The organism is Rhizobium changzhiense, from assembly GCF_013087625.1.
In the GTDB taxonomy this organism is placed as follows: domain Bacteria; phylum Pseudomonadota; class Alphaproteobacteria; order Rhizobiales; family Rhizobiaceae; genus Rhizobium; species Rhizobium sophorae.
On sequence record NZ_JABFCQ010000009.1, the window covers coordinates 56,614 to 114,284 of the forward strand.

General features: G+C 62.0%; 43 protein-coding genes and 1 pseudogene (2 of these 44 only partly in view). 20 read left to right on the forward strand and 24 right to left on the reverse strand.

The window, feature by feature from the left end:
• A protein-coding gene (locus tag G9X68_RS29975) for a 2-hydroxyacid dehydrogenase (protein WP_171605481.1) crosses the window boundary here: on the forward strand, position 1 shows a 1-nt sliver of it. The gene continues 956 nt to the left of window position 1, outside the view; only 1 of the gene's 957 nt is visible here; its start codon lies beyond the left edge, outside the window; its stop codon straddles the left edge of the window (only 1 of its three bases is visible, at position 1).
• Between the two features lie 68 nt (positions 2–69).
• On the opposite strand, the gene G9X68_RS29980 is transcribed toward G9X68_RS29975, so the two are convergent.
• On the reverse strand, positions 70–849 hold the full coding sequence (locus tag G9X68_RS29980) for a gamma-glutamyl-gamma-aminobutyrate hydrolase family protein (RefSeq protein WP_171605482.1): 780 nt from the start codon (positions 847–849) through the stop codon (positions 70–72).
• A gap of 292 nt (positions 850–1,141) precedes the next feature.
• Here G9X68_RS29980 and G9X68_RS29985 point away from each other — a divergent pair, with 292 nt between their 5' ends.
• Positions 1,142–2,248: a TRAP transporter substrate-binding protein gene (locus G9X68_RS29985; protein ID WP_171605483.1), complete on the forward strand. Its 1,107-nt coding sequence runs from the start codon at positions 1,142–1,144 to the stop codon at positions 2,246–2,248.
• An 85-nt stretch (positions 2,249–2,333) separates the two neighbouring features.
• Here the strand turns inward: G9X68_RS29985 and G9X68_RS29990 are convergent, their stop codons facing one another.
• Positions 2,334–3,827 (reverse strand): TRAP transporter large permease, encoded by a 1,494-nt coding sequence (locus G9X68_RS29990; RefSeq protein ID WP_171605484.1) that lies wholly within the window; start codon positions 3,825–3,827, stop codon positions 2,334–2,336.
• 21 nt (positions 3,828–3,848) lie between these two features.
• Positions 3,849–4,388 carry a TRAP transporter small permease subunit gene (locus G9X68_RS29995; RefSeq protein WP_028742322.1) on the reverse strand — a complete coding sequence of 180 codons (540 nt, stop codon included), beginning with the start codon at positions 4,386–4,388 and terminating at the stop codon, positions 3,849–3,851.
• Between the two features lie 329 nt (positions 4,389–4,717).
• On the opposite strand from G9X68_RS29995, the gene G9X68_RS30000 reads away from it, so the two are divergent.
• From G9X68_RS30000 to G9X68_RS30025, 6 genes are all read left to right on the forward strand, one after another.
• Positions 4,718–7,021, forward strand: coding sequence for a putative bifunctional diguanylate cyclase/phosphodiesterase (locus tag G9X68_RS30000; RefSeq protein WP_171605485.1), 2,304 nt, complete (start codon positions 4,718–4,720; stop codon positions 7,019–7,021).
• Between the two features lie 145 nt (positions 7,022–7,166).
• The gene (locus tag G9X68_RS30005) at positions 7,167–7,919 is read left to right on the forward strand and encodes an N-acyl amino acid synthase FeeM domain-containing protein (RefSeq protein WP_168308608.1); all 753 of its coding nucleotides are present in this window, start codon (positions 7,167–7,169) and stop codon (positions 7,917–7,919) included.
• Between the two features lie 241 nt (positions 7,920–8,160).
• Entirely contained in the window at positions 8,161–8,385 is a 225-nt protein-coding gene (locus G9X68_RS30010; RefSeq protein WP_003542954.1) for an aa3-type cytochrome c oxidase subunit IV, read from the forward strand.
• Positions 8,386–8,541: 156 nt separating this feature from the next.
• Entirely contained in the window at positions 8,542–9,690 is a 1,149-nt protein-coding gene (locus G9X68_RS30015) for a Re/Si-specific NAD(P)(+) transhydrogenase subunit alpha (RefSeq protein WP_171605486.1), read from the forward strand.
• Entirely contained in the window at positions 9,690–10,088 is a 399-nt protein-coding gene (locus G9X68_RS30020; RefSeq protein ID WP_171605487.1) for a proton-translocating transhydrogenase family protein, read from the forward strand. The genes G9X68_RS30015 and G9X68_RS30020 overlap by 1 nt, the downstream gene beginning before the upstream one ends.
• 7 nt (positions 10,089–10,095) lie before the next feature.
• Positions 10,096–11,490, forward strand: a complete 1,395-nt coding sequence (locus tag G9X68_RS30025; RefSeq protein WP_171605488.1) for an NAD(P)(+) transhydrogenase (Re/Si-specific) subunit beta — start codon at positions 10,096–10,098, stop codon at positions 11,488–11,490.
• Between the two features lie 93 nt (positions 11,491–11,583).
• Here the strand turns inward: G9X68_RS30025 and G9X68_RS30030 are convergent, their stop codons facing one another.
• The 5 genes from G9X68_RS30030 to G9X68_RS30050 all read right to left on the reverse strand — a co-directional run bounded on the left by G9X68_RS30030 (position 11,584) and on the right by G9X68_RS30050 (position 17,141).
• A complete protein-coding gene (locus G9X68_RS30030) occupies positions 11,584–12,066 on the reverse strand; it encodes a DUF992 domain-containing protein (RefSeq protein ID WP_171605489.1) in 483 nt (160 codons plus the stop codon).
• A 114-nt stretch (positions 12,067–12,180) separates the two neighbouring features.
• Positions 12,181–13,833, reverse strand: a complete 1,653-nt coding sequence (locus tag G9X68_RS30035) for a sensor histidine kinase (protein WP_171605490.1) — start codon at positions 13,831–13,833, stop codon at positions 12,181–12,183.
• Between the two features lie 313 nt (positions 13,834–14,146).
• Positions 14,147–15,016, reverse strand: coding sequence for a tetratricopeptide repeat protein (locus G9X68_RS30040; protein ID WP_171605491.1), 870 nt, complete (start codon positions 15,014–15,016; stop codon positions 14,147–14,149).
• A gap of 134 nt (positions 15,017–15,150) precedes the next feature.
• Complete coding sequence (gene rpsU, locus G9X68_RS30045) at positions 15,151–15,363, reverse strand: 30S ribosomal protein S21 (RefSeq protein WP_018072771.1); 213 nt, start codon at positions 15,361–15,363, stop codon at positions 15,151–15,153.
• Between the two features lie 176 nt (positions 15,364–15,539).
• The gene (locus G9X68_RS30050; protein ID WP_171605492.1) at positions 15,540–17,141 is read right to left on the reverse strand and encodes an adenylate/guanylate cyclase domain-containing protein; all 1,602 of its coding nucleotides are present in this window, start codon (positions 17,139–17,141) and stop codon (positions 15,540–15,542) included.
• Positions 17,142–17,426: 285 nt separating this feature from the next.
• On the opposite strand from G9X68_RS30050, the gene G9X68_RS30055 reads away from it, so the two are divergent.
• Positions 17,427–19,598, forward strand: coding sequence for a CHASE2 domain-containing protein (locus tag G9X68_RS30055; protein WP_171605493.1), 2,172 nt, complete (start codon positions 17,427–17,429; stop codon positions 19,596–19,598).
• Positions 19,599–19,604: 6 nt separating this feature from the next.
• Here the strand turns inward: G9X68_RS30055 and G9X68_RS30060 are convergent, their stop codons facing one another.
• On the reverse strand, positions 19,605–20,642 hold the full coding sequence (locus G9X68_RS30060; RefSeq protein WP_171605494.1) for a FecR family protein: 1,038 nt from the start codon (positions 20,640–20,642) through the stop codon (positions 19,605–19,607).
• Positions 20,643–20,893: 251 nt separating this feature from the next.
• Between G9X68_RS30060 and G9X68_RS30065 the strand changes: the two genes are divergently transcribed.
• Genes G9X68_RS30065 through G9X68_RS30090 form a run of 6 tightly spaced genes read left to right on the forward strand, consistent with a single transcriptional unit; the run spans position 20,894 to position 26,876 of the window.
• Positions 20,894–22,147: a sarcosine oxidase subunit beta family protein gene (locus G9X68_RS30065; protein WP_018497539.1), complete on the forward strand. Its 1,254-nt coding sequence runs from the start codon at positions 20,894–20,896 to the stop codon at positions 22,145–22,147.
• A complete protein-coding gene (locus tag G9X68_RS30070; RefSeq protein ID WP_171605495.1) occupies positions 22,147–22,548 on the forward strand; it encodes a hypothetical protein in 402 nt (133 codons plus the stop codon). The genes G9X68_RS30065 and G9X68_RS30070 overlap by 1 nt, the downstream gene beginning before the upstream one ends.
• 12 nt (positions 22,549–22,560) lie before the next feature.
• Positions 22,561–22,902 (forward strand): sarcosine oxidase subunit delta, encoded by a 342-nt coding sequence (locus G9X68_RS30075; protein ID WP_027667789.1) that lies wholly within the window; start codon positions 22,561–22,563, stop codon positions 22,900–22,902.
• Complete coding sequence (locus G9X68_RS30080; protein WP_171605496.1) at positions 22,899–25,892, forward strand: sarcosine oxidase subunit alpha; 2,994 nt, start codon at positions 22,899–22,901, stop codon at positions 25,890–25,892. The genes G9X68_RS30075 and G9X68_RS30080 overlap by 4 nt, the downstream gene beginning before the upstream one ends.
• Complete coding sequence (locus G9X68_RS30085; protein WP_171605497.1) at positions 25,885–26,433, forward strand: sarcosine oxidase subunit gamma; 549 nt, start codon at positions 25,885–25,887, stop codon at positions 26,431–26,433. The genes G9X68_RS30080 and G9X68_RS30085 overlap by 8 nt, the downstream gene beginning before the upstream one ends.
• 44 nt (positions 26,434–26,477) lie before the next feature.
• Entirely contained in the window at positions 26,478–26,876 is a 399-nt protein-coding gene (locus G9X68_RS30090; RefSeq protein WP_171605498.1) for a VOC family protein, read from the forward strand.
• Between the two features lie 15 nt (positions 26,877–26,891).
• Here G9X68_RS30090 and G9X68_RS30095 read toward each other — a convergent pair whose 3' ends face one another.
• The 14 genes from G9X68_RS30095 to G9X68_RS30160 all read right to left on the reverse strand — a co-directional run bounded on the left by G9X68_RS30095 (position 26,892) and on the right by G9X68_RS30160 (position 51,062).
• Complete coding sequence (locus G9X68_RS30095) at positions 26,892–27,380, reverse strand: MaoC family dehydratase (protein WP_171605499.1); 489 nt, start codon at positions 27,378–27,380, stop codon at positions 26,892–26,894.
• A gap of 90 nt (positions 27,381–27,470) precedes the next feature.
• Entirely contained in the window at positions 27,471–29,447 is a 1,977-nt protein-coding gene (glgX, locus tag G9X68_RS30100; protein WP_171605500.1) for a glycogen debranching protein GlgX, read from the reverse strand.
• 12 nt (positions 29,448–29,459) lie between these two features.
• Positions 29,460–31,091, reverse strand: coding sequence for an alpha-D-glucose phosphate-specific phosphoglucomutase (locus G9X68_RS30105; RefSeq protein ID WP_171605501.1), 1,632 nt, complete (start codon positions 31,089–31,091; stop codon positions 29,460–29,462).
• 6 nt (positions 31,092–31,097) lie between these two features.
• Complete coding sequence (gene glgA / locus G9X68_RS30110) at positions 31,098–32,540, reverse strand: glycogen synthase GlgA (protein ID WP_171605502.1); 1,443 nt, start codon at positions 32,538–32,540, stop codon at positions 31,098–31,100.
• Positions 32,541–32,543: 3 nt separating this feature from the next.
• Positions 32,544–33,806, reverse strand: coding sequence for a glucose-1-phosphate adenylyltransferase (gene glgC / locus G9X68_RS30115; protein WP_171377110.1), 1,263 nt, complete (start codon positions 33,804–33,806; stop codon positions 32,544–32,546).
• Between the two features lie 19 nt (positions 33,807–33,825).
• Positions 33,826–36,033 carry a 1,4-alpha-glucan branching protein GlgB gene (gene glgB, locus G9X68_RS30120; protein ID WP_171605503.1) on the reverse strand — a complete coding sequence of 736 codons (2,208 nt, stop codon included), beginning with the start codon at positions 36,031–36,033 and terminating at the stop codon, positions 33,826–33,828.
• A complete protein-coding gene (locus G9X68_RS30125; RefSeq protein WP_171605504.1) occupies positions 36,030–38,492 on the reverse strand; it encodes a glycogen/starch/alpha-glucan phosphorylase in 2,463 nt (820 codons plus the stop codon). Before G9X68_RS30125 ends, glgB begins: the two co-directional genes overlap by 4 nt.
• A gap of 276 nt (positions 38,493–38,768) precedes the next feature.
• Positions 38,769–39,995, reverse strand: coding sequence for a vWA domain-containing protein (locus G9X68_RS30130; RefSeq protein ID WP_342355399.1), 1,227 nt, complete (start codon positions 39,993–39,995; stop codon positions 38,769–38,771).
• Between the two features lie 116 nt (positions 39,996–40,111).
• Positions 40,112–40,990 carry a transglutaminase family protein gene (locus tag G9X68_RS30135; RefSeq protein WP_171605506.1) on the reverse strand — a complete coding sequence of 293 codons (879 nt, stop codon included), beginning with the start codon at positions 40,988–40,990 and terminating at the stop codon, positions 40,112–40,114.
• 5 nt (positions 40,991–40,995) lie between these two features.
• Complete coding sequence (locus G9X68_RS30140) at positions 40,996–43,413, reverse strand: circularly permuted type 2 ATP-grasp protein (protein WP_171605507.1); 2,418 nt, start codon at positions 43,411–43,413, stop codon at positions 40,996–40,998.
• 40 nt (positions 43,414–43,453) lie between these two features.
• A complete protein-coding gene (locus G9X68_RS30145) occupies positions 43,454–46,780 on the reverse strand; it encodes a transglutaminase family protein (RefSeq protein ID WP_171605508.1) in 3,327 nt (1,108 codons plus the stop codon).
• Between the two features lie 158 nt (positions 46,781–46,938).
• Positions 46,939–48,321, reverse strand: coding sequence for a sensor histidine kinase (locus tag G9X68_RS30150; RefSeq protein WP_171605509.1), 1,383 nt, complete (start codon positions 48,319–48,321; stop codon positions 46,939–46,941).
• Positions 48,318–48,995, reverse strand: a complete 678-nt coding sequence (locus tag G9X68_RS30155) for a response regulator (protein ID WP_171605510.1) — start codon at positions 48,993–48,995, stop codon at positions 48,318–48,320. Before G9X68_RS30155 ends, G9X68_RS30150 begins: the two co-directional genes overlap by 4 nt.
• A gap of 198 nt (positions 48,996–49,193) precedes the next feature.
• Entirely contained in the window at positions 49,194–51,062 is a 1,869-nt protein-coding gene (locus G9X68_RS30160) for an adenylate/guanylate cyclase domain-containing protein (RefSeq protein WP_171605511.1), read from the reverse strand.
• Positions 51,063–51,397: 335 nt separating this feature from the next.
• On the opposite strand from G9X68_RS30160, the gene G9X68_RS30165 reads away from it, so the two are divergent.
• The 3 genes and pseudogenes from G9X68_RS30165 (at position 51,398) to G9X68_RS30175 (ending at position 54,515) form a co-directional block, all read left to right on the forward strand.
• Positions 51,398–52,483, forward strand: a complete 1,086-nt coding sequence (locus G9X68_RS30165) for a MerR family transcriptional regulator (protein ID WP_206679917.1) — start codon at positions 51,398–51,400, stop codon at positions 52,481–52,483.
• A gap of 51 nt (positions 52,484–52,534) precedes the next feature.
• A pseudogene (locus G9X68_RS30170) lies at positions 52,535–53,404 on the forward strand (ornithine carbamoyltransferase).
• A gap of 46 nt (positions 53,405–53,450) precedes the next feature.
• Entirely contained in the window at positions 53,451–54,515 is a 1,065-nt protein-coding gene (locus tag G9X68_RS30175; RefSeq protein ID WP_171605512.1) for an ABC transporter substrate-binding protein, read from the forward strand.
• Positions 54,516–54,520: 5 nt separating this feature from the next.
• On the opposite strand, the gene G9X68_RS30180 is transcribed toward G9X68_RS30175, so the two are convergent.
• Positions 54,521–56,134 carry a right-handed parallel beta-helix repeat-containing protein gene (locus G9X68_RS30180; protein WP_171605513.1) on the reverse strand — a complete coding sequence of 538 codons (1,614 nt, stop codon included), beginning with the start codon at positions 56,132–56,134 and terminating at the stop codon, positions 54,521–54,523.
• Between the two features lie 483 nt (positions 56,135–56,617).
• Between G9X68_RS30180 and G9X68_RS30185 the strand changes: the two genes are divergently transcribed.
• Both G9X68_RS30185 and G9X68_RS30190 read left to right on the forward strand, forming a co-directional pair.
• On the forward strand, positions 56,618–57,562 hold the full coding sequence (locus G9X68_RS30185; RefSeq protein ID WP_168308578.1) for a Bug family tripartite tricarboxylate transporter substrate binding protein: 945 nt from the start codon (positions 56,618–56,620) through the stop codon (positions 57,560–57,562).
• On the forward strand, positions 57,559–57,671 hold the beginning of the coding sequence (locus G9X68_RS30190; RefSeq protein WP_168308577.1) for a tripartite tricarboxylate transporter TctB family protein. The gene runs 379 nt beyond the window's last position; the window shows 113 of its 492 coding nt (coding positions 1–113); the start codon lies at positions 57,559–57,561; its stop codon lies beyond the right edge, outside the window. The genes G9X68_RS30185 and G9X68_RS30190 overlap by 4 nt, the downstream gene beginning before the upstream one ends.

Here is a 57,671-nt window from a genome sequence, read left to right on the forward strand (position 1 = left end):
GGCGCGGGTCGGCTCGGCGGACAATGCTTGCTGCCAAGCACAGACATAGCGCTTCGCCGGCGCCTGGAGTCAGGCGATCGCCTGCGAGGGGATGACCGGCAGCTTGGCCGCGGCATAGCTGCGGACGGCGTCGCCGAAAGCGGCGAACAGCTGGTTCGAAGACTTGTCGGTTTCAGCCCAATATTCCGGATGCCATTGCACGCCGACGGCAAAGGCCTTGGCGTCAACGACGGAAACGGCCTCCACCGTGCCGTCCTCGGCGATCGCTTCAACCTGCAGGCGTGGGGCGGTCCTGGCGATTGCCTGGCGATGCAGGGAATTCACGCGGATCTCGCCCGGACCGAGAATGCCGGCGATGCAGGAGCCTTCCTTGACGTGGACGGTCTGGCGAATGGCGTACATGCCGTCCCGATCGACGCCTTCCGGCCGGCGGTGGTCCCAGATGCCGGGTTGCTCCTGGATCTCGCTTGCCAGCGAGCCGCCGAGGGCGACGTTCAGCTCCTGGATGCCGCGGCAAATAGCAAGCAGCGGGATGGCGCGGTCGATGGCGCGGCGGATGAGCGGCAGGCTGGTGGCGTCGCGGGCGGGGTCGAAGGGCCCGTCCTTGTCATTCACCTCGGTGCCGTAGAGCGAGGGGTGCACATTGCTGGCCGAGCCGGACACCAGCAGGCCGTCGACGCGGTCGAGGATCGCATCGGTATCGTAGCCTTCCTCGAAGGCGGGGATGATGAAGGCCATGACCCCGGCCGCATTCAATGCGGCACGCAGATATTGATGCTGTACGGCATGCCAGGTCGCGCCGTCGAAGCTGCGGATATCGGCAGGAATGGCAACGATCGGTTTCGTCATATCAGCCCCGGTGAAATCTTTGTGCTTGCCGTTTCTGCCGCCAGAACGGCCGTCAAGTCAACGCTTGGCTGCGTGAGGTGGCCAAATTGCGGCGGAAGCGGTGCCGAGGTTCTCCGGTTTCCGGCTAAGCCGCTGATTTTGATGGGCGCCTACGGGCTGCCTTATTGCCGTCTTGATGCCAAAGGCTAATAGACTAAAGCTTGAATCGCGGCCCCGGCCATGCTTAGGTTTGCCCTTGCTGCGGGTAGGGGTGAAGATCGCCGCGCAGCACCATCTATACGGGAGGTTTTTGATGGATCGTCGTTCGTTTTTCAAGAAGGCGGGGACCGCCGGCGCCGGAGCGGTTGCCGCAACGGCATTGGCGGCGCCTGCGATCGCGCAGGAGAATCCGAAGATCGCATGGCGCATGACGTCGTCGTTTCCGAAGAGCCTGGACACGATCTATGGCGGCGCCGAGGATATCGCCAAGCATGTTGCCGCCGCCACCGACGGCAATTTCACGATTCAGCCTTTTGCAGCCGGTGAAATCGTACCCGGCCTGCAGGCCGTCGATGCGGTGGCCGCCGGCACGGTCGAGGCAGCGCATACCACCTCCTATTATTTTGTCGGCAAGGATCCAGCCTATGCCTTCGGAACGGCTACTCCGTTCGGACTGAACAGCCGCCTGACCAATGCCTGGTTCTACGAGGGCAATGGCAACAAACTGATGAACGAGTTCTACGCCACGCAGGGCATGTATGCCCTGCCGGCCGGCAATACAGGCGCCCAGATGGGTGGCTGGTTCCGCAAGGAAATCAATACGCTCGATGACCTCAAGGGCGTCAAGATGCGCATTGCCGGCCTTGCCGGCCGCGTCATGGAAAAGGTCGGCGTCATCCCGCAGCAGATCGCCGGCGGCGACATCTATCCGGCGTTGGAAAAAGGCACGATCGATGCGGCCGAATTCGTCGGCCCTTATGACGACCTGAAGCTCGGCTTCCACAAGGTGGCGAAATACTATTATTATCCCGGTTGGTGGGAAGGCGGCCCGACGGTGCATGCCTTCTTCAATCTCGAAAAGTGGAGCACTCTGCCGAAGCACTACCAAGCAGCGCTCACCGACGCCTGTGCCTTCGCCAACACCAACATGCTGGCGAAATACGATACGAAGAACCCGACCGCGCTGAAGCAGCTCGTCGCGGAGGGCGCGACGTTGCGGCCGTTCAGCCAGGAGATCATGGAAGCCTGCTTCCAGGCAGCCGCGGGCATCTACAGCGAAATCTCGGGCACGAACCAGTATTTCAAGAAGATCTACGACGATCAAACCGCCTTCAAGCGGGACGCCTATCTCTGGATGCAGCTGTCGGAATACACCTTCGATACGTTCATGATGATCCAGCAGCGGGCCGGGAAGCTTTAAGTTCTCCGCCGGCAGCTCGGCGCGCCTTAGTCGAACGCAATAGAAAAACCCCGGATCTCTGTCCGGGGTTTTGCTTTTTGTTGGACTATTTGGCCGGCGGTGGCGGTGCTCCCGGCAGGCCATTCAGCGGCGGCAGGGTCAGGCCGGGGATCTGCGGTGAGCCGTTGTTGCCGCCGCCCATTGGTGGCAGGCCGAGCTGGCCGCCGAAGCCCGGGATTTCGATCTTGATCGAGTTGGGGTCGACCTTCGGGCCGTGATCCAGCCAATAGGTGACCGATTGCGGCCAGAAGATCACGATCGCCACCAAGATCAGCTGCATACCGACCCAGGGGAGAGCGCCCATGTAGATATCCGAGGTCTTGACGTCCTTGCTGGCGATCGAGCGCAGGTAGAAGAGTGCGAAGCCGAAAGGCGGATGCATGAAGCTGGTCTGCATGTTGACGCAGATCAGGACGCCGAACCAGATCAGGTCGATGCCGAGACCGGAGGCGACGGGGGCCAGCATCGGGATGACGATGAAGGCGATCTCGAAGAAATCGAGGAAGAAGGCGAGCACGAAGATGAAGATGTTGACGAAGATCAGGAAACCGACCGGCCCGCCGGGAATGCCCGACAGCATGTGCTCGATCCAGCGCGAGCCGTCCATGCCCTGGAAGACCAGGCTGAAACAGGTGGAGCCGATCAGAATCATCACAACCATGGATGTGATGTGCGTGGTCGATGCCATGGCTTCGCGGATCAGCGGCCAGGTGAGGCGGCGATTCATGGCGGCAAGCACAATGGCGCCGACGACGCCGAGCGCGCCTGCTTCCGTCGGCGTTGCAAGGCCCATGAAGATCGTGCCGAGCACCAAGAAGATCAGCACGATCGAAGGGACCATGCCCATCAGCACCTTCATCAGCAGTGCCCAGTTGAAATCGCCGCGCACCTCTTTCGGCAGCGGCGGCATCGATTTCGGCCGGATAATTGACATCACCAGGATGAAGAGCACGAAGATCGTCACCTGCAGGATCGAGGGGCCGATCGCGCCGAGATACATGTCACCGACCGACCTGCCGAGCTGATCGGCGAGAACGACGAGCACGAGCGAGGGCGGGATCACCTGGGTGATCGTGCCCGAGGCGGCGATGACGCCGGTGGCAAGGCGCGGATTGTAACCGTAGCGCAGCATGATCGGCAGCGAGATCACCCCCATGGTGATGACGGAGGCCGCCACCGTGCCGGTGATTGCGCCGAGCACGGCGCCGACGAGGATGACGGCATAGGCGAGGCCGCCTGGTATGCCACCGAAGAGTTTGCCTGTGCCTTCGAGCAGGTCCTCTGCCAGCCCGCAACGCTCCAGCACCGCGCCCATGAAGGTGAAGAAGGGGATGGCGAGCAGGAGGTCGTTGGAAAGGATGCCGAAGAAGCGCGGCGGCAGCGCTTGTAACCAGACCGCGCCGAAATGGCCGGTGACGATGCCGATAATGCCGAAGAACAGGCCGACGGCGGCGAGCGAAAAGGCGACCGGAAAGCCGTAGAGCATGAAGATGACCATGCCCAGAAACATGGCCGGCGGGATGATGCCGAAATCAAACAAGTCCGTTTCTCCCAGCCCGCCCTACTGCAGCGGTTTTTCGTATTTCGTATCGATGCTGATATGGCCGGTAACGGCTGCAATCCGCTTGATCAGTTCGGAAACGCCCTGAAGGGAAAGCAACGCGAAGCCGGCGACGAGGATCAGCTTGACGGGCCAGCGGATCAGCCCGCCGGCGTTGCCCGATATTTCCCCTTGCCGGTAGGACAGTGCGAAGAAGGGCCAGCAGACCCAGGTGAGGAAGACGCAGACGGGGAGGAGGAAGAGGATGAGGCCGACAATGTCGATCCAGATCTTCGCCCTGTCGGAAACCGAACCATAGATCAGATCGACGCGCACATGTTCATTGTTGCGCAGCGCATGCGAGGCGCCGAGCATGACGACGAAGGCGAAGAGATACCACTGGATCTCCAGCCAGCCGTTCGAACTGTAGTTGAAGGCATAACGGACGATGGCGTTACCGGCGCTGATCAGGCAGCAGAACAGCACCATATATTCGGAAAGTTTGCCCATGAACTGACTGATCGAATCGATCAGCCGGCTTGCGGCCAGAAGTACCGACATTCGCCTCCCCTTATTCTTGTCCCGCCGGCTTTCCGGCAGCTTTTCCCTGTTGCAATCGATGTAGACCACGGTCTTTGAAATTGGAAGGATAAATGCCTTGCGTTGGAGTATAGTCGTAGGTGCGCAGGTCAGACCACATGGCTGTCGAATATTTCAACAACCCAGGCGTGGATAAATTATTTCGGTAATCTCGCCGGTAGGCTGCATTAACTCGCGAAGGCTGTGCGGTTCATCCTGTGGTTTTAGAAAATTTGACCAAATGTTTGATTCCATTGAAATCAATTTTTAAAGGGTTGGGCCTAGAATTCCCGCGCACAGGGAAAGTGTGGATGAAGCCAAATAACCCGAACAGGGTCCCTATAGATGTGTATCTGTCGTTTGTGAGTTCCCTTTCCGGGAACCGCATGACGCTTCTTGTTGGCGTGATCGTGCATGTGGCGACGTGCCTTGCAGTGGCTGCCAAGACGCAGTACTCCATCTACATCCTGCTGTCGGTAGCCTTCCTGCTGGTCTTCAGCGGTCGCATGGCCATCTTCCGGCAGTTCGATCGTGTCGACAAGCAGAGCCTGTCGCGCGCCGGAATCGAGCGTTGGGAGCGGATTCTCGTTGCCAGTGGAGCCTGCACCACGGCGCTCCTCGGCATTGCCAGCGGCTACGCCATCTTCGTCGTGCGCGATTCCTTTGCGGAGCTTGCCTGCATTTCCGTCACCATGGCAACCATGGTTTCCGTCGTCGGCCGCAACTACGGCTCGCGCTTCGCAGTCGACCTCCAGACGTTCTTCTGCTGCCTGCCGATGATCGTCTGCAGCCTGCTGGTGCTAGATTTCTATCGCGGCGTGCTGTCGATCCTCCTCATTCCTTTCTGGCTGACGACGCGGGCCATGGCGAACGGCGTGCGCGAGTTCCTCTATGAGAACGTCATTGCGCGCCGGGAAATCACCATCATCGCCGACCGGTTCGATACGGCACTCAACAACATGCCGCACGGCCTGGTCATGGTCGATGCCGAAAACCGCATCCAGGTCGTCAATCGCAAGGCCTGCGAGCTGCTGAAGATCGGTGCGCCGGAGCGGCTGAAGGATCGCGATCTCGGCGCGGTGCTACGCTACGGCGCGCGGTACAGCTTTATGGATGCCTCGCAGCCGGAGCTCATTCTGCGCCAGCTCACCCAGGTGGCAGAAGGTAACCTGTCGCGCACGCTCATTCATTTTCCCGAGAGCCTGTCGCTCGAATTCTCCGCCAGCCGCAGGGCCGACGGCGGCGCCGTGCTGATCTTCGAGGACGTGTCGAGCCGGGTGAAGGCGGAGCAGAAGATCCTGCACATGGTGCGCTTCGATGCGCTGACCGGCCTGCCCAACCGGGAATATTTCGGCCAGTTGGTGCAGGAGTATTTTGCCAAGTATCCGAAGAAGAACGGACCGCTCGGCTTCATGGTGCTCGATATCGACGAGTTCAAACATGTCAACGACATGCGCGGCCATGTGACCGGCGACCATCTGCTCTGCGCTATCGCCGCCCGCATCAAACAGGCTTCCGGCAATGCCATCCTCGGCAGGCTGATGGGCGATCAGTTCATCCTGTTCTTCCCGCGTGCGAAGGAGCAGGCCTCGCTCGACCGCGAAATCCGCCGCGTTCACGCTGCGATACAAGGCCACTACGAGGTCGACGAAGTGACTTTTCTCGTTTCGCTCAGCGCCGGTTATGCGATTCTCGAAAGCGACGCGTTCGCGATGGACGAATGGAGCGTCAAGGCGGATCTTGCCCTGTTCGAAAGCAAGTCGCGCTTCAAGGGCGGCATTTCCGGCTTCGAGCGGGAGATGGACGGCCGCTATATCGAGCAGCAGAAGCTGAAGGCGGATCTGCGCGACGCGGTCTCGGCGAAGGCGCTGCATCTCGTCTTCCAGCCGATGTTCCGGGCCGACGGCTCGCGGATCGAATGTGCCGAGGCCTTGGCGCGTTGGGTGCATCCGGAGAGGGGCTCGATCCCGCCCGACGTCTTCATCCGGCTCGCCGAAGATATGGGCATCATCTCCGACATCACCCGCTTCGTGCTGTTCAAGGCCTGCAGCGAATGCATGACCTGGCCGGAACATATCGCCGTCTCGGTCAACCTCTCGGCGCGGGATCTGCGCGATGCCGATATTCTCTCGGTGGTCGCCGAAGCGCTTGCCCATTCCGGCCTCGATGCGGCGCGGCTGCATCTCGAAGTCACCGAAAGCTGCCTGATCGACGAGCCGGCGGCGGTGCGCGCCATCCTGGCGGAGCTCAGGTCCCGCGGCATCACCATTGCCATCGACGATTTCGGCACCGGTTTCTCCAGCCTCAGCTATCTCGACACGCTGCCGCTCGATATCGTCAAGATCGATCGCTCCTTCGTGCGCAACATCGTCGAGGATACCCGCCGCCTCAAGCTCTTGCGCGGTACGGTCCATCTCGCTCGGGAACTCGGCCTGAAGATCGTCATCGAAGGCGTAGAGACCGAGGAGCAGCTGGCCCTGCTCAACAAGCACCGCAGCGCCGATCTGGTACAGGGCTATGTTTTCTCGCAACCGGTGCCTTCCCAGAACATCAGGCTGCTGCAAGAGGGAATCGGCCGCCGCACCGTCCCGCGCCGTCGCAACAAGGTCGCCTAAGCCGCCTGCAAGTGACTGGTTATCCAGTCGAAAATCTTGCGCCCCGTTAACCTTAATAATTTAAATCCAACGCAAATTCTTAGATTTTCTTGCCTATGTGCCGCTGGCGTATGATTAATGATCCGTTAACGAGCGGATCGAGAGAATGTCAGACACACTTTTTACGCGTGGCGATTTCAGCAGGAAAATCCTGGAAATTCTGGATAATGTAGAGTATCGCCGCGTCGAAAGCGGCGAAGACATGGAGGAAGTGGAGCGGCTGCGCTACAAGGCCTACAAGGCCCACGACGCGCTGTCGCTTGCCCCGGAAGGGCTATTGGACGATGTCGATTTCGACAGCCATGCCTATATCTTCGGTCTGTACTATTATGGCGAACTGGTCAGTACGATCCGAATTCACTACGTGACGCCGGAGCATCGTATCAGCCGGTCCGGAGAGGCCTTTCCCGAGGCGATGGATGAGCTTTTGGACGCCGGGCTGACCTTGATCGACCCGGCGCGTTTCGCGGTCGATCCGGAGTTCACTGCCGACATGCCATGGGTTCCCTATCTGACGCTGAGACCCGCCATCGTTGCGGCAGCGTATTTCCGGGCGGACCGCGTTATTCAGTCCGTCCGGCCCCCGCATGCCGCCTTCTACAAGCGGGTCTTCTATGCCGATACTATCGTGCCCGGCCGGCTGGCGGAGAGTTACGGGGTTGACGTGACGCTGATGGCGACGAACGTGATCGAGGTCGGGCGCAAGCTGTTGACGCGCTATCCCTTCTTCATCTCCAGTGCCAGCGAGCAGCGCATGATGTTTTCGCGCAATCCCAACGACACGCTGCCGCCGCTCACCATCATTCCGACGGCCCGTTTCGTACCGCAAGGCGAACTCGGCACCGACCTGCCGCTGTAATCACCCTTGTTCCTCATGGAGAGACGATCTTCGCCGGGGCAGATGAGGGCGGCGGACGCAGGCGATATCAGCCGTTCTTCGGGTCCGTTCGGGCCGCTGGCATCGCGGTTGCCACGCGCGGCTGCGGCGTTCTCATGCATTGCGCTTTCGCCTGTCATTGTGTAATCCCTGCAGGAAGAGATTTCCCTCGTTCAGGCTGGGGAATCAAGCAGCGCAGAGGCATTTCAGGGAGACGATATTTATGGCCGAACATCATACCGGACCGGTCGAGACCGGCGCGCCGATGGATTACAAGGAACATGAAAAGACCTACGACATGTTCATCGCCAGCGCGAAATACGGCTCGATGCTTCTCATCGTCCTCCTGCTCGCGATGACCGCCGGTTTCTTCGGCGGCGCCGGCCTTCTCGGCGGTCTCTTCGTCTTTATCATTCTACTCGCTGCCGGCATCTTCCTGCTCCGCTGATCGCGCAGATTCAGAGGGTCAGAGCGTCCTTTGTGCGTCCGAAAGGACGCACGGCGCTTTGAGGGGAGAAGAGGCTTCTCCGAAGCTTTTTGAATGAGGTGCTTGGCCCGCGCAGGGAAGCCTGCGGCGGTCTGGCTGACCCGGAGGAGGGGGCAGTTGGGCAATATCGTTTTCGTTGCAAGGGAAATTGCGGGCGAGGAGACGCGCGTTGCGGCCTCCGCCGAGACCGTGAAGAAAATGAAGAGTTTCGGTTTCGACGTCGTCGTCGAAGCCGGTGCCGGTGCAGCGTCGCGCATTCCGGACGGGGAGTTCGAGGCCGCCGGTGCCAGGATCGGCAGTTTTGCGGATGCAGCCTTGGCCGACGTGGTGCTGAAGGTGCGCCGTCCCAGCGGATCGGAAATCTCCGGCTATAAAAGCGGCGCCGTGATCATTGCTATCATGGACCCTTACGGCAATGACGAAGCGATCGCGGCACTGGCAAGTGCCGGGCTCTCGGCTTTCGCGATGGAACTGATGCCGCGCATTACCCGCGCCCAGTCCATGGACGTGCTGTCGTCCCAGGCCAATCTCGCCGGTTACCAGGCCGTCATCGAGGCGGCGGCGGTTTATGACCGCGCCATGCCGATGATGATGACGGCGGCCGGCACCGTGCCGGCCGCCAAGGTCTTCGTCATGGGCGCCGGCGTCGCCGGTCTTCAGGCGATCGCGACCGCGCGCCGTCTCGGGGCGGCGGTCTCGGCCACCGACGTTCGCCCCGCCGCCAAGGAGCAGGTCGCCTCGCTCGGCGCCAAGTTCATCGCCGTCGAGGACGAGGAGTTCAAGGCGGCGGAAACGGCCGGCGGCTATGCCAAGGAAATGTCCGCCGACTATCAGGCGAAACAGGCGGCTCTGGTTGCCGAACACATCGCCAAGCAGGATATCGTCATCACCACCGCGCTGATCCCCGGTCGTGCGGCGCCCCGCCTCGTTTCGCGCGCCATGCTCGCTTCGATGAAATCAGGTGCGGTTGCCGTCGACCTTGCGGTCGAGCGCGGCGGCAATATCGAGGGCGTCGTTCCCGGCGAGGTCGCCGATGTCGAAGGCGTCAGGGTGATCGGTTTCGCCAACGTGCCGGGTCGGGTTGCAGCCAGCGCTTCGGCGCTCTACGCCAAGAACCTCGTCACCTTCCTCGAGACCATGGTCAACAAGGAAACCCGGAGCGTCGTCGTCAATCTCGACGACGAGCTCGTCAAGGCGACGATGCTGACCTATGCCGGCGATGTGGTTCATCCCGCCTTCGGCGGCGCGAAGAAGGGAGACATCTGATGGCCAGTGAAGCAATGGACAGAGCGCTGGAGCAGCTCGACCAGGCTGTGACCGCCGTCATCGCGGCGGCGGCCCAGGCACCGGAAGCGGCAAGTGCTGCGACCGGCGGGGCGATCGATCCCTTCGTTTTCCAGCTCGCCATCTTCGTATTATCGATCTTCGTCGGCTATTACGTCGTGTGGTCGGTGACGCCGGCACTGCATACGCCGCTGATGGCCGTCACCAATGCGATCTCCTCCGTCATCGTCGTCGGCGCGCTTCTGGCGGTCGGCATCTCGACCAGCGGGCTTGCAACCGGCTTCGGCTTTGTCGCCCTCGTGCTCGTTTCGGTCAACATCTTCGGTGGTTTCCTCGTCACGCAGCGGATGCTTTCGATGTACCGCAAGAAGGATCGGTGAGGAACTGATGACCAATATCGCAGCCTTCCTCTACCTCGTCTCCGGCGTGCTCTTCATCCTGGCGCTGCGCGGCCTGTCGCATCCGGCCACCAGCCGCAAGGGCAATCTCTACGGCATGATCGGCATGGGGATCGCGATCCTGACGACGCTGGTGCTGGCGACGCCGAGTTTCGGCGGCTTCGTGCTGATCGTCCTTGGCCTTGCCATCGGCGGCAGCGTCGGCGCCTACGTCGCCCGCACCATCCCCATGACCTCGATGCCGCAGCTCGTCGCCGGTTTCCATTCACTGGTCGGCCTTGCCGCCGTGCTGGTCGCGGCCTCGGCGCTCTACACGCCTGCTTCCTTCGGCATCGGCGAGATCGGTCACATCCACACCGAGGCGCGCGTCGAGATGGCGCTCGGCGTGGCGATCGGGGCGCTGACCTTCACCGGCTCGATCATCGCCTTCCTGAAGCTCGACGGACGCATGTCCGGCAAGCCGATCCTGCTGCCCTACCGGCATGTGATCAATGCGAGTCTGCTGGTGCTGATCGTGCTCTTCATCATCGGACTTGCCGCCACCGAGAGTCATTTCGACTTCTGGGCCGTCGTCGCGCTGTCGCTGGCGCTCGGCGTTCTGCTGATCGTGCCGATCGGCGGGGCCGATATGCCGGTGGTCGTGTCGATGCTGAATTCATATTCAGGCTGGGCCGCGGCCGGCATCGGCTTCACGCTCGGCAATCTGGCGCTGATCATTACGGGCGCGCTCGTCGGCTCCTCCGGCGCCATCCTTTCCTACATCATGTGCAAGGGCATGAACCGCTCCTTCGTCTCCGTCATCCTCGGCGGTTTCGGCGGTGAGATGGCGGCCAGTGGACCTGACACGTCAGACAGGACGGTCAAGCTCGGCTCGGCCGAGGATGCGGCCTATCTGATGGCGAATGCGTCGAAGGTCATCATCGTGCCGGGATACGGCATGGCGGTCGCCCAGGCCCAGCATGCGTTGCGTGAACTCGCCGATAATCTGAAGAAAAACGGTGTCGAGGTAAAATATGCGATCCATCCGGTCGCAGGCCGCATGCCCGGCCACATGAACGTGTTGCTCGCCGAAGCGAATGTTCCCTATGACGAGGTGTTCGAGCTAGAGGACATCAATTCCGAATTCGCCCAGGCCGATGTCGCCTATGTCATCGGCGCCAACGACGTTACCAATCCGGCGGCGCGTGACGACAAGACTTCGCCGATCTACGGCATGCCGATCCTCGACGTCGACCGGGCAAAGACCTGCCTCTTCGTCAAGCGCTCGCTCGGCTCGGGTTATGCCGGCATCGACAATACGCTGTTCTACAAGGACGGGACGATGATGCTGCTGGGGGACGCGAAGAAGATGACCGAGGATATCAACAAGGCGCTCGCGCATTGACCGATGCCAAAACAGCCGCTCTTCGGGCGGCTGTTTGATTCATAGGCTGCATCCCCATGCCGCAACGATCGGCAATCGCTGTCTGCGCTTTCGTCAGGTCTCGCCCGGTACGAGTGTCATCTTCTCGACGCCGATCGCCAGGTTCAACCCTTCCTGAGCCTGGACGTTCAACGGTTGCAACATGAAGGCCTTGTCGGTGCCGCCGGCGATGACTTTAGCGCCGGCGCCTGCACCGATACTCGCATCGGCGCCGATCCCATAATATTCGCCGGCGAGGGCGAATTGCGGGATATCCGTGCCGGTCTTTGCCAGCACCTGCCAGATCATGACGCTCTTGCCGGTCTGGCCGATATCGAGGCCGAATTTCTCGATTTTGCCGGCATAGACTGCCTTGGCGCCGCCGGCCGCCGACGTGTAGGTGCAGATAAGGTTCTTCTGCGAGGTGACGATCAGACCTTGGCCGCCATCCGATCCACAAACCAGACGGCCAAGCGTGACATAGTTTTCCGCGCCCGCCGGGCTCGCCCAGGCAGCGGCTGTCACTGCCGCGGCTGCGATCATCGTTTGCTTGAACATGGTCTTTCTCCTTTGGAATGACCTGTCCGAAACGGGTGGAGGTAGCGATTGTTCCGAGGCGCAGATTCAAAGTGATAGAGCGTCCTTAGCGCGTCTGAAGTGACGCGCGGCGCTCTATTCCCGCTCCAGCGTGGCGCGCTGCGCCGTCAGCACCCATAACAGGCCTTCGGGCCGGAAATCGATCTCAACCGTGCCGCGGAAGGCGGAGGCGGCATGAGCCTTGATAACGGTCGTGCCGAAACCCGAGCGCGACGGCTCGGTGACGGGCGGGCCGCCGCGCTCTTCCCAGGTGAAGCGGAGCAGGGCATCCGGCTTGTCTTCCTCGCTGGCATCTCGCCATTCGAAGCGGACACGGCCTTGCGGTACGGAGAGCGCACCGTATTTCACCGAATTGGTGGCGAGTTCGTGCAAGGCGAGGCCGAGATTCTGCACTGCATCCGGCTTCAGCACGAAGTCTTCGCCGCTGATGTCGATTTGCTCGCGCGATTGCGGGAAGGCGTGCAAATGGATGTCGACGACCCGCCGCAGCGATACGCCTCCCCATTGTTCGCTGGTCAGCAGCTCGATCGAACGCACCAACCCTTCGAGGCGGTCGGCGACGGCGGCGCGGAAGGTCTCGACGCTGTCGGACTGCTTGGCGAGCTGGCGCATCATTGCCTGGGCAAGTGTCAGTAGATTCTTGGTGCGGTGGACGAGTTCGTGCATGACGAAACGAAGTCGGTCCTCGGTCTCGCTACGATCGAAAGAGGCGTTCGAAAGGGCAATTGCCACCTGGTTGGCCTCGATGACGCTGGTCTCGACCGGCGAGACGATATGGCCTTCGCCCATGCGGTTCGCCATGTCGGCGATATCGCGGATGGTGGTTCGCACCTGTCTTGCGACGGCATAGGCACCCAGCACGGCGACGAGCACAAGGGCCACGCCGCCGATGATGAGGAAACGCCAGGTGCTGAGGATCGAAGCCTGAGCGATCGGTCCCCAGATCACCGTCTTCCACGACCAGCCGGGAATCCGGGCATAACCGAGCAGCATGTGCGGCAGGATCGTCTCGTCCTGGAAGACGCCGCGGGAAGCAGTGAAGGCCGGCAGGATGCGCGGATCGAAGGGCGTGCCCGGTTCGAGATTGGCGGGGCCGGTGGCGGCGACGACGTGGCCGCTCTGATCGATGACGGCGGCCGACCAGCCGGGGGCAAGGCCCTCGGTGGTCACGAGCTTGCGCAGATCAGTGGCATTCTGGGTAATGATGAGGGCTGCGACCGGATCGTTCTTCCGCGGCAGGGTGACGTTATAGACCCATTCGCCGCTGGTTCGGCCGCGAAAGACGTCGGAGGCCTCGATGCGACCGGACGCCATGACCGCCTCGAGGGCAGGGATGTTCGCCGTCTTGCCGAGCGGCGTGCCGAATGCCCGACGCGTGTTCAGGAGCTGCTGGCCGGTGCGATCGACGGCGATGACGAAAAGCGTATTGTCTCTGAGGGCCGTTTCGGTGCGCTCATGGAAGGCGGCGAGATTGCCGTTTTCAAGCTCCGGCGAGCTCGAAAGCAGCCGCAGCGTCGTTGCCATATCCTGAAGCTGACGGTCGATGATGCGCGAAAGGGCGAGCGCATCCTGGGCCGTCTCGCGCCGCAGCGTTGAACGCTGGTTGTCTTCCAGCTGCAGCAGCAGCAGTGTCACAAAAGCGAAGATCGGCAGCGCGATCGCCACCGCCATGGCGACGAGATAGGTGCCGATCGAGGCTTTGGGAAAGAACAGCGCGACAATCTTCATTTGTTGCGCCACAGAGTGTTACAGGGTCTTTTGCCCGTCTGAAAAGACGCGCGGCGCTGTAATGCACGTGGCCCGCAACCGTTTTCCTTTGCGGCCAGGAAAGCAAAGATCCGCATCTCTCGCAAACCGCCCTCAACTCGTTTTAGAATGCCCGATAGCAGGCTATCGAAGCAGCGCCATGTTAGGGGGAGCAAGAGCAGGTTGCAACATACTATGACAGGTCGTCGAGAGCGGCGGATCTTTTGCGGCGTCTCGTTTTGAGGCCGTACGGCCGCTTTTGCGGCAGGATCGCTCCTGCCGCCCGACCATGTCGTTAGCCGGCTGGGGCGACGCCGACGCGAGCAAGGCCGTCGCGAGCCGGCTGGTACTTCGGATCGAGGCCGATCGCGTGGCGATAGGAGCGGGCAGCCTTCGCCTTGTCGCCGCGGCGTTCGTAGACGAGCGCCTGGTTGGCCCATGATTCGGCGATGTTGCCGTTAAGCTCGATCGCATGGTTGAAATCGGCAAAGGCGTTGTCGTCGTCGTTCAGCGCGATATAGGAAATGCCGCGGCCATTATAGGGCTCGGCTGAATTCGGCGCGAGCGAGATCGCTTTCGAGAAATCGTCGATCGCCTTGTCCTGCTGATTGCGCTTCTGATAGATCAGACCACGATTGTGATAGGCGCGGCCGTCGGTGGTGCCGAGCTGGATCGCCTTGTCGAAATCGTTGAAGGCCTGGTCATCCTGGCCGGCCATGCGATAGACATTGCCGCGGCCGATATAGGCGACGTCGTAGCTCGGGTTGATCTGCAGGGCGGCATTGTAATCGGCAATCGCCTGGGCTTGCTGGCCCATATTGCGATAGACGAGAGCGCGGTTGGCGTAAGCCTGGAAAAACCGCGGATTGATCTGCAATGCCGTGTTGAAATCGTTCAGCGCCGGGCGGAACTGACCGGCGCGGCCATAGGCGGAACCACGGACGTTGTAACCTTCGGGATCCCTCGGATTGGCGTTGATGACCGCCGTCAGCGAGGCGATATTCTCTTCCGAACCCTGCGCCTTATCGATGCGGATCACGGCATCCGTGGTATTGGTCGTCTCGCAGCCTGCGAGGCCGAACATTGCCGCCAGTGCCAAAGCCGGCAGGAATGCCGTTTTCTGCAAGCGCAAAGTGCGGGACGGATTAAAGGTGTTGACAGCCATTCGGGCTCGCTTTCCCCATGCGGCATATCCGGTGCGCGGATATGCGATCTTCAGCGGCAAACTAAAAAAGCGGCGGCGAACCCATCGCCCCCGCCACAATGCATCTGAAAACGTCGAAAAAACGACGGCAACGCTCAGCGAGCGACCACACCTTCGCGCTGGGCGCGCTTACGGGCCAGCTTGCGAACACGGCGAACAGCCTCGGCCTTTTCGCGAGCACGCTTCTGCGACGGCTTCTCGTAGTAGTCGCGCATCTTCATTTCGCGGAAAATGCCTTCGCGCTGCATCTTCTTCTTGAGAGCGCGGAGAGCCTGATCAACATTGTTATCGCGGACAAGTACCTGCACGAGAATCACGTTCCTTTGGTTGGTTGATGCCGGAGGCGGCGCAGCGGCCAGAGGCAAAACAATAACGTTCGCGCGGCCGCAGCCTTGCGATTGGTGATGCGGGATAGCAGATTGGGTACGGGAAGTCCAGATGGATATGGAAGGCATGCGGAAAAATCACGCTTCCCCTGATCCGGTCATGATCCGGCCGGTTCGGGCGCGGCTTCATCCAGCGCGGCGATTGCCTCCTTGAGAGCCGTCCTGACCCTTGGGCGATCGGCAGGCTCCAGCCGGCTCATATCCAGGTGCAGGTCGAGGCCGGAGAGGTGCTCGCTCAGAACGCGGCTCTTGTGGTCCGCACCGAGCGTTAGCCCATCCACCCCATAGGGCACGATCTCGCGCTGTATGCCCTTCATCGTGATCGGCGGCAAGGGGTGAGCGTCGACGATTTCGTTCACCAGCGCATAGGTTTCGTAGCTGATGACGATCTCTCCTCCCTGGGCGATCGATTGCAGCCGGGCTGCGAGATTGGCCTCCGCCCCGATGATCGTATAGTCCATGCGGTCGCTGCTGCCGAAATTGCCGACGTTGCAATAACCGCTGTTAATTCCCATGCGGACGACGAAAGGTTCTTCGGTACCGTTTCTGCGCCATCTGTCCTTGAGTTCGCCGAGACGGCGCTGCATGTCGACGGCCATGCGCAGACATGCTTTCGCGTCCTCCTCCGGCCCCTTGGTTTCGGGATCGCCGAAGAAGACCAGCATCGCGTCGCCGATGAACTTGTCGACCGTGCCGCCGTGCTCCAGGGCAATGTTCGACATCTCGGTCAGATATTCGTTGAGCATCTCCGTCAGGGCCTCCGGCTGCAGGCGCTCGGTCGTCGCCGTGAAGTCCTTGATGTCGGAGAAGAAGATCGTCAGGCGCTTGCGCTCGGTATGAACGACGACGTCCTTCTGCCCGGAGAAGATGCTCTTGTAGATCTGCGGTGAGAGATAGCGCGAAATCTTCATGGAAACGCTGGCGAGGAATTCGTTTGCCGCTTCCAGGTCCTGGTTGGCGCTGTGGATTGCGCGCGTCTGCTGCCGCTGGAGCACAATGAAGCTGAGGCCGATAACGGCGACGAAAAGAAAATAGCAGAGCAGGTATTTGAAGGCGAAGACGTTGCTCGCATAGGGCTGCTGGATGATGACTTCCTGAATGCCGCGCACATCGCCCACCTTCCAATCGGTCTTCGGGCTTTCGGGATGGGTATTGTGACAGGCAACACAGGCTTGGCCCATGACGACGGGGGTGATGAACCGCAAGGTATCGGTCAATCCGACGCGGGTGAGATCGTTCAGCGTCTGCTGCGGATTGGCGCGCAATGCGGCGAGCGCTTGTCTCTCGAAATCGTCGAGTTCGTGAGATGCGCGGCTCTCGAACGGCAGGTCGGAGACGAAACGGTAGGTGATATTGGCCTGCTGCTCCCTGATGACGTCGCCGAGTTCCAGCGAGAGCGTGGCCGGCAGCGGGATGGCACCTGGAATATTCGCGTAAGTGTGAGAGACGACCGTGCCTCCAGTCGCGCCGCTGGCATGGGCGGCAAGAACGCGCCCAACGACATTCGCGGAATAATAGGAGCGGATGCTCGATATCAGCGAGCTCATGTCGCGCGCCTGACGGCGCAGGGTATTCCCCGACAGATCGCTGATATCAAGCCAGACGGCAAGCGGCAGCCCTGCGAGCATTGCCAGCACGACGACAATCAGCCAGTAGCCCCTGCGGCGTGCGGCGGATTCGGAAATCACGGCGACCTTCATCCTTCTCTCGAAAAGCATACGATTTTCGATCGTTACAAGAACATTTCGCCGCGCGCCGGGCAAGCTCGAAGCCTTGTCATCCAGGCAAAAGCCCGGCCAAAACTGGAGGCGTGGCCTGATTGAAGACGGTTCCCCGCCGTCCGCCGGAAAACGAAATGCGGGAGGCTGAAAAGACAGCGTCCCTGATGCATCTGCGAATGGCGTTTGGACCGAAAGCGGCGTAGCCTGTCTGCCGGCAGGTGCGGGCCGTTCTGTCGGCCGTCGGAGGGGACAGCCGGTGAGATCATGACGCGCGTGCAGCAAATCGGTGTCGTTATCGGCCTGGCGATCGTGACCATGCTGACGATCCTCCGGGCAGGCGATCCCGGGATTTTCAAGCTGATCCGCGGCGTGACTTTCGACGAGTATCAGCGGCTGGTTCCCAGGACCTTCGAGCCGATGCCGGTCCGCGTGATCGACATCGACGAGACGTCGTTGCGCGAATTCGGCCAGTGGCCGTGGCCGCGGGACCGAATGGCTCTGCTGGTGGACCGGCTTTCGGAGATGGGTGCCTCGGCCATTGCCTTCGATGTTCTCTTCGCCGAGCCGGACCGACTGTCGCCGCGCAATGTTGTGCGCGACGTTGCCGGTGTGGATCCTTCCCTCGCTGAGCAGTTGCCCGATAATGACGAGATATTCGCTCGTTCGATTGCCGGAAAACCCGTCGTGCTCGGCTTCGGTCTTTCCAACGAGGGCAACTACCGCCCACCCGTCAAGGCGGGCTTTGCCTTCACCGGCGAAAGCCCTGTCACGGCTCCGCCCTATCTCGGTGCCTCGACACCGCTCAGACCGCAATTGGAGGCCAATGCCGCGGGGCTCGGCCATATCAGCCTCAACCCCGGCAATCCCTCGCCGGTGGTGCGGGCGGTGCCGCTGTTCCTGACAGACGGCGAACAGCTCTATCCGAATCTCGCGATCGAAGCTCTTCGCGTGGCGCAGGGAGTATCGACCTATGTGCTATCGGGGGCGCCCGATCGCGCCGGCATCATGACATCGGCGAAGATCGGGGATTTCGTCGTGCCGCTGACGGCGGCGGGCGAACTCTGGCTCTATGTCAGCCCCGACCGGGCCGAGCGATACATATCCGCCCGTCAGGTGCTCGCGGCCGGAGGGGCCTCTCCCGAGGTCGCGGCCGCCATCGACGGCAGCATCGTCTTCGTCGGCACATCGGCGGCCGGGCTGCAGGATATCCGCGTCACCGCGCTCGGCGAGAACGTTCCCGGCGTTTCGCTGCATGCGCAGGCCGTCGAGCAGATCCTCTCCGGCCATTTCCTGTCGCGGCCCGACTGGGCAGACGGGCTCGAAATCCTGCTGATTGCGGTGCTCGGCTGCCTGCTCGTCGTCGTGACGACCTTCGTCAGCCCTGCCGTCGCTCTGATCTGCGGCCTGCTGATCACGGCCATGGCGCTGGTGGCGTCCTGGCTCTCGTTTCTGTATGCAGGGCTTCTCTTCGATCCCCTGGCTCCGATCGTCAGCGGATCGATCATCCATTTTGCCGCGACCTCGTTCCGGATTCTGGTGATCGACCGAGAGCGGCGCGCGGTGCGGCGCGCCTTCGGGCATTATCTTTCCCCGTCGCTGCTCCACCGTATCGAGCATAATCGCGACGCATTGCGTCTCGGCGGAGACGACCGCGAGTTGACGATGATGTTCGTCGACGTCAGGAATTTCACCGAAATGAGCGAGCGGCTGGCGCCGACGGATGTCGTCGCTTTCCTGAACACGTTGCTCGACGCGCTGAGCCGCCATGTCGTGGCCAATGAAGGCACGCTCGACAAGTTCATCGGCGATTCGATCATGGCGTTCTGGAATGCCCCCGTCGATGTGGCGGATCACGAAGTTAAGGCTGTTCGCGCAGCGCTTGCCATGCGCGAGACACTCGCCGAATTGAACGCCGGCGACGCCTTTGGTTTCGGGCCCGATCAGCAAGTCAGCATCGGCATCGGCATTCATACTGGCCTTGCCTGCGTTGGCAATATGGGCGCCAAGACCCGCTTCAACTATTCGGCTGTCGGAGATGCCGTCAACGTTGCGGCTCGAATCGAGTCCTCCTGCAAGGAGGTCGGCTTCGATATCCTCATTTCCGACAGCACGGCACGGTCAGTGCCGGGAATGGCGCTGATCGAGGCCGGCGCGCTCCCGCTAAAGGGGAAGAGCAGCCGGACACAGATCCTCGCCGTTGTCGGCGATGAGCGGGTCGCAGCATCTCGGGAATTTGCCGCGCTCAAGGTCGTCCACAATCAGTTGATGCAGGCCCTGCAATCACACTCAAGGAATAGCCGAAAGCTTATCGGTACGGCAAAGCTCAGGGCTGTGCAGGTGATCGGCGGTCTGGCTGAATTCTACGAGCGCGTATCCCGCAGAGCCGATCATTTCCGCGAGGTGCCGGAGGAGGTCGAAAAAAGCGCCGCAGATTGACAGGGCTCAGCGACCGCGATTGAAATTATGACCCCTGTCGCGGTTCCGATCGTTGTCGTGATCTCGATCTCGATCATGGTGGCGCTCGTGTCCCCGATGATCCAAACCGTGATTTCCGGGCTTGCCATCATCGTCATGCCGGCCGTGGCCATCATGCTTGTCGGGCCTATCCGGCTTGTCATGATGGGGCTTATCGTGGTGCGGCCTGTCATGATGAGGCCTGTCATGATGAGGCTTGTCGTGATGCGGCTTGTCGGGCTTGTTCGGCCGCTCCTTTTGCGGCTCGGCCTGTCTCTGTGGCGGATCCTGCCTTTGCGGAGCAGGCGCAACTGCCGGCGGCGGCCGCGTTCTGTCTTTTCTTTCCGGCGCGGCTGAGGCCATATTGCAGCCGCCGAGCATGCCGATGCCGCCTGCAAGTCGCTGATTGCCGGAGAGGAAGGGTAGGGCGCGCTGGTTTCCGAGCGTCGCGAGGATGCTGGGGTCGACCCGGCGGGCCGCAGACATAGCGCCGTTCGGCTTGGCAACCACGCAATCGCAGCGTTGTTGCAACTGCCGGCAGCCGCCCGGGCCGCAGAAACGGGCAGCACCATTCAGCAGCACGACGGCGGTCGTGCCATCAGGGCCGACGTAGAAATCGAAAGCGGTGCCGCGAACGCCGATCGTGCCGGCCGGCGTCACGATCTGGTAGGCCGAGGAGTTGGAGCTGCCGCTGACCCAGCGGAATGTGCCCTTTGCCGCCCTGATGGTCAGTTTCTTGACCGATTGCGAATCGTCGAAGACATATTTGTCGATGACAACCGACGAACCCCAGCCGACTGCGAGCTTTGTGCCGTCACGAAACAGGAATTGACCAAGTCCGGATGGCGATGTGCGGATGCGCTCGTTGCGGTGAACGCTGGTGTCGACCTCGATCGGCCCGCTCTGTCCGGTCACCTCCGTCTTGATGACGACAGCTTGGCCGACAGGCTCGGCGGCGAGTGCCGGCCATGCGCTGCTTAACGCGACACAAAGCGTCGCGACTGATACTGAGCGCCAACCCCACATGATACACGTACCCCAGTGCATGCGGTTATTAACATTTTAGTAATTACTTGTCTTCTCACCCTCTTGGGTTAGGGCCGGGCCGGCGGTCAGGCGGAAATGCCGTCTCTTGCGCCATCCGGCTGAAGCGTTTTCTCTTCGACGTGTCGAAAGCAACGCTCTCGGGCGTCGCAAAAGAACCGTTGTGCCGCATTTGGATTTGCGATTTGTATGAGCGCGGAGAACAAGCCCTTTCCCGAAGGAGAAGAAGGCGGATGCGGAAATATTCGGTTTTTGCCGTGGCGCGGGAGGCCCTTCGCGGCCACAAGGGTTGGGAGAAGCAGTGGACTTCGCCTGAGCCGCGCGCCGAATACGACGTCGTCATCATCGGCGCCGGCGGCCACGGGCTGGGTGCTGCCTATTATCTCGCCAAGGAGCACGGCATCACCAATGTGGCGGTGATCGAGAAGGGCTGGCTCGGCGGCGGCAATACCGGGCGCAACACCACCATCATCCGCTCGAACTATCTCTACGAAGAGAGTATGCACATCTACGAGCATTCGATGAAGCTCTGGGAGGGGCTTTCCCAGGAGCTCAACTACAATGTGATGTATTCGCCGCGCGGCGTGATGATGCTCTCGCACAATATCCACGACCAGCAATCCTTCAAGCGGCATATCCACGCCAACCGGCTCTACGGCATCGACAATGAATGGCTGACACCGGAGCAGGCGAAGGCCTATTGTCCGCCGCTCGATATCTCGGCCAGCGCGCGCTACCCGATCAACGGGGCGGCACTGCAGCGGCGCGGCGGCACGGCGCGGCACGACGCGGTTGCCTGGGGTTATGCGCGGGCGGCTTCAGACCGCGGCGTGCACATCATCCAGAATTGCGAAGTGACCGGTATCCGGCGCGGTCCGGACGGACGGGTGACCGGGGTCGAGACCTCGCGCGGCTTCATCGGCGCCAGGAAGGTGGCGGTGTCGGCGGCCGGCCATACGACAACGGTCATGCAGATGGCTGGGGTGCGCGTGCCGCTGCAATCGAGCCCACTGCAGGCGCTGGTTTCCGAACCACTGAAGCCGATCTTTCCCTGCGTCGTCATGTCGAACACGGTGCATGCCTATATCTCCCAGTCCGATAAGGGAGAGCTTGTCATCGGCGCCGGCACCGACCAGTACAATTCCTATTCCCAGACCGGCGGGCTGCAGATTATCACCCACACGCTCGACGCCATCTGCGAGCTCTTCCCGATGTTCCGGCGCGTCAAGATGATGCGGCAATGGGGCGGCATCGTCGACAACACGCCGGATCGTTCGGCGATCCAGTCGAAGACGCCGGTTCCCGGGCTTTATGTCAATTGCGGCTGGGGCACCGGAGGCTTCAAGGCGACGCCGGGCTCGGCCAATCTCTTTGCGCATCTGATTGCTCGCGACGAACCGCACAAATTCAATGCCGGGCTGACGCTGGAGCGCTTCCGCAGCGGCCGGCTGATCGACGAAGCAGCGGCGGCGGCGGTGGCGCACTGATGTGGACGGCGGCTCTCCTCGCGATCGGGATCGACGGCGCGGCCATGCCGGCCAGTGACGTCTTTCCCGGCGTTGAGGATTTCCGCCTGCAGAAGATCCACAGGGCTGCCGGCGAAAGCGAGTGGCCCTTCGTCGCCGAGAGCGGCACGCTGCTTTGTGCGCTGATCCTGCGCAAACCAGCCGTCTATTTCGTGCCTGAGGTCGGCGGAGCGCCGGGACGTGCCTTCGTGATCGACAACGATATCACCAAGATGGCTTTTGCGAATATCGGGATGACCGATGTGCTGGAGCCCTACGACAATTTCGAACAGCTTCTCAAACGCCTCATTCCCTATGTGACGATGGGAAAGCGTCTCTGCAATCAACCTCCGGGAACCAGTGTTTCCGGGTCGGAACTCTAAGACGGGTAACACATGCTGCTGATCTATTGCCCATACTGTCAGGAAGAGCGCTCCGAGCTCGAATTCCGTGGCGCGGGTGACGCGCATATCGCGCGGCCCGCCGATATCGCCTCGATCTCGGACGAGGAATTCGAGGCCTATTTCTTTCTGCGCGACAATCCGAAGGGGCTGATCTTCGAACGCTGGCGGCACATTCACGGCTGCGGGCGCTTTTTCAACGCGGCGCGCGATACGGTGACCGATAAGTTCATCGTGACCTACAAGGCGGGTGAGCCGAAGCCTGAGATCGGTGCGGCGGCCGCGCAGCATGGGCCTGTCGAGACATATGAAGCCGTGGAAGGAGAGGCGCAATGAGCGGCGCGAACCGTATCGCCGGCAAGGGGCGCCTGACACCGGCCAGGACCGCGCGCTTCAGCTTCGACGGCAAGAACTATACGGCGCTCGAAGGCGATACCGTGGCCTCGGCGCTGATCGCCAACGGCGTGCATCTTCTGGGACGTTCGTTCAAATATCACCGGGCCCGCGGCATTCTGTCGGCAGGGGCCGAGGAGCCGAACGCGCTGATCGACGTTTCCCGCGATACGGCGCGCAAGCAGCCGAACGTGCGCGCCACCGTGCAGGAAGTTTTCGACGGCATGATCGTCAGCTCGCAGAACCGTTGGCCCTCGCTTGCCTTCGACGTCGGCGCGGTCAACAATCTGATGTCGCCGTTCTTCGCCGCCGGTTTCTACTACAAGACCTTCATGTGGCCGCGCGCCGCCTGGAAACACGTCTACGAACCGCTCATCCGTCGCGCCGCCGGCCTCGGCGTCGCCCCGACGGAGGAGGATCCGGACCATTATGCCAGCCGCTACGCCCATTGCGACGTGCTGGTGGTCGGCGCCGGTGTTGCCGGGCTTTCGGCGGCGCTGGCTGCGGCCGAGACCGGCGCGCGGGTGATCCTTTGCGACGAGCAGGCGGAAGCGGGCGGCGCATTGCGCTACGATACGGGCGTGACGATCGACGGACAGGACGGCAATAGCTGGGCACAGAAGGCCGTGGCGCGGCTGAAGGCGATGGACAATGTCGAGGTGCTCACCCGCACGACCGCCTTCGGCTACTACAACCACAATTTTATCGGTCTTGCCGAGCGCGTCACCGATCATATCGCCAAGCCTTCCCGCGATCTGCCGCGCGAGCGGCTTTGGCAGGTCCGGGCGAAGCGCGTGATCCTTGCCACCGGCGCGATCGAGCGGCACATGGTTTTTCCGAACAACGACCGGCCGGGCATCATGCTCGCCTCGGCGGGGCGGATGTACCTCAATCATTACGGCGTCGCGGTCGGGACCAAGGTCGGCATCTACACGGCGCATGATTCGGCCTATGAGGCGGCCTTCGATCTGAAACGATCCGGTGTTTCGATCGCCGCCATCGTCGATAGCAGGCAGGCGCCGGGAGCGGCGGTGCTGGCAGAGGCGCGGGCGCTCGGTATCGATGTTCTGGCCGGCCAATCGGTCGTCAACACGTCGGGGCGGCTGCGCATCTCGTCGATGACGGTGGCGCGCAACGGCGGCAGTTCGCCCCGCAAGATCGCGGTCGATGCGCTGCTGGTTTCGGCCGGCTGGACGCCGTCTGTCCATCTCTTCTCGCAGTCGCGCGGTAAAGTGGCCTTCGATGCCGAAAGCCAGCGTTTCCTGCCCGGCTCCTATGCCCAGGACTGCCTCTCGGTCGGCGCTTGCAACGGCACCGACGACCTGCAGCGGACGATCGAGGAATCGCTTGCCGCTGGCGAGCTGATGGCGCAGGCCACCGGCAGAAGTGGCGGCGAGAAGATCGCAATTTCGGCTGAGCAGGCTTATGATTGGACGGGCGGCATGATCGGCGCTGCCGAAGGAGCCGGGCCAAAGACCAACGCCAAGGCCTTCATCGATTTCCAGCATGACGTCTGCGCCAAGGATATCCGCCTTGCCGTGCGCGAGGGCATGCATTCGATCGAGCATATCAAGCGCTTCACGACCAACGGTATGGCCTCGGACCAGGGCAAGCTGTCCAACATGCATGGCCTGGCGATTGCCGCCGAAATGCTCGGCAAGGAAATCCCGCAGGTCGGACTCACCACCTTCCGTGCGCCCTATACGCCGGTCACCTACGGTACGCTGATCGGCCATTCGCGCGGAGAGCTGTTCGATCCGACACGCAAGACGCCGCTGCACGACTGGGAAGAAGCCCATGGCGCGGTCTTCGAGGATGTCGGCAACTGGAAGCGTGCCTGGTTCTATCCGAAGGCCGGCGAGACCATGCACCAGGCGGTCGCTCGCGAATGCCGGACGGCACGCGAGGCGGCTGGTATCTTCGACGCCTCGACGCTCGGCAAGATCGAGGTGGTGGGGCCGGATGCGGCGGAATTCCTCAACCTCATCTACACCAATGCCTGGGATACGCTGAAGCCCGGCAAGGCCCGCTACGGCATCATGACCCGCGAGGACGGCTTCGTTTATGACGACGGTGTCATCGGGCGCCTGGCGGACGACCGTTTCCACGTCACGACGACGACCGGTGGTGCGCCGCGCGTTCTCCATCATATGGAAGATTACCTGCAGACGGAATTCCCGTATCTGAAGGTATGGCTGACCTCGGTGACCGAACAATGGGCTGTCATCGCCGTGCAGGGGCCGAAGGCGCGCGAGATCGTCGCGCCGCTGGTCGAAGGGCTCGATCTTTCGAACGAGGCCTTCCCGCATATGAGCGTTGCCGAGTGCACGGTCTGCGGCGTCCCGGCGCGGCTCTTCCGCGTGTCCTTCACCGGTGAAACCGGCTTCGAAATCAACGTGCCGGCCGATTACGGCCAATCGGTGCTCGAAGCGGTCTGGGCCAATGCCCAGCCGCTCGGCGCCTGCGTCTACGGTACGGAGACGATGCACGTTCTTCGCGCCGAGAAGGGTTACATCATCGTCGGGCAGGATACGGATGGGACGGTAACCCCCGATGACGCTGGGCTTTCCTGGGCGGTTTCGAAGAAAAAGACGGATTTCGTCGGCATTCGCGGGTTGAAGCGGCCGGATCTCGTCAAGGACGGGCGCAAGCAGCTCGTCGGCCTCATCACCAAGGACCCGAAGCTGGTGCTCGAAGAAGGCGCGCAGATCGTCGCGAGCCCGAACGAGCCGAAGCCGATGACCATGCTCGGCCACGTCACATCAGCCTATTGGTCGGAAAATTGCGGCAGGTCGATCGCCTTCGCGCTCGTCGCCGGCGGTAGGGCGCGGATGGGTGAGACGCTCTATGTGCCGATGCCGGACCGGACAATCGCCGTCGAAGTGACGGATCTGGTATTCTTTGACAAGGAAGGGGGCCGTATCCATGGCTGATGTCGCAATTCGCAAACCGGCGATTGCCGGACGTCTCGGCGGCTCCGCGGCGGTGCGGCTGACGACCGCTCCCACCGTCAGCCGGGTGGCGCTGCGCGCACCGGCGGGATCGCTTGCAGCAATTTCCTCTGCTCTCGGCCTGGCGCTGCCGGATGCCCCGAAGACATCCGGCCGGGCCGGCGCCCGATCGGTGCTCTGGATTGGGCCGGACGAGTGGCTGGTGATCGACGAGGCCGGCGCCGATCTAATGGCAGCACTTTCCGGCGCCGGCACGCTGCATTCGGCGACCGACGTTTCCCACCGCAATGTCGCGATCATCGTCTCGGGACCGGGTGCCGAGGCGACGCTTTCGGCCGGCTGCCCGCAGGATCTGTCGCTTTTTTCCTTTCCGATCGGCGCCGCATCACGCACGATTTTCGGCAAGGCGGAAATCGTACTTTTCCGTACGGAAGAGGACACGTTCCGGGTGGAGTGCTGGCGGTCGTTTTCGGATTATGTCTTCGGGCTGCTGAACGAGGCAGCTCATGACGCGGGGCACTGAGTCTCGGCAAATCGCGGGCGTGCGCTCGTTCAAGAGGTAAGCGGATGCTGCACCATGCCTCCCTCGGCGTTTCCGACATCGAGCGGTCGGCGGCATTTTACGATGCTGCCCTTGCTGCGCTCGGTTATATCAGGGTCTGGGACGATATCAGGCCGGGGCAAACAGGGCAGGCAGTCGGCTACGGTCCTCCCGGCGGCGGGGATAAGCTGGCGATCAAGCATCGCCCGGACGGTCAGCGTGCGCCCGGACCGGGTTTTCATCTGGCGTTTGCCGCGCCGAACCGCCAGGCGGTCGATCGGTTCTATGCGGCGGCAATCGCGCATGGCGGAAGCGACAATGACCGTCCCGGCCTGCGGTCTCATTACGGTGAGCACTATTATGCGGCGTTCGTCATGGATCCCGACGGACACGCTCTCGAAGCCGTGTTCAATTCGGCCGAGTAACAAAAGCAGTTTTGCTCAGACGTCGTCGGGACGGTCCTTCGGGTCGAATTGGATGATGGTGATCCATTTTGCCGTCAGCGCCGGCTTCTTCTCGTTTTCGATCTCGATCGTGACGTCATAGGTGGTCATCAGCATGCCGGCGCCGCGGAAGCGGGCTTCGGAGAGCAGGAAGCGGCCGCGGACGCGGGCGCCGCTCTTCACCGGCGTCATGAAGCGGACGCGATCGAAGCCGTAGTTGATGCCCAGTGTCTGCTCGCGCACTTTCGGCAGGCAATTGTAGTTCATCGTCGACAGCAGAGACAGGGTCAGGAAGCCGTGGGCGATGGTGCCGCCGAAGGGGCTCTCGGCCGCCGCGCGTGCGGGATCAACGTGGATGAATTGATGGTCGTCGGTCGCCGACGCGAAGGCGTCGATCATCGTTTGGTCGACGGTGACCCAATCCGAAAGGCCCGTTTCCATGCCGATCAATCCCCGCACGTCGGAGAGTGAAATTTCCGTGACCATGAATTCCTCGTGAAATAAGCCGCCGCGGCAAAGCCTTATCGTGCATTTGTGACGATTGCGACAAGGATTTGCGCGAGGGAGGGGAGGCGGTCAATTTTCTACGAAAAAGGCAATCGAGCGCGGCTCGACGGTTGCGCGGCCACCGGTTTTCTTCGCTCCATCCGGGGTCAACTGGCGCCAGCTCGGTTCGCCCTCAGAAGGCAGCGTGAAAAATTGGCGGCTTCCCGAGCGGTTGAAAAGCACACCAAGCCGGGTCTGCCTGTCGCGAGAGGAGCGGTCACCGGTCGACAACAGCATGCCGAGGGTGGAGAGCGACGGCGTCTCCCATTCGACAACGGTCATCGGCTCACCGGAGAGCGAAATCCATTCGACATCGCCGTTTCCTGACAGGAAGTCCGTTTCGGAGAAGACGGTGAAGCGGCGGCGTAGCCCCGCAACGAAGGCGGTGTGGGCGATGAGATCCCCGTCCAACGCCTTCCAGTCCAGCCAGGTGATCTCGTTGTCCTGGCAATAGGCGTTGTTGTTGCCGCGCTGGCTGCGGCCGCCCTCGTCGCCCGCCGTCAGCATGATGCTGCCGCGGGTGGCAAAAAGCGTTGAGATCAGCGCCATCACATCGTCCCGGCGACGCTTGCGGATCGTCGGATAGACGGTTTCCCCCTCGACGCCGTTGTTCCAGGAGTGGTTCTCGTTATGGCCGTCGCGATTGTGTTCGCCGTTTGCGTCGTTGTGCTTTCCGGCATAGGAGACGAGATCGATCAGCGTGAAGCCGTCATGGGCGGCGAGGAAATTGACGCTTCGCGTCTCCTTGCCGTCGTTGCGGGAAAAGATGTCGGAGGAGCCGGCGAGTGCGGTTGCAAGCGCGCCGGTCTTCCAATCGTCGCCGCGCCAGTAGCAGCGCAGGTCGTCGCGGACCCGGTCGTTCCATTCAATGAAGGGCGGCGGGAAATTGCCGAGCTGGTAGCCGCCCGGGCCGATATCCCAAGGTTCGGCGATCATGATCCGGTCGGCAAGCACATCGTCGGAGAGGATCGCGGCCAGTGTTCCGTCGCGTTCGAAGCCCGTCGCGGTGCGGCCGAGCACCGGGGCGAGATCGAAGCGAAAACCGTCGACGGCGGCGTTGAGCACGAAATGGCGCAGGCTGTCGACGACGAGGCGGCGAACCTCGGGATGATCGCAGGCGAGCGTGTTGCCGGTGCCTGTGTCGTTGACGAGTTCGCCCGGGCAATTCTGGGCGTGGCGATAATAATGCAGGTTGTCGAGGCCACGCAGCGACAGCGTCGCGCCGTAACGGTCGCTCTCGCCGGTGTGGTTGAAGACGAGGTCGAGGATGACGGCGATGCCTTCGGCATGGAGGGCCGCGACCGTCTCGCGCAGCTCGACCATGCCGCCGGGGACGAGCCGCGGATCGAGCGCCATGAAGGCGACGGGATTGTAGCCCCAGCCGTTGGTCAGGCCGAGCGGCGGCAAATGGCGTTCGTCGATCCAGGCGGTGATCGGCATCAGTTCGACGGCATCGACACCAATCCGCTTCAGATGCGCGACGACGGAAGGATGGGCAAGGGCTGCGACCGTGCCGCGCTGGGCTTCCGGCACGTCGGGATGGAGAATGGTGAAGGGCCGCACCGCCACCTCATAGATAAAGCCGCCCGGCTTGAACAGCGGCTTGCGGATCGCGGCTCGGGTATCGGTGGTGACGATTGTCTTCGGCATCAGATCCTGGCTGTCCTCGCCAAAGATGCCGAGGCGGGGATCGTAGCGGAACGGCCTGTCGATCTCCTTGGCGTAGGGATCGATCAGCAGTTTGGAAGGATCGTACCAGAGGCCGTTATCGGGCGCATAGATACCGTCGGCGCGATAGCCGTAGCGCGCGCCCTCCTTCAGCCCGTCGACAAAGAGACGATGGAAGTAGTTGCTGTCGCGCGCCATCGGCAGGCGCGCGAATTCCCTGTTGCCGTCATCCTCGAAGAGGCAGAGTTCGATCTGTGCGGCATGATGCGACCACACGGCAAATTCGACGCCGGTCTCGAAGACGATCGCGCCGGCTTGCGCCGAACTGTTCCCCCGCATGTTCCCCCCGGATCAGGTGATCACGGTTGGCGCATCGCGTCCCGTGCGTTCACGAATGCTGGCTATGCTTTCGGCGGCGGCGATCAGATCGGCGAGCGCTTCCTGCGTTTCGATGTTGTGGCGAGTCGAATCCGGCTCGTAGCGCTCGATATAGACACGCAAGGTTGCGCCAGACGTGCCGGTGCCGGACAGGCGGAAGACGACGCGCGAGCCGCCCTCGAAGAGCACGCGGATACCTTGATGCTCGCTCACCGATTTGTCGATGGGATCGTGATAGGCAAAGTCGTCGGCCTTTTCGACCTTCAGGCTGCCGAAGCTCTTGCCGGGCAGGGTCGGAAGCTGGCTGCGGAGATTGTCCACCAAGCCGTTCGCCGCATCGGTATCGAGACCTTCGTAATCATGGCGCGAATAATAGTTGCGGCCGTAGGTCTGCCAGTGCTGGGTGACGATATCGGCGACGCTCTCGCCGCGCACGGCAAGAATGTTCAGCCACAGCAGCACGGCCCAGAGGCCGTCCTTTTCGCGGACGTGACTGGAGCCGGTGCCGGAGCTTTCCTCACCGCAGATCGTCGCCATGCCGGCGTCGAGCAGGTTGCCGAAGAATTTCCAGCCGGTCGGCGTTTCATACATGCCGATGCCGCGCTTTTCGGCGACGCGGTCGGCAGCACCCGATGTCGGCATCGAGCGGGCGATGCCGGCGAGGCCGCCGGAATAGCCTGGGGCGAGATTGGCGTTGGCGGCGAGGATGGCCAGGCTGTCGGAAGGCGTGACGAAGATGCCGCGGCCGATGATCAGGTTGCGGTCGCCGTCGCCGTCGGAAGCAGCGCCGAAATCGGGCGCGTCATCGCCCATCATCTCATCGAAGAGTTCCTTGCAGTGCACTGGGTTCGGGTCCGGATGATGGCCGCCGAAATCCGGCAGCGGCATGAAGTTGCGCACCGAACCCGAGGGCGCGCCGAGACGATTTTCGAAGATTTCCTTGGCATAGGGGCCAGTGACGGCGCTCATCCCATCAAAGGCAATGCGGAAGCCGAGGCTGATCAGATTGCGGATGGCGCCGAAATCGAACAGCTCTTCCATCAGCGCGGCATAGTCCTCGACCGGGTCGATGACCGAGAGGATCGTGCCGCCGGGAAGCTCGTCCTTGCCGATGCGGTCGAGATTGACATCGGGGAAATCGGCGATCTTGTAGCTGTCGATCGTCTTGGAGCGCGCATAGATCGCGTCGGTGATCTTTTCCGGCGCCGGGCCGCCATTGTTGATGTTGTATTTGATGCCGAAGTCTTCGGTCGGGCCGCCGGGATTGTGGCTGGCGGAGAGGATGATGCCGCCGAAAGCCTTGTATTTGCGGATGATGTGGGAAGCGGCCGGCGTCGACAGGATGCCGCCCTTGCCGACCATGACCTTGCCGAAACCATTGGCCGCGGCCATCTTGACGGCCTTCTGGATGACCTCGCGATTGTAGTAGCGTCCGTCGCCGCCGATGACAAGGCACTTGCCCTGATAGCCTTCCAGCGAATCGAAGATCGACTGGATGAAGTTCTCCGCATAGTTCGGCTGCTGGAAGACAGGAACCTTCTTGCGCAGGCCCGACGTGCCGGGTTTCTGGTCCAGATAGGGCGTGGTGGATACGGACTTGATCATTTTAGGTCACATGCCTTTCGAGACGAGGCTTGAATAGAGGGCAGCGTAGCGTTCGGCGCTCTTCTCCCAGGAGACATCCGATTTCATGCCCTGCTTTTGCAATTGGGTCCAGAGTTTTCGGTCCTGATAAAAATGCATCGCACGGCGGATTGCCTGTAGCATGCCTGTTTCTGTCACGGGGGCAAATTGTATGCCGGTTGCGACTTTCGCCGCAAGTGCGGCGTGATTGGCGTCGATCACGGTGTCATTCAACCCGCCGGTACGGGCGACGATCGGCACGCAGCCGTAACGCAGGCCGTAAAGCTGGGTCAGGCCGCAGGGCTCAAAACGCGAGGGGATGATGATCGCATCGCAGCCGGCCTGCATCAGGTGCGACATCGGCTCGTTATAGCCGATCGAAACGCCGATACGGCCGGGATGGCGGCTGGCGGAGGCGAGCAGTGCACCTTCAAGGGCGGCTTCGCCGGAGCCGAGTACGACGAGCTTGCCGCCCATGGCGACGATCTCATCGGCGACGTTGGCGACGATATCCATGCCCTTCTGCCAGGTAAGACGGCTGATGACGCAGAAGATCGGGGCGTCGTCATTGTCGAGGTGGAAGAATTCGGCGATCGAGCGGCGGTTCTCCTCGCGGTTCTTCAGCGTCGTTGGGCCATAATGGGTGTGGACGACAGGATCGGTCGACGGGTTCCAGATATCGGTGTCGATGCCGTTGACGATCCCGTGCAAATCGTCGAGGCGGCTGGCGATGACGCCCTCGAGCCCCATGCCGAATTCCGACGTCAGGATCTCATCGGCATAGGTGGGGCTGACGGTCGTGATCGCATGCGCGGTCTTCAGACCGCCCTTGAGGAAGCCGACAGTGCCGTAATATTCGATGCTTTCAGTGGCGAAGGCATGGGCAGGCAGGCGCAGGCCGGGAAAAATCTCGGAACCGAACTGGCCCTGGAAGGCGATATTGTGGATGGTCAGCACGCTCGGCAGTTCCGGCGTCGGGTAGTAACGCATATAGACCGACGTCAGCGCCGCCTGCCAGTCGTGGGTGTGGACGAGATCCGGCCGCCAGCCGGGCAGCAGGCCGGCGGCGATCTCGGAGGCAGCGAGCGACAGGGCGGCGAAACGACGCCAGTTGTCCGGATAGTCCTTGCCAAGCGGATCGAGATAGGGCCCGCCCGGCCTGTCGTAATAGGCCGGCGCATCGAGGATGAGCAGATCGAGGCCCTCGTGCTCAACCTCGAGCACGGTCGCCCGCTCACCGAGCAGGTCGGGGAATTCCAGCTTGACGACGGCGTCGCGAATGACCTTCATCACGGCGGGATAGCCGGGTAGAAGGGTCTTGGTCTCGACCCCGAAGGCTTTCAGAGTAATCGGCAGGGCGCCGGACACATCGGCCAGACCCCCTGTCTTGATCAAAGGGAAGACTTCGGACGAAACCGAAAGAACTTTCATAAGTCAGATATCCAGCTTGTCGATCATCGGTTGCGTGATCAGGCAGATGCCGCTTTCCGTCCGCCGGAAGCGCTTGGCATCGAGCTCGGGATCCTCGCCGACTACCAGGCCTTCCGGAATGACGACACCATGGTCGATCACCACATTCTTGAGCTGCGCGCGCCGCCCGATCTTCACGTTCGGCAGGATGACCGCTCCCTCCATCTTGGAGAAGGAGTTGGCCCTGACACCGGTGAAGAGCAGGCTGTTGTTGAGGCTGGCGCCTGAAATGATGCAATCGCCCGACACAACGGAGGAGGTGGCCGAGCCGCGACGATCCTCGTCGTCATGGACGAATTTCGCCGGCGGGGTGATCTCGGCATAGGTCCAGATCGGCCAGGACTTGTCGTAAATATCGAGCTCCGGAACGATCGCCGTCAGGTCGATATTGGCCTGCCAATAGGCGTCGATCGTGCCGACGTCGCGCCAGTAGGGCTCGTGCTCGAAATCGGAACGGACGCAGGACTTGGCGAAGCGATGGGCGACAGCCTTACCGTTCTTGACGATATAGGGGATGATGTCCTTGCCGAAGTCGCGGCTCGACGTCGGATCGGCAGCGTCGCGGCGCAGCGCATCGAGCAGGAACTTGGTGTGGAAGACGTAGATGCCCATCGAGGCGAGGGCGAAATCCGGCTTGTCGGGAATGGGTGGCGGATCGGCCGGTTTCTCGACGAAGGCGATGATCTCGTCCTTCTCGTTGACATGCATGACACCGAAGCCGACCGCTTCCATGCGCGGCACTTCCAGGCAGCCGATGGTGACGTCGGCGCCGGAATCGACGTGCTGCTGCAGCATCCATTCATAGTCCATCTTGTAGACATGGTCGCCCGCAAGAATGACCATGTATTCGACGCCGTAATCCTGGATGATGTCGATGTTCTGATAGACGGCGTCGGCCGTGCCTTCATACCATTGCGTCTCGGAGACGCGCTGGCTGGCGGGCAGAATGTCGAAGCTCTCGTTGCGTTCGGGGCGGAAGAAGTTCCAGCCGCGCTGCATGTGGCGGATCAGCGAATGCGCCTTGTATTGCGTGGCAACGCCGATGCGGCGGATGCCTGAATTCAGGGCGTTCGACAGGGCGAAATCGATGATGCGGGCCTTGCCGCCGAAATAGACGGCCGGCTTGGCACGCCGGTCGGTGAGTTCCTTGAGACGACTTCCCCTGCCGCCTGCCAGGACATAAGCCATTGCATCGCGGGCAAGTGGCTGAACGCGCTTTTCTACCATTTTCTCCTCCCACCAGTCACTAATTTTCAGGTTCAAGCATGATTGTCGCCAAGGGCGGCAAGGTGATCGAGCAGGTGATGTCGCCGCCGGCATCGACGGCCTGCACGCGCCCGCCATTGCCCTTGCCGCTGCCGCCGTAGATGTCGGCATCGGTATTCAGGATTTCCCGCCAGCGGCCTGCGGACGGCAGGCGGATCGAGTAATTCTCGCGATAGACAGGCGTGAAATTGGTGATGACGGCGACCGGCTTCTGGCCCGGCGCCTTGCGCAGCCAGGCAAAGACGGAATTCTGGTGGTCGTCGGCGACCAGCCATTCGAAACCTTCGCCCTCGCAGTCACGCGCATGCAGCGCCGGCTTGCTGCGATAGGTGAAATTGAGGTCGCGCACCAAGCGCCGCATGCCCTCGTGCATGCGATACTGAAGCAGGTTCCAGTCGAGTGCCTTCTCTTCGCTCCACTCGCTCCACTGGGCGAATTCCTGGCCCATGAACAGCAGCTTCTTGCCGGGATAGCCCCACATATAGGCGTAGTAGGCGCGCAGATTGGCGAATTTCTGCCAGTCGTCGCCCGGCATCTTGGCGATCAGCGAGCCTTTCCCGTGCACAACCTCGTCATGCGAGAGCGGCAGGACGAAATTTTCCGAATAGGCGTAGAGCAGGCCGAAGGTGAGCTCGTTGTGATGGTGCCCGCGATAGATGGGATCGCGGCTCATGTAGCTCAGCGTGTCGTGCATGAAGCCCATGTTCCACTTGAAGCCGAAGCCGAGGCCGCCTTCATGGACGGGCTGCGAGACCTTCGGCCAGGAGGTCGATTCCTCGGCGATGGTCATGACATTGGAATTTTTGCCGTAGATGCGGATATTGAGATCCTGCAGAAAACGAACGGCTTCGAGGTTCTCGTTGCCGCCATATTCGTTCGGGATCCATTCGCCGTGCTTGCGCGAATAATCGAGGTAGAGCATCGAGGCGACGGCATCGACACGCAGACCGTCGAGGTGGAATTTCTCGGCCCAGTAGAGCGCGTTGTTGACGAGATAGGAAACGACCTCGGTGCGGCCGAAATTGTAGATCGCCGTGCTCCAGTCCGGGTGGAAGCCCTTGCGCGGGTCTTCGTGCTCGTAGAGCGCCGTGCCGTCGAACCAGCCGAGGCCGTGTTCGTCGGTCGGGAAATGCGCCGGCACCCAGTCGAGGATGACGCCGATGCCGACCTTGTGGCAGCCGTTGACGAAACGGGCAAAGCCTTCCGGCTCGCCGAAACGCGCGGTCGGCGCGTAGAGGCCGGTCGTCTGGTAACCCCAGGAGGGGTCGTAGGGGTACTCGGTGATCGGCAGGAACTCGATATGGGTGAAGCCCATGTCGGCGCAATAGGGGATGAGGCTGGAGGCGAGCTCGTCCCAGGACAGCATCGTGCCGTCCTGCCGGCGTTGCCAGGAGGCGGCATGCACCTCGTAGATCGAGATCGGCTGGCGGCGCTTGTCGGTCTCGCGCCAGTGCTTCAGATGGGCTTCGTCCTCCCATTCCTGCTCCAGCTCGGCGGCGGTGATCGAGGCGGTCTTCGGCCGCAGCTCGCTGCGCCGCGCGAAGGGATCGGCCTTCAGCGGCAGCAATACGCCGTCCTGGCCGCGGATCTCGAACTTGTAGGCGACGCCGATCGGTACGTCAGGGGCAAAGATTTCCCAGATGCCGCTGTCGGCACGGAAGCGCATCACGTGGCGGCGGCCGTCCCAATTGTTGAAATCACCGACGACGGAGACGCGCTGCGCATTCGGCGCCCAGACGGCGAAATGGATGCCCTGGGCGCCGTCATGCTTGATGAGGTGGGCGCCCATCTTGTCGAACAGGCGCAGGTGCGAGCCCTCGCGGGCGAAATAGTCGTCCATCGGTCCGAGCACCGGACCGAAGCTGTAGGGATCGGTGACAGCCCATTCGGCATCGCCGCGCCGGGCGCGGTAACGCACTGGCTGGAGCTTTGTAAGGGAAACCGGGCCGGCGAAGACGCCGTCGGCATGGAGCTGCTTCAGTTCGCCGATGACGCCGCCGTCGAGCGTCATGGCGGTGACTTCCTCCGCGCCCGGGATGAAGCACCGGGCGACGAAAGCGTCGCCGGCCTGGTGCACACCGAGGACGGCAAAGGGATTGGAATGCGAGCCGGCAAGGATTGCCGTGATTTCATCTGCCGAAATTTCCCAGGAAAGCTTTACTTCAGGGACGGTTTTCGGCGTTTTCATCCGGCTCTCCAGATTTCGTCTGCATATTGCCTGATTGTACGGTCGGAAGAGAACCAGCCCATCCGCGCCGTATTGTTGATCGTCTTGGTGTACCAGGCGGACTGGTTGGTCCAGATCTGGTCGACTTCGCGCTGGGCCTGGGCGTAGGCGTCGAAATCGGCCGCGACCATGAACCAATCGTGCGAATAGATGCCGTCGATCAGCGCCGTGTAACGGTTGCGGTCATCGGGCGAGAAGACGCCGGAGCTAATGGCGGCAAGCGCCTGGGCGAGTTCGCGCGAACCCTCGATGATGGCGCGGGGATTGTGGCCATCGCTGCGGACTTTCGACACCTCGTCGGCCTTGAGGCCGAAGATGACGATATTGTCCTCGCCGACATTATCGCGCATCTCGACATTGGCGCCATCGAGCGTGCCGATCGTCAGCGCGCCGTTCAGGCCGAACTTCATGTTGCCGGTGCCGGATGCTTCCATGCCGGCGGTCGAGATCTGCTCCGAGAGGTCGGCGGCCGGAACCATGACTTCGGCGAGCGAGACATTGTAATTCGGCACGAAGACGATCTTCAGCAGGCCGCGCACCGACGGGTCGTTATTGATCGTGCGGGAGACGTCGTTGATCAGCTTAATGATGAGCTTGGCATTGTAATAACTCGGCGCCGCCTTGCCGGCGAAGAGTTTCACGCGCGGTACCCAGTCGAGCTCGGGATGCGAGCGGATCTGGTCGTAGAGCGCGACGGCCTCGATGATATTAAGCAGCTGGCGCTTGTATTCGTGGATGCGCTTGATCTGGATGTCGAACATCGCAGACGGATCGAGCTTCACGCCCATGCGGCTGGCGACGAGGTTGGAGAGCGCCACCTTGTTGGCACGTTTTATCGCCGCGAATTTCTGCTGGAAAGCCGGATCGGAGGAATGCACGTCGAGCGCACGCAGCTTCTCGGCATCATCGAGGAATTCGTCGCCGATCGCCTCGCGGATCAGGCCGGTGAGACCGGGATTGCACTGCTGCAGCCAGCGGCGCGGCGTGATGCCGTTGGTCTTGTTGTTGATGCGGTCGGGATAGAGCTTGTGCAGGTCGGCGAAGACCGTGACCTTCATCAGGTCGGTGTGCAGGGCCGAGACGCCGTTGATCGAATGCGAGCCGACGAAAGCGAGGTTGCCCATGCGCACACGGCGATCACCGCTTTCATCGATCAGGGAGATCGAACGGATTTCCCCATCGGAGAAGTTCTTGCCCTTGCGAGCGTCGATCAGGATCTTGGCATTGATCGCATAGATGATCTGCATGTGACGCGGCAGCAGACGCTCGAACAGCGGCACCGCCCAGCTTTCCAGCGCTTCTGGCAGCAGCGTGTGGTTGGTATAGGAGAAGGTGTGGCGGGTAATTTCCCAGGCCTGGTCGAAATCCATCCCGTGTACGTCACAGAGCAGACGCACGAGTTCGGCGACCGAGACGGCGGGGTGAGTGTCGTTCAACTGGATCGCCACCTTGTCCGGCAGCGAGGTGAAATCGTCATATTGCTGCAGATGGCGGCGCAGGATGTCCTGCAGCGAGGCCGACGAGAAGAAGAATTCCTGGCGCAGGCGCAGTTCCTGGCCGGCCGGGGTGGCGTCGGCAGGATAGAGAACTCGGGTCAGGCTTTCCGCCTTGTTGCTTTCGCGCAACGCGCCGATGTGGTCGCCGGCGTTGAAGGCATCGAGCAGGATCGGATCGATCGGCTGCGCCGACCAGAGGCGCAGCGTGTTGACGCGCTTGCCGCGCCAGCCGACGGCCGGCGTGTCGAAAGCGGCGGCGATGACGCGCTCGGCCGGTTTCCAGACATAGCGCGGCTGGTCGTCATGGGTGGTTACGAATTCGACGGCGCCGCCGAAGCCGATTTCATAGGAACTCTCGCGGCGCTCGAATTCCCAGGGATTGCCGTGGGCGAGCCAGTTCTCAGGCAGTTCCACCTGCCAGCCGTCGGCCATCTGCTGGCGGAAGAGACCGTGGACATAGCGGATGCCGTAGCCATAGGCGGGCACGTCGACCGTGGCCATGCTCTCCATGAAGCAGGCGGCCAGACGGCCGAGGCCACCGTTGCCGAGTGCAGCATCCGGCTCCAGGCCGGCAATGACGTTGACGTCGACGCCGAGCGAGGCGAGCGCATCGCGCACCTCCTCCATCAGGCCGAGGTTGGAGACGGCGTCGCGCATCAGGCGGCCGATCAGGAACTCGAGGGAGAGATAATAGACGCGCTTGGCGCCGGTCGCATAAACCTCGCGGGTGGAAGCCATCCACTTGTCGATGATGCGGTCGCGCACCACCAGGATCGTCGCCGTCAGCCAGTCATGCGGCTTTGCCACCTTGGCATCCTTGCCGATGCGGTAGGTCAGACGTTCGATGATTTCTTCGGCGAGAATTTCCGGCTTTGAGCTGCGCGGGGCGGGGGAGGGGATGATCGGCTTGGAAACAGTGTTCATCGTCAGGTCTCGCCAATTTTAATTTGGTTTCAGGATGTTATGCCTGATTCAATCAATTTGTCGCTTGCGCCAGCGACAGTTTATGCATCGTTACTAAGCACTTGCAACAAAGGATTTGGACAAACGAAAAATTTGCGAAACCTTCATATTCACGCGGGTCGAGACGCTTGATTTCAATCGTTTTTCCCGATCTGATGGGAGGATAGCGATAACGAAAAGCCGCTCCGGTTTGTTCCGGAGCGGCTTTTTTATCGACCGCGCAGCTGATTCCGTGACTTAGTTCGTCAGACGGGTAATCGAGCTTGTTGCCTTTGCGGCGATGTCGCCGAAATCTTCGACCAGTTTGGCCATGTTGTCGGGAGCATAATAGTTGGTGGTACTGCTTGCGCAGGCCTGCAGCAGATCCTTACCCTTCTGCGGAGCCATGAAGGCAATGGTAAAGATGGTAATGCCATCGCCCTTTACCGCAGTGCAGAGATCGCGGACTTCCTTGTCAATCGGCTGGCTCCAAAAACTACTGTCGCCCGTCATTTCACCGTCGGTCATCAGGATAATATATCGTTGGAAACTGTCGTTATTCTTGGATTCGTGCTGCCTGGTCTCCGTATCGGTGCCGTCGGTTGAGGACTTCAGAGCCTTGTAAGCCGTATCGAGGGCATCACTCGCATCTGTGCCGCCGGTCGGCTTATAGGGGAGAGCCGAGACGTAGTTCGCGGCGTCCGCGGTGCCCCAATTGATCGCCTTGGCTGCCTGTTGTTTGTCCGTATAGGAGACAGCGCCGACACGGACGAGTTCGTGCTCCGGATCGGCTTTGTTAAGTTCGGTGAAAAGCCCGGCGGCCGCTGTCTGCAATGCCTCGATCTTGCGGATATAGCAATCGGACTTCAAATCGTCGTCCGGATTCGGCCAACTGCCTTTAGTGTAGTTGTCACATTTCGACGACTTCGTTTTCTTCTGATCGGTTATGAAAGACATCGAACCGGAGCGGTCGAGGACCAGATACATCGAGAGTGCGCCCTGTGTATCGGTCTGGCCGTTCTCGCCGGTGCTTGTCGCGCTGATGTTCTGCGTCGTCTTACCGAAGACGCGCATCAGGGGACTGAGCGGAAGGTTGAAGGACGTGTTGACATCGACCTTGAAGATCTTGCTTTTCGTGCCGTTCGCCGTGGTCGTGACGTTGACGTTCGTTGCATCCTTGATCGAGCCTTGGACGGAATTATTCGCAAGAACCTGTGCCATCTGTCCGGCGACAAAATTCTTCGCAAGGTTTTTCGCGCCGGCCTCGTCAGTCTTCTCATTGGCGAGCGCGGTCGCTGCCGCGAGAGCCGCCGAGTCGGTGGCCTCCTGCAACTCGCGCTTCGACAGCGCCATGTTCGAATAGTCGATCGCCAGGCCGGCGGCACCAAGCAGGACGGGTATCATGATCGCCGTCATCATACCGAAATTACCGCCACGGTCGCCAAGCATGCGACGCAGGCAGGGATGCAAAAAGAAGGTGCTCATCATGTTCACCCGTATAGGAGGCCCTGTGAGCTGACATTACGCACGCTCCTCCTTTCGGCCGCCCTTACGTCGTCAATAGAATTTTAACGAATCGTCGGATTTTTCCAGTTTTGGGATTATTTCAGCGGGATCACGTCGACCGCCTGGACGGCGCGTTGGCCGCCATAGCTTTTCAATACGCCGATGACGGGAACGACGTCGGAATAGTCCCGGCCATAGGCGACGACGATATGATCCGTGCCGGCGGGGATGTCGTTGGTCGGGTCGAGCTCGATCCAGCCATTCGTCTCGCCGCACCAGATCCTGACCCAGGCATGCATGGCGTCCGCGCCTTCCAGCCGTTCCTTGCCGGGCGGCGGGATGGTGCGCAGGAAGCCGGAGACGTAGCCGGCCGGAATGCCGAGGCTTCTAAGCGCCAGGATCATGATGTGAGTGAAATCCTGGCAGACGCCGCGCTTCAATCTGAACGCCTCGAGCGGCGTCGTGTCCACCGTCGTCGCATCGGGGTCGTAGGTGAAATCCTTGTTGATGCGGGCACAGAGCGCATGGGCAATCTGCATCGCCGTCAGACCAGGCATTGCGCAGTTTCGCGCATAGTCGGCGATCTCGCGGGCTTGGGTCAGGCGCGGGCTTTCACCAAGGAAATGGTGCGGTGAATCCGGCGCCAGCGACCAGATGCCGGCGACCTCCTCCGGCAGGTCGGCAAGCAGCGGCGAGAAATCGGCGGCGATCGGCTGGCTTTCCACCTGCACGCGGGCCTGCATGCGAATGTCGAGCGTCTCGTGGGGTGCGCGCAGCATGAAGGCGGTGGCGGGATGATCGAAGAAATCGACGAAATGCGACTGCTCGTCCGGCGTCGGCAAGACGGTGATCGAGCCGGCGACCAGGCGCTGCCGATTGGTCAGCGACAGCGGCATCAGGCGCATGACGTGGCGGGCGCCGGAGGCCGGCACGTCGTAGATGTAACCCATGTGGAGCGAGAGATCGTAGAGCATCGCCGTCACCCGAGATAGGTCTGGGCGAGCAGATCGGAAAGCTGCTCCAATTCGCGTTCGAGCCGTTGATAGACCTCGACCCCCATGCCCTCCGGCGTCATCACCGCCAGGCCGGAATGGAGCCGCATCGCCTCGCGGTAGAAGGGCGACATCTGGCCGTTGATCAGGGCGTTCGGCAGTTGCTCGACCTCGTGGTGGATCTCGTTGACCTGGAAGAGGACCGAACGCGGGTTCAGCGGGTCGAGCGCCAAGAGGTCGGTGACGGTCAGTCGCGCCGTGTTGACGTTGTAGCGGCGGCGGTGGGTCATGACGCTGTCGCCGATCTCGAGCAGCATGTCGAGCGCGCCGTCGGGTGCTTCGGGGCCGGACATGTGGCCGAGCAGACGGGTCATGTGCAGGCCGCGCTCGATGTAGCGGCCGAGCGAGAGGAAGCGCCAGCCCATGAAGCGGTACATGTTCTCGTGCACGAGGCCGGCGAAGCCCGCAAGCTTGCGCAGAAGGATCGTCATCGCATGGCTGGCGTCGTCGCCGGCAGCGACGGTGACGTGGAAGCGGCGGGCAGTCTTGGCGAGATCGTTAAGGGCCAGCCAGCCGTCGGGCGAGAAACGGTCGCGGATGTTGCTCGCCGAATAAACGGCGCTGTCGATATTGCGCAGCAGCGTTTCCGGTACGGCGTCGGCGGTATCGATATCGACCGCCTTGAGATAATCGGAGACGTCGGCGAGCAGCGGCTGGCTCGGATCGGCAGCTTCGGCGTAACGCGCATGCCAGGCGCGCAGGATGCGCAGCGCCCCTTCGGCGCGTTCGATGTAACGGCCGAGCCAGAACAAATTGTCGGCTGCCCGGCTCGGCAGGCTGCCCGGCATGTTGCGGGTAAAGCTGCCCTCGGCCGGCAGCAGCGTGTGGCGCTCGACCGGCTTGTCGCTGACGATCCATACGTCGGCGGCCGCTCCGCCCGACTGCATGGCGATCGCCGCGACATCGGCGCCGGAGCCGATGCGGGCAAAACCGCCGGGCATGATCTGCCAGCCGTTTGCCGTGCGGGCGGCGAAAACGCGCAGCGACATCGGCCGCGGCACGAGCTTGCCGTCCACCCAGGCGGGCGTCGTCGACAGCGTGACGACCTCCTGGCCGACCAGTTTCGGGCCGTCCGAACTCAACCAGTCGGTGATGGAATCCTTAGCGGCTGCACGCAGCGACGAGCCGAGTACGGACTCGCCGTTGTCGTCGAAGAAGGGTGCCCGGGAATAGGCCGGGCCGATCACCATCTTCTCGATGTTCTTTGCGACGTGCTCGCGCTCTTCCTTCTGGCCGCACCACCAGGTGGCGATCGAGGGCAGTTGCAGATCCTCCCCCAGCAGACGGTGGCAGATGGTCGGCATGAAAGCCAGAAGCGCCCGGGTTTCGAGAACGCCGGTGCCGAGCGCATTGACGATGGTGACGCTTTCGGCGCGCAGCGCTTCCACCAGGCCGGGCGTACCGATATGCGAATTCTGGTTCAACTCCAGCGGGTCGGCAAAGGCCGAATCGAGACGGCGCCAGAGCACCCCGATCGGCTTCAGGCCGGCGACGGTGCGCACCATGACGCGGCCCTTGACGACGGTCAGGTCCTCGCCCTCGAGCAGCATGAGACCGAGATAGCGGGCGATATAGGCGTGCTCGTAGTAGGTCTCGTTGGCGGGGCCGGGCGTCAGCACGGCGATGCGGTCGTCGCCCGAATGTTTCATGCCCTGAAGTGCGTCGCGGAAAGCCCCGAAGAAAGAGGCGAGGCGGTGGACCGGGGTTTCGGCGTAGATATCCGAGAAGGCCCGGGTCGTCGCGACGCGGCTTTCCAGCGCGAAACCGGCACCTGACGGTGCCTGCGTCCTGTCGGCCAGCACCCACCAGTTGCCGTCAGGTCCGCGGCCGATCTCGAAGGCGCAGAAATGCAGATAATACCCGGAGCCCGGCCGGATGCCGGCGAGCGGGCGCTGGAATTCGGGATTGGCGGCCATCAGCGCCGGCGGCAGGACTCCTTCCTCCACCAGCCGGTTGTCGCCGTAGATATCGGCGACGATCGCCTCCAGCAGGTCGGCGCGCTGGACGAGGCCCGCCGACAGCGTCTTCCATTCGCGCTCGTCGATCAGCACCGGGATATGCGAGATCGGCCAGGCGCGTTCGCCGGTGCCCTTGCTGCCATAGGCGCGGTAGAAGACGCCGGCATCGCGCAGGTAGCGGTCGGCGCGGGCAAAACGCTCGGCGAGATCCTTTTCCGGCATTGCGCTCAGATGCGAGAGAAAACGCTGCCAGACGGGGCGGACCGCGCCTTTGTTGTCGACCATCTCGTCGGCGGTGCCAGGAAGCGGTGCATAGTCGAAGGCCGCACCCTTGCCGATGCGGTCCTCTGCCTCTCCCCTGCGCTCCGCTGCCGGCCTCTTACCCATCAAAACTGAAACCCTAACCCCCCGGCCCTAACCTTCGGCCTTAAATTCCGGCGGGCCGCCGCAGATCCAGCGTCAGCGGGAATTCAAGCGAACCCGTCTCGGCGCGGGGGATATAACCGCCCGCCGTATGTCCCCACGGCTCGAAGCGGGCGAGCCGCCTTGCTTCCGCCTCGTTGCCGTTGACCGGGAAGGTGTCATAGGTCCGGCCGCCCGGATGGGCAACATGATAGATGCAGCCGCCGATCGAACGCTTCGACCATGTATCATAAATGTCAAAAGTCAAAGGCGTGTTGATCGGCAGGACGGGATGTAAACCGGAGGACGGTTGCCACGCCTTGTAACGGACGCCGGCAACCGACACGCCAGCGGTGCCGGTCGGTGTCAGCGGCAGGGTGCGGCCATTGCAGGTGACGGTGTAACGCGCGGTATTGCTGGTTTCGAGCCGCACCTGAAGACGTTCGACGGAGCTGTCGACGTAGCGCACGGTGCCGCCCGGCGCGCCTTCCTCGCCCATCACATGCCATGGCTCCAGCGCCTGGCGCAGTTCCAGCTTCGAGCCCTCGTATTCGACTTCGCCGCAGAAGGGGAAGCGGAATTCGAGCTGGGCCTTGAACCATTCCGGGCTGACGTCGAAGCCGTTTTGGCGAAGGTCGGCAAGCACGTCGAGGAAGTCTGCCCAGACGAAATGCGGCAGCATGAAACGGTCGTGCAGGGTCGTGCCCCAGCGGACGAATTTGCCGTCGACGGGATTGACCCAGAAGCGGGCGATCAGCGCGCGCACCAGCAGTTGCTGGGCGAGCGACATGCGCGCGTTCGGCGGCATCTCGAAGCCACGGAACTCGATGAGGCCGAGCCGTCCGGTCGGGCCGTCGGGCGAGAACAGCTTGTCGATGCAGATCTCGGCGCGGTGGGTGTTGCCGGTGACATCGGTCAACAGGTTGCGGAACAGTCGATCGACGAGCCAGGGCAGCGGCTGCTGACTGCTGCCGGGAGCGGCGATCTGCGCCATGGCGATCTCCAGCTCGTAGAGGCTGTCGTGGCGAGCCTCGTCGATGCGCGGCGCCTGGCTGGTCGGGCCGATGAACATGCCGGAGAAGAGGTAGGAGAGCGAGGGATGGCGCTGCCAGTGGAGGACGACGCTCTTTAAGAGATCGGGACGGCGCAGGAAGGGGCTGTTGTTCGGATTGGCCGCGCCGACGACGACATGGTTGCCGCCGCCGGTGCCGGTATGGCGACCGTCGATCATGAACTTGTCGGCGCCGAGCCGGGTGGCGCGCGCCTCCTCGTAGATCGCCGTGGTGATGTCGACGCAGTCCTTCCAGTTCGAGGCCGGATGAATGTTGACCTCGATGACGCCGGGATCCGGGGCGACGCGGATGACGTTGATGCGCTCGTCCTGCGGCGGCGGATAACCTTCGATATGGACGGGAAGCTTGAGCTCGGCGGCGGCATTTTCGGCAGCGGCGATCAGCTCGAGATAATCCTCGATGCGTTCGACCGGCGGCATGAAGACGCAGAGCCTGCCGTCGCGCGGCTCGACCGACATCGCGGTGCGCACGGCGCCGCGGAGCTCGCCGAGCGTCTGTTCGATCCGGCCGCGATTGCTCTCGTCGGCATGGAAAGAGGCTTCCGGCATGGCCCGGCCGGCCGGTACGAAGACATCAGGCAGCGGTTCGCGCGGGATCGTTGGATCGGCGGGGTGGATATAGGGGTAACGCGCCGGGGGAACATAGGGCAACGTGCCGAGCGGCAGGCGGTAACCGATCGGACTGTCGCCCGGGACGAGGAAGATCTTGCCGCGGCGGGTACGCCATTTTTCGCTGACCCAGACTCGGCTTTCGGCCGCCTTGGCGTTCCATGCTTGGACCGGAAGGACGTAACCTGTCGCGACGGTCAGGCCGCGGGCGAAGACGCGGGCGATGCGGTTGCGTTCCTCAGGATCCTTCAGCTTCGAATTCGCCGGATCGACATTTTCGGGAAGGTTGCCTTCCTTAATGATCCAGTCGGCCGGATCTTCATAGGCCGGCTGCACCATGTCAGGCTTGATCGCCAGTTCCTTTGCAATCGCCGTCAGGAGCTTCTCGGCATCCTCGGCGGTGACGCCGGTATCCTTGCCTTCGGCGGCGACCAGATCGAGGTTCTGCCAGACCGGCTTGCCGTCGCGGCGCCAGTAGAGCGAGAAGGTCCAGCGCGGCAGGCTTTCGCCCGGGTACCATTTGCCCTGGCCGTAATGCAGGAAACCGCCGGGGGCGAAGCGTTCTTGCAGCTTGCGGATCAGGATGTCGGCCTTTTCGCGCTTGGTCGGGCCGACCGCGGCGGTGTTCCACTCCTCGGACTGGAAATCGTCGATCGAAACGAAGGTCGGTTCGCCGCCCATCGTCAGATGCACGTCCTCGGCTTCGAGGACACGATCGACCTTCTCGCCGAGTTCGTTGAGTTCCTCCCAGCTTTCATCGGAGAAGGGCTTGGTGATGCGCGGGTGTTCGGCAACGCGCGAGACCTTCATGTCGAAGGCGAATTCGGTTTCGGCCTCGCCGAAATAACCGCCGGAAATCGGAGCGGCGTTGCGATAATGCGGTGTGGCGGCAAGCGGGATATGGCTTTCGCCGGTCAGCAGGCCGGAGGTCGGATCGAGGCCGACCCAGCCGGCGCCAGGCAGATAGACCTCAGCCCAGGCATGCAGGTCGGTGAAATCGACTTCGGTGCCGGAGGGGCCGTCAAGTGCCTTCAGGTCCGGCGTCAGCTGAATGAGATAACCGGAGACGAAGCGGGCGGCGAGGCCGAGATGGCGAAGGATCTGGACGAGCAGCCAGCTGGTGTCGCGGCAGGAGCCCTTGGCGCTTTCCAGCGTTTCCTCCGGCGTCTGCACGCCGGTTTCCATGCGGATGACATAGCCGATCTGCCTCTGCAGGCGGGCATTCAAGCCGACGACCATGTCCACCGTCGGTTGGCCCGGCGACCAGTCGAGCGTCGGCAGCAGCGCCTTGAGGCGCGGACCGGCCGGCTCCGGTGTCATGTAGATCGACAGATCCTCCTGGATCGTTTCAGGGTATCCGAAGGGCCACTTGGTCGCCTCTTCCTCGACGAAGAAGTCGAAGGGATTGTAGACCGTCATGTCGGCCACGAGATCGACCTCGATCTTGAACTCCGTCACCGGATCCGGAAAGACGTAGCGGGCAAGGTAGTTGCCGTATGGATCCTGCTGCAGGTTGACGAAATGGTTGGAGGGCGTGACCTTCAGCGAGTGGCTGAGCACCCGCGTCTTCGAATGCGAGGCAGGTTTCAGCCGGATGATCTGTGGGCCGAGGCGGACCGGCTTGTCATAGGTGTAATGCGTCAGATGATAGATGCTGGCTTTGATCGACATATTTCTCTTTTTATCCGGCTCGCATCGTCGTGCGGCTTGCTGTTCCCGAAATCAGTGTGTGCAATGCAGCGAAAGAAAGCAAGGCGGAAAGGTCTACAGCGCCGTGCGTCTTTTCAGACGCGCAAAGGACGCTGTCGCATTTTGAATGCCGAAGGCGTTTACGCCGCCTTGGCAAAGGTGACCGCCGCCTTCAGGCCCTTGCCGTCCGTACCTGGCTCCAGCGTCAGTGCGGCATTGAAAAGATTGGCGATCTCTTCGACGATCGGCAGGCCGAGGCCGGCGCCGGGCGCGCCGGAATCATTGCCGCGCGAAAAGCGCCGGCGCACCGCCTCCAGCTTCTCGGACGGAATGCCGGGGCCGTTGTCCTCGACTTCGAGGCGGATCGTCTCTGACGCGGCAATGATGCGGACGGTGACCTCAGCTCCCTTGCCGGCATAGGCGATGGCATTGCCGGCAAGGTTGCGCAGCATTTCGCCGATCAGCAGCGGCTCGGCGCGGACCATCGCCGGGCTCTCGCCCTCGAAGCCGAGATCGATGCCGGCGACGGCAGCCGTCGGGATCTGCTCGCCGGTGATTTCCTGGGCGATGGCGGCGAGATCGATGGCTGAAGCGGTCAGCGCCTCCTTGGCAGTGGCGGCGTCGATCTTGGCCATCAGGAGAAGCTGGGCAAGAATGCGTTCGGCATGCGCCACCGCCTGGTCGCCCTTCAGTGCTGCCGCCTGCGCCTCGTCAAGCGATCCGGCGCGGGCGGAAAGGGCGAGCTGGGTGCGGATGATCGCCAGCGGCGTGCGCAACTGATGGCTGGCATTGCCGGTGAAATGGCGGAGCGCATCGAGCGCGGATTGCAGGCGGACCATGAAGGAATTCACCGTATCGACCAGCGGCTCGACCTCGCTCGGCACGGTCTGCCTGATCGGATGCAGGTCATCGGGGCTGCGTTCGCCGATGGCGTCGCCGAGCTTGTAGAGCGGGCGCAGAGCCACCGTGACCGAAATCCAGACGATGACGGCGGCACCGGCGATCATGAAGGCGAGACGGAGTGCGGATCGGACGAGGATCGCCTGCGCCAGCTGCCGGCGGGCGATGGTGGTTTCGGCGACCGTCACCACGAAGGGCACGGAGCGGATGCCCGTCGAGGCCGAGCGCTCGAGTGTGGCGATGCGGATCGGCTCGCCGCGGAAGCTATCGTCGGCGAAGGCGGCGGCATCGCCCGGCGTCTTCTTGAGGACGGGCAGGGACTGGTAGCCGGTGATGAATTGACCCGGCGGGCCGTCGACGCGGTAGAAGACGCGATCCTGCGCGGCCGAGGTCAGCATCTCAAGTGCGACATAGGGTATATCGACCTGCAGCGTGCCGTCCTCGGCGACGACGACGCGCTCGGCGATCGCCAGAGCGGAACCGGCGAGCACGCGGTCGGAAACGATATTGGAGGTCTGGACCGCCTCCCGATAGGTATCGGCGAGTGCCAGCGTGCCGATGACGGCGGTGGAGACGAGCAACCAGAAGAGCAGCCGGCGCCTGAGGGAATAGGCGGCTTTCATGAGGCCTCGGGCAGCTTGTCGAGATAATAGCCGATGCCGCGGGCGGTCTTGACGGTCAGGCCGTGCGGCGACAGGCGCTTTCGCAGGCGGCTGACATATTGCTCGATGGCGTTTGCGGAAATGTCGTCGTCGAAGGCCGTCAGCGATTGAATGATCGCCTCCTTTGCGACGACCTTGCCGGCCCGCATGAAGAGGATTTCGAGCAGGCCGAGCTCGCGGGCGGGAATATCGAGCGGCGTGGCGCCGGCCGAAAAGGTGCGGGAATTGAGATCGAAGGAGATGCCGCCGAAGCCGACGGTCGCCGAGCGCAGCCCGGCCTGGCGGCGCAGCAGCACGCGCACGCGGGCCTCGAATTCGGCGATATCGAAGGGCTTGATCAGATAATCGTCGGCGCCGAGATCGAGCCCCTTCACCCGCTCTTCCGGCGTGCCGCGTGCGGTCAAAATGAGGACGGCCGCCTGGTTCTGCCGGGCGCGCATGGCGCGCAGCACGTCGAGCCCGTCCATCTCTGGCAGGTTGAGGTCGAGGATCACCAGATCGAAATTTTCCGCTGCGATGACCGCATTGGCAGACGCCCCATCATGGACGACATCGACGGCATGGCCCGTGCCGCGCAAGATCGCCGACAGGCCGTCGGCCAGTGCGATATTGTCTTCGGTGAGCAGGATGCGCACGGATGTTTCCCCTGTTTTTCAAGGGAGATTACAGAGATGAAGCAGGGATGTCACAGCGATTTTCAAGCTTACAGCGCCGCGCGTCCTTCAGACGCGCAAAGGACGCTGTAACACTTTGAATCTACGCATCGTGCTTTCCGAAAATCGATTCCGATTTTCGGGCCGATGCGCCGGTGAACGGCCGAGAAAGGTTCGACCTCAGCTCCCGGTCCTTTCGATCCGTTCGCGCTGCATCATTGCGGCGGTCAGCAGCTTCCGGAAGCGGGGATCGTCGCGGATGTTGTCGAGATCGGAATCATTGTCGAACCATTTTATATGGTAGACGGAGCTGTTCGGCAGCAGCTTTTCCAGCAGATCGATCGCCTGGTCGACGTCGCCAAGAACGGAATAGACGCAGGCGAGATTATATTGCGCGACGATGTCGTCGGGATCGATGGCGATCGCACGGGCCGCCCAGTCGCGTGCCCTTGCCGCATCGCCCATATGGGCAAGCGCCAGCGCGCCGCGATGGGCGGGGCCGGAATTTTCCGGATTGAGGTTGAGGGCGCGTTCGGCGCGCAGCAGGCCGAGGCGCGCCCAGTTTTCCGTATCCAGTACCCGGCCGAGCGAGCGATAGGCGGACATCAGATGAATTGGCGAGACGTAGTCATCAGAGCGGATTGCGGCGGCGCGGGTGAAATACTGCACGGATTCGGCGAAGTTGCCGTGCATGAAGAAGAACCGGGCATAGTGGAAATTCGCCTCGAAGAGGTTCGGGTCGAGCGCCAGGGCACGTTCGAAGGCCGCCGCCGCCCGATCGTCGTAGCCGCTCTGATGCAGGGCGAGACCGTGGGAGGCGTGGGCTTCGGCAAGGTCAGGATCGAGCTCCAGGGCGCGGGCGCTCATGTCGAGGATGCGCCTCAGCGGCACGTCGTCAGGTGCCCAATCGCGGATCGCCGCGTCGCAATCGGCGATGCCGGCATAGGCGCGGGCATAATCCGGATCGAGTTCGACCGCCTTGCAGAACATGCGCCTTGCGAGTTGCAGATAGGATTTGGTCCAGGTGTGGGAGAGCTGCCGGCCCCTGAGATAATAGGTATAGGCCTCAACATTGGCGGTCGGCTCGTTGGCGATCGCCTCCTTCTCTTCCGGTAGCAGACGCACCTTCAACTGGCCGACGATCGCATGGGTGATCTCGTCCTGAATGGCGAAGATGTCGGTCATGTCGCGGTCGTAACGCTCGGCCCAGAGATGGTCGCCATTGGCGGTGTCGATCAGCTGGCCGGAAATGCGCACGCGATTGCCGACGATGCGCACACTTCCCTCGAGCACGTAGCGCACACCAAGTTCCTGAGCGAGCCGCTTCACCTTCACCGATATGCCCTTATAGGTGAAGATGGTGTTGCGCGGCACGACGTGCAGGCTGGAGATCTTGGAGAGATCGGTGATGATGTCTTCGGTGATGCCGTCGGAGAAATAGTCCTGGTCGGCGTCGCCGCTCATATTGGTGAAGGGCAGCACCGCGATGAAGCAGGTATTGCGGTTCTGCGCGACCAATTTCGCCGAAGAGGGCGGTGTCAGGGTGACGGTATAGACCTGCACGGGCTGCCGGATGTTCTTCAGCGTATGTTCGCCGATGAATTCGAAGCCGAGATTGAGGCGCGAGCCGACCTGATCGCGCACCGAGGCGGACACGGCGATGCCGCCCGGCGCTGCGATACGCTCGAGCCTGGCGGCGAGATTGACGCCATCTCCGAATATGTCGCCATTCTCGACCACGACGTCGCCGAGATTGATGCCGATGCGGAATTCGACGCGTTCGTCCTTGGGCACGTTCTCGTTGCGGGCCGCCATGCTGCGCTGAATTTCGGCGGCGCAGGCGACCGCATTCACCACGCTCTGGAATTCGGCAAGGATGCCGTCGCCGGTGAGTTTGACGATCCGGCCCTTGTAGTCTGAAATCCGAATGTCGACCAGCTCGCAGCGATGGCGGTTCAGTGCCTGCAACGTGCCGGATTCATCGATGCCCATCAGTCGGCTGTAGCCGACGACGTCTGCAGCAAGAATAGCGCTCAGTCGTCGTTCCATGACCCCTCCATGGATCTTCCCAGTTTAGTCTAGCTTTTTATAGAGTTTTTGTCGCGTAGAGTCGTCCCCGAATAATAAATTCGGGCGGTCTCGACGTTTTTAACGCGGCAGCGCGACCATATAACGTCGTCGATCTTCATCAATACTCTATATGGGTGAAGGATGGAGCCAATCCCTAATCCTTTGTGATGAAAAGACAATTTACATCGGAGAAAATGGAGTGTTCTGCTTTGGCCGACACTTCCCGGGTCGGCATCATAAAACCGATCGCCGATCGATTTAAGGCTTGAGCCGGACCCAAGGGCATAGCCTAGAAGACGATTCGCGAGGGAATCATGAACGAGCGAATGAACGAGAATCTCTGGCTGACGGCGGCCGAATGTGCCGAGCGAATCGGGCTGACGGTAAAAGCGCTTCGCCTCTACGAGAAACGCGGGCTGGTCAACCCACGGAGAACCGGCAAGAACTGGCGGCTCTATGGTATCGAAGACATAGCGCGGCTGAACGAGATCCTGGCTTTGAAGCGACTGGGGCTCAGTCTGGCGAGGATCACCGAATTGCTGGCCGGCCAGGCGACCGATCTCGACCGGACGCTTTCCATGCAACAAACGCAGTTGCTTTCGCTGCGCAGCCGCGTCGAAGAGAGTCTCTCGCGGATCAATGCCTTGCGGCAGCGGATCGCCGCTGGCGAACCCATTTCGCTCAACGAACTCGTCAGCATAGCCAAGGAGACCAGCATGACCGACCAATCCGCCGACGCCGCCGCCTGGCGGCGCTACGAGCAAGCGCGGCCGCGCACCGAAGGCACGATCGCGCCTGAGCTCAATGATGATTATCTCGGTGCCTACCTCTTCGAATGGGGTGGCAGTATCACGATCGCCCGGCGCGAGGGCGGGCTGACAGCGCAGGTGCTCGGGCAGGAGGCCATCGATATCTATCCGGAGAAGGAAGACGAGTTCTTCTATCGCGTAGTTGCGGCGCAGATCGGCTTCCGCCGCGGGCCGGACGGGCGGGTGGACGGCCTTGTGCTGCGCCAGAACGGGTGGGAACAAGAGGCGTCGCGGATCGATGCGGCGGCGGCAGCGAGGCTGGTCGCCGACCTAGAAAACCGGACGAAAAACAAGCAGCCGGTCGATAATAGTGAAGCGCTGCTGCGCAGTCTGATCGCTCAGCATCAGAGCGGCGAGGTCGACTACGACAGGATGGTTCCGGCACTTGCCGATGCCGGGCGGGAGCAGATGCCGATGATCCGCGCGGACCTGGAGCGGGCGGGTACGCTGCGGTCGATTTCCTTCAAGGGCGTGTCGTCGGAGGGGTGGGACGTCTATGACGTCGCCTTCGAAAACGCTGCGATGGAATGGCGATTTGTACTTGCTGCCGATGGCAGGTTCAGCGGGATTTTCTTTCGACGATTGCCGTGAGGCCGGCTCCGGTTATTGTGGTGACGGTTTCAAGCGCAACGAGGGATTGGGATGACCGATTCGGCCCGGAGTTTTCTGGCGTTTCACGATATCCCGGAGGCCGGGCTTCGGTCGATTATCGGTCGCGCCGGTGCGCTCGCCAAAGCTTGGGATGAGCGTGCGATGCCGCAGAGCCTTGCGGGCAAACGCGTCGCGCTGATTGTCGACGACGGCGGCTGGCGCAATATCACGGCCTTCGATCTCGGCATCCAGGCGATGGGTGGTATCTGCGTGCATGTGCCGATCGGTTTCGATGTCAGGGAGAAGGCCGGCGACCTCGCGGGGTATCTCGGCAACTGATTCGACATGCTGGTGATCCGCACGAAGGAGCTCGCGACGTTGAAGGCGGTGGCGGCAGCCTCGCCGGTGCCTGTCATCAATGCGCGTACACGCTCCAACCACCCTTGCGAGACGCTCGGCGACCTTGCCTATATCAACGGCCGGCGCGGCTCGATCGACAGGTTGAAGGTCGTTGGCGTGGCGGCGGACGCAAATATCCTGCGCTCCTGGGCCGAAGCGTCGATCGCATTGCCGATCGAGGTGGTGCAGGTCTTTCCCGAACGCTGGCATATAGGTGACGCCGCGCTGCTCAACAGGCATTTTCGCGTGAGCACCGATATGGGCGAGTTACTGGATGCCGACATCGTCATCACCGATTCGTGGCCGGATGACGTCGCCGGAGACGCGCTCGCCGGCTACCGGATCGGGACCGATCTGCTCGATCGGCTGCGGGAGGATGCGATCTTCCTGCCATGCCCACCGGTTCGGCGTGGTGAGGAGGTGACGGCCGAGGCGATGGAGCATCCGCACTGCCAAAGCCGCCCCGCCAAAGCCTTTCTGTTGCATGCGCAAAATGCGCTGATGGAGTGGGTCATCGCCTAGATCCGGCACCCTTGCTCCTCCCGGCGCGCTCAGGCATTGTTGCTGGATGAGGAGAGTTTTTATCTCGCTGCTGGCGTTCTGGCCGGGCTTCGCGCTAGCCGATCAGGCCTTCTATCCGGCAAAGTCGGGCAATACCGATGCGCCGGTGCTGACGGTCTATTCCTCGCTCGACGAGCCCCTGGCGCAGCCGATGATCCGGGGCTTCCAGGACGCCAATCCCGATGTCGCAGTCAGATATGAGGACATGCTGACCGGCGACATCTACGACCGGATCGTCCGGGAGACGGATGCCGGCAAGAAGACGGCGGATTTCGCCTTCTCCTCGGCTATGGACCTGCAGGTGAAGCTTTCCAACGACGGATATGCACAGGTCAGCAATCTGCCGATGAGTGCAGCATGGCCGAAATGGGCGAACTGGCGCAACACCGCCTATGCGCTCACCTTCGAGCCGGCGGTGTTCGTCTATCACAAGCCGAGCTTTGCGCATGAGCCGGTGCCGAGTTCGCGGGCTGAATTCGTCGACTATCTGAAGCGCAAGGGCAACGAGGTCTATGGGCGGATCGGCACCTACGACATTGAGCGTTCCGGCGTCGGCTTTCTGTTCATGGCGCGCGACCAGGAGCAGTTCGGCGACATCTGGTCGGTGATCGGGGCGATGGGGGCTGCCGGCGTCAAGCTCTATTCGACGAGTTCGGCGATCCTCGAACGTGTTGCCGACGGGCGCTTCGTGCTCGGCTACAATATTCTCGGCTCCTATGCGGCCGACTGGGCCTCGCGCTATCCCGATGTCGGCATCGTGCTGCCGAAGGATTATACGGTGGTGATGTCGCGGATCGGGTTGGTGCCGCAGGCCGCCGGCGAGCCGGAGCTCGGTCGGCGTTACCTCACCTTCTTCATGTCGAGGGAAGGGCAGACGATCATGGCGCGCGAGCTGCAGATCCCGGCCGTCAGCCCCGAGGTGGCGGGGGAAAATACCGCCAATACGCTGCAGGAACTGCTCGGCGCCCAACTGCGGCCGGTGCCGGTCAGTCCCGGGCTGATGGTCTATCTCGACCAGGTGAAGCGGGCGCGGCTGATCGCGCACTGGAATGAGGTTCTGCGGACGCAGTGAAGGCGTCAGCTTTCAGCCGGTTCACCTTTCCCGCAGGGCTCCGGATAGAGCCAGTATTCGTAGAACATCGGCTTTTCGATCGTAAAGAGACGTTCGCCCTGCCAGGCGCCGACGGTATAGTCCGCACCGGCGACGGACTGTTCGCGTCCGTCGGGAAGCTGCATCTGGAAAGGCACTGCCGCAACCTGCGCGGTCAGCTTTAATTCTTCCGGCTTGCCGAAGGCGGTCGAACGGAAAGGGACCGGGCTGGGATTTGCGTCCACGCCGATAGGATATCCCGCATGACGCAGCAGGTCGGGGAAATATTCGTGATCGATCAGATCACCATCGAAGCGTATGTCGAGTTCTTGCCAAAGCTTGGTGAAATATCTGCCTTCGAGTGAATTTTCGCCCTGGCCCGGCTTCGGCACGTGCTGCCAGCTCGCACCAAAAGGCGCGGAATCCTTCGGCGTCGATAGGCCTGCTGTGCCGTAATAGCCGATCGCGTTGTTCAGATGGTGGAACCGACTGAAGCGGTTGCGCTTGCTGATCGGACCTCTCAGCATCCACGAATTGTTGAAGGCATAATGCGGGCCGACGGCTTCGTGCTGTTTGGGAAACTTGAAAAGCTCACCGAAATTGCGGTCGTCGTCATCGGGGCCGGGGCGATGGCGGTTCCAGCCGAAATTGCCGTAGATATAGAAGTAGCCGGATCGATGCATCTCCAGTGAAAATGGCATGTAGCAGTCGACAAACCTGTTGCCGTTCACGGTCCAGTTCCAGGCATAGTCTTCTGCCTCGATGGCATTGTCACGAATGCGGACGAACCAGTTGTTTTCGATAACGATGTTGCGGCAGAAATCCTCCACCGTGGAATCGGAGGCATCGTTGAAGAAATGGATGCCGTTGAAAGCATCGAGAATGACGTTATTGCGCAGGACGACATAGCCGGCGATGGTCCATGCCCGGAAAAAGTCGCCGTCGAAACCGCGCTCATCCTTTTCGACGTCCACGCGGCTTTCGGTGTCTTCGATATTGCCGTGCACCTGTGCCCATGAGATTTCTCGCCACAGCCTGCAATCGCCGGGGTTGAGTCCGGCATTGACCGCGCCGGTCTCTCGGATCGCTGCAAGGTCCGCCTCGCCGTGAGACTGCAGATCCTGTATCCAATCGCAATTTTCAATCAGCAGATGGCGCGTATAGGCTCCGGCCGCACCGATGGCGATCGTGCTGCCGCGAATATGCAGGCGGCGGAGTGTGATGTGCTGGCAGTTGTCGAGATAGATGGCGGTCGGCCAGCAGCCTTCGAACGTGAGATCCTCGATGACGACCCACTGGCAATTCCGCAACACGAGCGCTGCGTTGTCGGCAAGGTAGTAAATGCCGGGGAAGCGGCCGTTGGCTTCCTGCACGGCGGAGAGGCGGTTGGCGCTCTCGCGATAGTCTTCGTAGGGTTCGCCGCCATCGATCACCGCACCGTTGCCGCGGATCACGACCGGGTGCTGCTGCGAGCCGCTAACCGAGGAGAGGACAAGCGGCGTTGCGTATCGTCCGCCTTCCAGCGTCAGCGTTGCGCCGCGACGCAGCGATTGCCTGTCGTCGTAAATCCGGTCGGGATTTGTGTGCAGGCAGTACGGCATATCGGTTCCTGTGGATATCAGCGAAATAAAGGTCTGCAGAAATCGAGATAGCGGGAAACAAAACCCTGGATTGAGCAAGATGTAATTGACTTAGGGTCACGCGTGCAAGCGATTAAACCACGGCTATTTGAGAGCACTGCAGCGACCAGGAGCCGGTCCGAGGGTCTCGCCAGACCAGGTCCTGCAGCCGTACTTCGGCGGCGGATAATGCACTTGCCATCGGCAGCGGGGAACCGGATTTAGTTCCGCGTCTGCCAATTACGGCAAAAAAGTGTCCTGTCCTTCTGGATATCTTGCCGATGTCAGCTAAATGACAGGTTGTTGTGGTCGCTTTGGCTACTTCTTCTCCGTGGAGGCGGAGAGCTGAAGCCTTGGGAGGTATTCCGCTCGTCATTCAGGACGCTTGCGTCCGCTGGCCGGCCATTCCTCCCGATTCCCAGAGAACAGCAGGCGGTTTGCTCAGCCGCCGACGGAGGACACATCGTGAAGCATACGTTCATCGCAACCCTTCTTGCAGCGACCATCGCGCTGCCGGCCTATGCGGCCGATTACACCATCATCGCGCCCGCCGCTCCCGGCGGCGGCTGGGACCAGACGGCCCGTTCGCTGCAGACCGCGCTGCAGCAGGAGAAGATCTCCGGCAACGTGCAGGTCCAGAACGTTCCGGGCGCCGGCGGCACCATCGGCCTTGCGCAGTTCAGCAGCCAGGCTGCCGGCAACCCGAATTCGCTGATCGTCGGCGGCTATGTCATGGTCGGCGCGATCCTCACCAACAAGTCGCCGGTGACGCTCAAGGATGTCACGCCGATCGCCCGTCTGACCGGCGAATATGAGGCCGTGGTCGTTCCTGCCGCGTCCGAGATCAAGACCATGGCCGATCTGGTCGCGGCGCTGAAGAAGGATCCGGGCTCCGTTTCCTGGGGCGGCGGCTCTGCCGGCGGCACCGACCACATCACCGTCGGCCTGATCGCCAAGGCCTCCGGCGTCGATCCGACCAAGATCAACTATGTCGCCTTCTCCGGCGGCGGTGAAGCGCTCGCCGCCATTCTCGGCGGCCAGGTCACGGCCGGCGTCTCGAGCTACAGCGAGTTCGAATCGCAGGTGAAGTCAGGCACGCTCCGTCTTCTCGCCGTATCCAGCGAAAAGCGGATCGATGGTGTCGATGCCCCGACACTGAAGGAAGCCGGCACCGACGTCACCATCCAGAACTGGCGCATGGTCGCCGCTGCCCCCGGCCTGTCGGCAGAGCAGGTGGCAAGCGTGACCGCCGATTTCGAGAAGCTGCACAGCTCCGCCACCTGGCAGGAAACGCTGAAGACCAAGGGCTGGGCCGACACCTATCTGTCCGGCGATGCCTTCAAGGCGCAGCTCGAAAAGGATGTCGCCGCCACTGAAGGCATTCTCAAAGATATCGGACTTGTTCAATGAGCGAGGATAACACCTCCTCGGCAACCGAACGCCGCCCTGATTGGGCGGCGTTCATCATTGCCGTTTTCCTCTTCGCCGTCGCCGGCGTGATGGCCTGGGATGCCTTGCA

Excerpts from the sequence above, each read along its gene's own strand:
- G9X68_RS30090 (WP_171605498.1), top strand. The coding sequence starts at position 26,478 with ATGCTGCACCATGCCTCCCTCGGCGTTTCCGACATCGAGCGGTCGGCG.
- G9X68_RS30095 (WP_171605499.1), bottom strand. The coding sequence starts at position 27,380 with ATGGTCACGGAAATTTCACTCTCCGACGTGCGGGGATTGATCGGCATG.
- G9X68_RS29980 (WP_171605482.1), bottom strand. The coding sequence starts at position 849 with ATGACGAAACCGATCGTTGCCATTCCTGCCGATATCCGCAGCTTCGAC.
- G9X68_RS30125 (WP_171605504.1), bottom strand. The coding sequence starts at position 38,492 with ATGAACACTGTTTCCAAGCCGATCATCCCCTCCCCCGCCCCGCGCAGC.
- G9X68_RS30080 (WP_171605496.1), top strand. The coding sequence starts at position 22,899 with ATGAGCGGCGCGAACCGTATCGCCGGCAAGGGGCGCCTGACACCGGCC.
- G9X68_RS29985 (WP_171605483.1), top strand. The coding sequence starts at position 1,142 with ATGGATCGTCGTTCGTTTTTCAAGAAGGCGGGGACCGCCGGCGCCGGA.
- G9X68_RS30020 (WP_171605487.1), top strand. The coding sequence starts at position 9,690 with ATGGCCAGTGAAGCAATGGACAGAGCGCTGGAGCAGCTCGACCAGGCT.
- G9X68_RS30055 (WP_171605493.1), top strand. The coding sequence starts at position 17,427 with ATGACGCGCGTGCAGCAAATCGGTGTCGTTATCGGCCTGGCGATCGTG.
- glgA (WP_171605502.1), bottom strand. The coding sequence starts at position 32,540 with ATGAAAGTTCTTTCGGTTTCGTCCGAAGTCTTCCCTTTGATCAAGACA.
- G9X68_RS30150 (WP_171605509.1), bottom strand. The coding sequence starts at position 48,321 with ATGAAAGCCGCCTATTCCCTCAGGCGCCGGCTGCTCTTCTGGTTGCTC.
- G9X68_RS30175 (WP_171605512.1), top strand. The coding sequence starts at position 53,451 with ATGAGGAGAGTTTTTATCTCGCTGCTGGCGTTCTGGCCGGGCTTCGCG.
- G9X68_RS30085 (WP_171605497.1), top strand. The coding sequence starts at position 25,885 with ATGGCTGATGTCGCAATTCGCAAACCGGCGATTGCCGGACGTCTCGGC.
- G9X68_RS29995 (WP_028742322.1), bottom strand. The coding sequence starts at position 4,388 with ATGTCGGTACTTCTGGCCGCAAGCCGGCTGATCGATTCGATCAGTCAG.
- G9X68_RS30040 (WP_171605491.1), bottom strand. The coding sequence starts at position 15,016 with ATGGCTGTCAACACCTTTAATCCGTCCCGCACTTTGCGCTTGCAGAAA.
- G9X68_RS30070 (WP_171605495.1), top strand. The coding sequence starts at position 22,147 with ATGTGGACGGCGGCTCTCCTCGCGATCGGGATCGACGGCGCGGCCATG.
- G9X68_RS30005 (WP_168308608.1), top strand. The coding sequence starts at position 7,167 with ATGTCAGACACACTTTTTACGCGTGGCGATTTCAGCAGGAAAATCCTG.
- G9X68_RS30105 (WP_171605501.1), bottom strand. The coding sequence starts at position 31,091 with ATGATCAAGTCCGTATCCACCACGCCCTATCTGGACCAGAAACCCGGC.
- glgB (WP_171605503.1), bottom strand. The coding sequence starts at position 36,033 with ATGAAAACGCCGAAAACCGTCCCTGAAGTAAAGCTTTCCTGGGAAATT.
- G9X68_RS30145 (WP_171605508.1), bottom strand. The coding sequence starts at position 46,780 with ATGTCGATCAAAGCCAGCATCTATCATCTGACGCATTACACCTATGAC.
- G9X68_RS30140 (WP_171605507.1), bottom strand. The coding sequence starts at position 43,413 with ATGGGTAAGAGGCCGGCAGCGGAGCGCAGGGGAGAGGCAGAGGACCGC.
- glgC (WP_171377110.1), bottom strand. The coding sequence starts at position 33,806 with ATGGTAGAAAAGCGCGTTCAGCCACTTGCCCGCGATGCAATGGCTTAT.
- G9X68_RS30000 (WP_171605485.1), top strand. The coding sequence starts at position 4,718 with ATGAAGCCAAATAACCCGAACAGGGTCCCTATAGATGTGTATCTGTCG.
- G9X68_RS30060 (WP_171605494.1), bottom strand. The coding sequence starts at position 20,642 with ATGTGGGGTTGGCGCTCAGTATCAGTCGCGACGCTTTGTGTCGCGTTA.
- G9X68_RS30050 (WP_171605492.1), bottom strand. The coding sequence starts at position 17,141 with ATGAAGGTCGCCGTGATTTCCGAATCCGCCGCACGCCGCAGGGGCTAC.
- G9X68_RS30165 (WP_206679917.1), top strand. The coding sequence starts at position 51,398 with ATGAACGAGCGAATGAACGAGAATCTCTGGCTGACGGCGGCCGAATGT.
- G9X68_RS30160 (WP_171605511.1), bottom strand. The coding sequence starts at position 51,062 with ATGGAACGACGACTGAGCGCTATTCTTGCTGCAGACGTCGTCGGCTAC.
- G9X68_RS30130 (WP_342355399.1), bottom strand. The coding sequence starts at position 39,995 with ATGAGCACCTTCTTTTTGCATCCCTGCCTGCGTCGCATGCTTGGCGAC.
- G9X68_RS30065 (WP_018497539.1), top strand. The coding sequence starts at position 20,894 with ATGCGGAAATATTCGGTTTTTGCCGTGGCGCGGGAGGCCCTTCGCGGC.
- G9X68_RS30010 (WP_003542954.1), top strand. The coding sequence starts at position 8,161 with ATGGCCGAACATCATACCGGACCGGTCGAGACCGGCGCGCCGATGGAT.
- glgX (WP_171605500.1), bottom strand. The coding sequence starts at position 29,447 with ATGCGGGGGAACAGTTCGGCGCAAGCCGGCGCGATCGTCTTCGAGACC.
- G9X68_RS30030 (WP_171605489.1), bottom strand. The coding sequence starts at position 12,066 with ATGTTCAAGCAAACGATGATCGCAGCCGCGGCAGTGACAGCCGCTGCC.
- G9X68_RS30180 (WP_171605513.1), bottom strand. The coding sequence starts at position 56,134 with ATGCCGTACTGCCTGCACACAAATCCCGACCGGATTTACGACGACAGG.
- G9X68_RS30135 (WP_171605506.1), bottom strand. The coding sequence starts at position 40,990 with ATGCTCTACGATCTCTCGCTCCACATGGGTTACATCTACGACGTGCCG.
- G9X68_RS30025 (WP_171605488.1), top strand. The coding sequence starts at position 10,096 with ATGACCAATATCGCAGCCTTCCTCTACCTCGTCTCCGGCGTGCTCTTC.
- G9X68_RS30075 (WP_027667789.1), top strand. The coding sequence starts at position 22,561 with ATGCTGCTGATCTATTGCCCATACTGTCAGGAAGAGCGCTCCGAGCTC.
- G9X68_RS30035 (WP_171605490.1), bottom strand. The coding sequence starts at position 13,833 with ATGAAGATTGTCGCGCTGTTCTTTCCCAAAGCCTCGATCGGCACCTAT.